Consider the following 57,671-nt stretch of genomic DNA (forward strand, 5'->3'; position numbering starts at 1 on the left):
GGGTCGTGGGAGATGACCACGTTGATAGGCTACAGGTGTAAAGGCAGTAATGTCATAGCCGAGTAGTACTAATTACCCGTAGATTTATAGCCTATTTGCTATAAGTGATAAATGATGATTGATTCTTATCAATTATCGATCATCACTCATCAATTATACCTCAGGCCTTATAAGTGCGACACTGGTTTTGCCTTTGTGATGAAATTTACCGATAAAAAGCAGTAAGCTTTACGCTGTAAGCCTTAAGCTTATAGCCTACTGCCTACAGCTATATACAGCCTTTAGGGTGGTTTTAGCGGTGGGGCTCACCTGTTCCCATTCCGAACACAGAAGTTAAGCCCACCAGCGCCGATGGTACTGCTAACGCGGGAGAGTAGGTCGCCGCCAGTTTTTTTAAAAACCTCATACAATTTGTGTGAGGTTTTTTTATGCATATACCCCAAAGAAAAGTAGTATTTTTAATACATACTAAAAGCCGTACTTTTGCCTACAGCGCGCCTACTGTTTATACTTCAGCCTATCCCCTAGCCTCGATAGTAGCGGTTACCCCACAGCAGGGAATGAAAGAAAGGCTTTCGCCCTGGAAAAGCCCTGGCGCGAGGAGTATGAGCGGATAGCGAGAGGAAGCTCCTGAAAAATTATAGATATACTGCTAATTAAAATGAATGAAGGTATAGTAAAATAATTATGACTAATGGATCTTTCTAATCTGATTTATAATCATTTTGTTTAAGGTAAATTCTAATATGTAATAATTTTATGACTTTTTTTATGGCTTTAAATTCCGTAATTTTGTTATATGAATCTTTCTTTAGAATTACAGTTGAAAACTTTACCATCCGAACCTGGCGTTTATCGTTATTATGATAAAAAAGATCAGCTGCTGTATGTGGGAAAAGCAAAAAATCTAAAGAAAAGAGTTCTTTCTTATTTTAATAAGAATCTTTCGGGATATAGAACCCGGATAATGGTCGGAAAAATCCACCGGCTGGAAACTACTATTGTTAACAGCGAGTATGATGCTCTTTTGCTGGAAAATAATCTGATCAAGGAACATCAGCCGTTCTATAATGTCATGCTTAAAGATGACAAAACATATCCATGGATTTGTATAAAAAATGAGGATTTTCCGAGAATATTTTTAACCAGGACTAAAATCAAGGATGGATCTGAATATTATGGACCTTATGCAAAAGTGCGCCCTGCGAAGATTTTACTTGATACGATCAAGCATATTTACAAACTAAGAACCTGTAACCTGAATCTGGCTCCGGTAAAAATTGAAGAAGGAAAATATAAGGTCTGTCTGGAATATCACATCAAAAACTGTGAAGGCCCTTGTGAAGCGTTAGAAAGCAAGGAAGATTATGACGAGAAGATTGATGCTATACGTGGAATTATCAAGGGAGATTTCCGGAAAGCAAAAGATTATCTGACTAATCAGATGATGAAGTATGCCACAAACCTGCAATTTGAAAATGCACAGATTGTAAAAGAAAGACTGGATGCGCTCGAAGATTATCAGTCAAAAAATACGGTGGTAAATCCAAGTATTGATGATGTCGATGTTTTCGGAATGACGAGCGATGAAAGCGCCGCTTATGTCAACTTTTTTAAGATCAGAAACGGAAATATTATTCAGAGCTTTACTACTGAGATTAAAAAAGTCCTTGAAGAAACAGATGAAGAAATCATGGAGGAGGCTTTAATTGAGATTCGTAGAAAGTTTGATTCTAATTCAAATGAAGTTTTATTACCTTTCCATTTGTCTGTAGAGATTCCGAATGTAAAACTTATCGTTCCCAAAGTGGGTGATAAAAAACGAATCGTTGAACTTTCTGAGAAGAATGCAAAAGAGTACCGTCTTGAAAAATTGAAGCAGGTACAGATTGTTGACCCGGAAAGACATACCAATCGTATTATGGCGGAAATGCAGAAATTGCTTAGAATGCCCGTGGAGCCGCGGCATATCGAAGGATTTGACAATTCTAATATTCAGGGAACAAATCCCGTTTCTGCGTGTGTTGTTTTCAAAGACGGAAAACCCAGTAAGGCTGATTACAGGATTTTTCATCCAAAAACTGTAGAAGGCGCAAATGATTTTGCCACGATGGAAGAAGTGATCTACCGACGGTACAAAAGAATGCTCGATGAGGGCGAAAATTTACCACAATTGATCTTGATAGATGGAGGCAAAGGACAACTTTCTTCAGCTGTAAAAAGTTTACGTTTGCTGGGATTATACGGGAAGATTACAATCGTGGGAATTGCCAAGAGGCTGGAAGAAATTTTCTTTCCTGAAGATTCTATTCCTTTATATCTTGATAAAAAATCTGAAACACTGAAAATTCTCCAAAGGGTTCGTGATGAAGCACATAGGTTTGGAGTAAAACATCACAGGACGAGAAGAAAAAATTCAACCATAAAATCTGAACTGGAAGAAATTCCCGGCGTGGGCGGAAAAACAATCGAACTGCTTTTATCTAAATTAAAATCTGTGAAAAGGATTAAAGAATCGAATCTGGAGATTTTGGAGGAAATAGTTGGAAAAAGTAAAGCGAAAGTTATCTATGGTTTTTTTCATGATGAATAAAAAAATGTTGGAAATATTTTTCCAACATTTTTTTATTTTGATTATTTCTTTACTAATATCTCTTTAGTGTATTCTCCGTTCGGCTGTGGGATTTCTATTACTATATTTCCGTTCTCATAATATCCCAAAGTAGATTCTCCGTTTTGTAGTTTCACTCTGAATACATCGCTTTTTGTTGTTGTTTTAAAAGTAGCGAATGGTGAAGATCTGTTTGAATTTATCAGGATGAACTGAGTATTATCAATCTGAACTTTCTGAAGATCGATTTTACCATTGCTAAATCGAACGGCAGAATTATCAACTGGTACTGAAGTTCTATTATTATCTAAAGGTTGTGCCGTAACCTCTGTCTCCTGAACATTTGCTTGAGCAATAACAGGTTGGGTTATCGGATTAGCCGGAGAAAGTGAAACGAATGTCTGTTTGAGAGCATCCTGATAACCTTCTTTAAAATCCTTGATACTAGAAGCGCCTTTCGTTGAAGATATAACTTTGTCATTACAGTCTTTGAACTGGAGCAATACTTTATTTCTCAAGAAACCACTGTCATTTAATACGTTAGCTATTAAAACGTTACACGGATTGGTTCTCGCTTCTGCTGGCCACTGTAATTTGTCGGAAGGAATTACAGTATAATTTTTACTTCTTAAAGTTTTTGTCAGCAAATCAGCTAATCCGAAATCTTCCTTAAAAGTCTCGAACTTCGCGGGAAGTGAAATATATTTATAATCTGAGACTTTTTGCCCAAAAGCTAAAACTGAACAGACTGTTAATATAACAAGTGTAATTTTTTTCATTTTAATTTAAATTAATCATTTCTAAATTGTCCCATATCCAGTTTCAGAGAGAAGAAATTTGAATAGAAATTTGATCCGCCGATTCCTGAATTGGTAATTGCGTAATCTAATGTAAGACCTCTATATTTGATGCCGATCCCTGCACTTGGCTGGAAGGAAACTTTTCTGCGAAGATCTTCAATATCTGTAATCGACTGGAATCTGTTGACACCCAGTCTCACAAAAATCATCTTCTGATAGCCTAATTCCGCTCCGGCATAAGGTGTTAAACTTGCAAAATCGGTAGAAACCAGAGCTGCTGTCTTAGCAAAATCTACGTTGATTCCGGCTTCAGGCAATACATATACGCTGCTATTAATCTCAAACAATTTACTCGCGCCTACATTTAATTTAGGCATTGTAAGCTCCATTTTATCCTTTGGTGCAGGGTTGAATTCTTCGCCGTTTACAATTGTTGAAAGCTCTTTCTGATTGACACTCCAGAAGTTCACGGTTGTTGTTGCATCTCTCAGCATACCTCCTAATTTCCAGCCGTTGTCCATTTTATAAATAGCACCGACATCAAAACCGAAACCATATCCATTAGCAAATTTCCCGACATTTCTGTAAACAATTTTGGCGTTTACGCCGACATCCAGTTTAGTATTTCCTCCTGGATTGAAAGCATAAGAAAGGATCGCTGCATAATCCGACTGTGAAAATTTTGTGATTTTATCGTAATCAATATTTCCTTCCGTATCGATTAATTGGGTAGTATTTAAAATATTATCAACGCCCAATCTCACCACAGATACTCCAAAAACACCAGTTTCTAATACTTTAGCGTAAGCCAGATAATCATACTTGGCGATGGATTCAAAATATTCTGCGTGCATTGCTGCGCCCTGCCAGTCTCTTTCGATGGCCATAAGGCCTGCCGGATTCCACATCGGGGAATAGACATCATCCTGGTTGGAAACTACGGCTCCTCCCATTGCTAAACCTCTTGCTCCCGCTCCGATGTTCAAAAATTCATTGGAATATTTCCTGATGATCTGAGATTGAGATATTCCGAAAATCAGGCAAAATACAAGTAAAAAATATTTTTTCATCATATAAATTGATGCTTAATTTAAAGTTTTTTGTTTCTTAGCTTTTATTAATCCGTTGGCAATGATTGCCAGTATCATAACTCCTGAAGCCACATAAAAAACAGGACTCATATGTTCTGATTCTCCAAAGATAAAAAAAGCTAGTATAATTCCGTAAACCGGTTCTAAATTAACTGTTAAAATTAGTGTAAAAGGCGAAATATATTTCATGAGATTCACCGATTCCAACATCGGAAAAGCTGTGAAAACACTTGCTAACAAGCATATTAACGCAATATCACGGTAACTTATTTCATTTAAGTGAAAAAATTGTCCTGTAAACATATAAATCACCATAATTATAAACCATCCGGAGAATATTTCATAAAAAATAATGTTTCCTGAACTGGTCTTTCCAAACATTTTACCATTGAAAACAGAAAAGATGGTTCCGAAAACGGCACAGAGAACACCATAGAAAATTCCTTCTTTATATTGAAACTCGGTTTTAAATATCAATAAAATACAGGCAACAATGACTATGCCCATAACTACTTCCGAAATATCAATCTTTCTTTTAAAAATCAAAGGTTCCAGAATTGAAGCAAATAATGTCGATAATGAAAGACAGCTCAGCGCAATCGAAACATTTGATATTTTAATGGAATGAAAGAAGCAATACCAATGTAGGGCCATGGAAAATCCAATTGCGGCTAACTGAAAAAATACCTTCTTTGAAACTTTAATACTGTCTTTTTTGAAAATACGGATGTACACAAAAAGACAGATCGCCGCAAATAACATTCGGTAAAAAACGAGAATCTCTGCGTTTGCATGAATCAGTTTTCCCAAAATTGCCGTAAATCCCCATAAAAACACAATCAAATGCAATCTGAAAAGAGCCAATTTATGCATATCCTATCTTCTTAAAATATTTTTGCAAATTTACAAATAGGTTTTACAAATCGGATAATAATTTTGTAGTAAAGCAATTGTTTTTTTGAGAAATTTTATTTGTCAGTGAATTATTTATTATATAAACAAAAACCCTGAAAATTTATTCAACTTTCAGGGCCTTCAAATAATAAACTATTAAAAAAATAAACTAGGAACTTAGAGTAAATATAAGATTTCACTCTCATTTACTCTATTGTAAAGTTAGCAAATTACGAACCATAAAAAATATTTATTTTGTTAAATATTTCATAAATTTCTGAAAACCAATTTATTAAACAAATGTTTATATCAATTTCCATTCCATTCAAAAATAGTATCTTTAAACGGAAAAAATTGAAATTTTTATGGACATTGAATTCAACAAAAGAGAAGATCAGAACAGATTAAAATTATCCGAAATCAATCGACTGTTTTCAGAAATCAAAAAAGGGGGTGGTGAAAAAAGACTTCAAAAACTTCGTGATGAAGGAAAAATGACGGCAAGGGAAAGAATTGAATATCTTCTTGACAAGGATTCAGATTCCATAGAAATCGGTGGCTTTGCAGGCTACGAAATGTATGAAGAACATGGTGGCTGCCCAAGCGGTGGTGTTATAGTGGTTATGGGATATGTTTCAGGAAGGCAGTGTATTGTTGTTGCCAATGACGCCTCCGTAAAAGCAGGTGCGTGGTTTCCGATTACCGGAAAGAAAAATCTCAGAGCGCAGGAAATTGCCATGGAAAACAGGCTTCCGATTATATATCTTGTAGATTCTGCAGGTGTTTATTTACCAATGCAGGATGAAATTTTTCCAGACAAAGAGATGTTCGGGAGAATTTTCAGAAATAATGCTAAAATGAGTGCCGCAGGAATTATTCAGATTTCTGCTGTGATGGGAAGTTGTGTTGCCGGAGGAGCTTATCTTCCGATCATGAGCGATGAAGCAATGATCGTTGAAGGGACGGGGTCTATTTTTCTCGCAGGAAGTTATCTTGTGAAAGCTGCTATTGGAGAAACTATTGATAACGAAACGCTGGGCGGAGCAACCACCCACTGTTCGATTTCCGGGGTAACGGATTATAAAGCTAAGGATGATAAAGATGCGTTAAACAGGATCAAAAACATTATGAAGTCGCTTGGAAGTACTGAAAAAGCGGGCTTCGACAGAATAGAAAGTACCCAACCTAAAGAAAAACCTGAGAATATTTTTGGAATCATGCCGGTTTCCAGGACAGAACAGTATGATACGTATGATATCATCAAATGTCTGGTTGATAATTCTGAATATGAAGAATATAAGCCTGATTATGGAAAAAGTATTATCTGTGCTACCGCAAGAATCGACGGCTGGTCTATCGGAATTGTTGCCAACCAAAGAAAACTGGTAAAAAACGGGAAAGGTGAAATGCAGTTTGGAGGGGTAATTTATTCTGATTCTGCGGATAAAGCGACAAGATTTATTGCCAACTGTAATCAGAGAAAAATTCCTTTGGTTTTCTTGCAGGATGTTACCGGTTTTATGGTGGGTTCAAAATCTGAACATGGCGGAATCATTAAAGACGGGGCAAAAATGGTGAATGCCGTTTCCAACTCTGTGGTTCCAAAATTCACAATCATTACCGGAAATTCCTACGGTGCTGGAAATTATGCGATGTGCGGAAAGGCTTATGATCCACGTCTGATTGTTTCGTGGCCATGGGCGGATCTTGCGGTAATGGGGGGTGCGCAGGCGGCAAAAGTACTTGCCCAGATTCAGGAATCCACATTAAAGAAACAAGGAAAAGAAATTTCCGAGGAAGAACACAATCAAATTTTAAATACGATTACAAAAAAATACCAAAAGCAAACGGAAGCGACTTATGCGGCTGCAAGACTTTGGACAGATGCCATCATTAATCCGGTAGATACCAGAAAATGGATTTCTATGGGAATTGAAGCTGCAAATCATTCTCCTATTACTGAGAAATTTAATTTGGGAGTTATTCAGGTTTGATGAGGAATCGGTTATAGCTAATAAAAAAGATGTGGAGTTGGTTTCCACATCTTTTTTTATGTTTTGAATTTTACTTTGAAAATTACTCTTTATTTTACTATTGTTATAATGGTCTAAATTTACTAAATTCTTTGAATATTAAATTAATGACTAAAACCCTAGCCCTGATTGCAGCAATTGTTTGAGCTATTTTCGGTTTTTTGGTTCCGGCGGCGAAGCCGCCGGAACCAAAAAACCGAAAATAGCGAGTGCGGAAAGCAGGAAAAGCTTCAAATAAAATTACGAGAAGAAAATTCCTGTCCTGAACCTTTCTTTATTCAATTTTTTGTTCACGGCAAGTCCCCAAAGGATAAATTCTTTCAAAAACAACATATCTTCCGGCTTTGTATCCGGCTGGTATTTTCCTATCAATTCATCGAGTGAATTGATTTTATTTAAACTTCTAGCATACATTTCATCTGTAGATTCATCAGTAATTTCCAGGAAGCCGTCATCCTCTAAAAACCAGTCAGTAATCTTGCTAAACGGACCATCCACATTCTTTTTTTCAAGTTTTTCAACTTTCGGAAAATGAACAGTAAATAAAGTTCTGATTGCATTATCAATTAAAAGCTGGGCAACAGTTTCTGCGCCTTCCTGTTCACCTTCATAGACTAGTTCAACCTTTCCGGTAATCGCAGGAATAACTCCGGCAAAATCACTTAATCGGACAGAAGTTTTTTCATCACCCGTTAACAGCGATCTGCGTTCTGCGGTACTCAGTAAATTTTCGAAAGCAGTAATGCTCATACGCGCGCTCACCCCGCTTTTAGAATCTACATACTCACTTTCACGGGCTTCAAAACCGATCTGCTCGAGAAGGTCTTTTGCCAGTGCAGGAACATATACTCCGTTTTTCTGACGGCTATCTAAACTGGATTCATAATTGGTAATTTCTTTTGCAATATGAATATTTTCAGGATAGTGGGTTAAAATTTGTGATCCGATTCTATCTTTTAAAGGAGTTACAATACTTCCTCTATTGGTATAATCTTCTGGATTTGCAGTGAATACAAACTGAATATCCAACGGCATTCTCACTTTGAATCCACGAATCTGAACATCTCCTTCCTGTAAAATATTAAACAAAGAAACCTGAATCCTCGCCTGAAGATCCGGTAATTCATTAATTACAAAAATACTACGATTTGCACGCGGAATCATTCCGAAATGAATCACACGGTCGTCTGCATACGAAAGTTTCAGATTGGCAGCTTTAATAGGATCAACGTCTCCGATGAGATCGGCAACCGTCACATCCGGAGTCGCCAGTTTTTCAAAAAATCGTTCATCACGGTGAAGCCAATCTATCGGCGTATTGTCACCTTCTGCTTCAATGAGTTCTTTTGCATAACGTGAAATGGGATTAAGAGGATCATCATTAATTTCACTTCCTCCCACAAACGGAATCCACTCATCCAGCAAATTTGTCATCATTCTTGCCAATCGGGTTTTTGCCTGTCCTCTCAAGCCGAGTAAATTGATATTGTGACGGCTGAGAATAGCATGTTCCAGCTGTGGAATTACCGTATTTTCATATCCGAAAATTCCCTCAAATACCGATTCTTTATTTTTTATTTTAGTTTTTAAATTATCTCTCAGTTCGTCTTTAATGCTTTTGGTTTTGTATCCTGATGCTTTCAGCGAACCTAATGTTTTTATATCTGGCTTTGCAGTCATTGTAATTAATATGATTTATAATAGTTGATTAATGTTTAAAAAAAATCAATGATGAAATAGCTAACGTATTTTTTTCTTACGGTTGGATTCATAATCTTCAAAAATCATCTGTCCTAAACCGTTAAGTCCTGTATAAAATGCTTTTCCTTGATTGGTTTCTGTAAATTCACTTACAAAATGCTGTAAATAAGGATCCTGAGCAATCATAAAAGTAGTGATTGGAATATGAAGCCTCCGCGCCTGAGCAGCCATATTGTAGCATTTCTGCACCACATATTCATCCAGTCCATAGGAATTCATATAGTAAGTGCCGTCAGGCTCGCGCACACAACTTGGTTTTCCGTCGGTAATCATAAAGATCTGCTTATTGGTATTCCGTTTTCTGCGCAAAATATCCATAGCCAGCTGAAGTCCGGCCACTGTATTGGTATGATAAGGTCCTACCTGCAAATAAGGAAGTTCTTTGATTTTCACCGGCCATGCATCATCTCCGAAAACAATAATGTCTAAAGTGTCTTTCGGATAACGCGTTGTAATGAGTTCTGCGAGCGCCATCGCCACTTTTTTGGCAGGAGTGATCCGGTCTTCACCATACAGAATCATGCTGTGGCTGATGTCGATCATCAGCACAGTACTCATCTGAGACTGATGAATGCTGTCTTCCACGATCAGATCATTTTCCGTAAGATGAAAATCTCCAATTCCGTTATTGATCTGTGCATTTTTTAAACTTTCAGTAATGGAAATCTTCTCTACAGGATCTCCGAAATTATAATTACGGAATTCTCCGGTGGTATCTTCTCCTGTTCCGCTTTTTTTGGTTTTATGATTTCCGTTCCCACTTTTCCCAAGATTGCCGAAAATTTGGTTGAGAGCCTGTTTGCGGATATTCTGCTCCATTTTCGAACTTAGCTTTATGCCATTTCCGTTGCCATTGGGATCAACTTCTTCACGGATGTATCCCTTCTTTTTAAGATCTTCAATAAAATCATCGATAGTATAATCCGGTGTTGTAAGCTGATATTCTTCATCCAGCATTCGGAGCCAGTCGATCGCTTCATCAAAATCTCCAGAGGTATGAGTCAGCAGATCTGTAAAAATCTCTAGCAATCGGTCAAAAACGGATATTTCCGGCGTTTTGTATGTTTCAAATCTGAAACCTCTCACAATATGCTCTTTCATATCATAAAGTTACGATATAAATTTGCGAATGGTTAAGAGATTTCATCTATTTTAGTTTTTAAGATTAAAAATGACTTAGGAAATAATAGTCAAGTCTATTATTTAATTTTAACCTAATTGTTTTTCATACAAAAGGCTGCCTGTAGATCGGGCAGCCTTTCATTGTGTAATTTTTTCTTACGGTTTTATCCGTTGCTGATTTCAGTGTACTCATTTACCAGAAAGCTGAAATAATCCCACTCCACTGATTTTTTAGGATATTTTTTCATGAATTCTGCATTGTCACCGAAAAGGAAATCATAATTGTCTTCAAAATCATCTTTGTGAAGCCATAGTACTTTATCTCCTTTCTTTACATAGTAAGATTTTATCACACCACCTCCTAAGCTGGGAGAACCCATTACGGAAAATCCTGTCGTTTCCTTGGCTCTCGGATCATGATAAACAGAAATAATATCATCAAATCCAGGATTGATTACCTGCATTAAGAATTCTTTATCGTCTTTTTTATTTTTCAACGAAACGGTTTGATTTACAAAGTAAATTCTGTCGTTGTTGGTTGTTTTGGTTAATTTTTTTGTGCTGTAATTTCTGATGTTACCCATATATTTGGCCACTTTTGCTATTTTCTCGGCATTACTTGGGTAAATGTACATTTCAGCGATCTGGTCTGCTTCAAAAGTCTGGCTTTTTTTCGTAATGCTGTCTTTAAGGGAAACTTCAAAGATCTGTCCTTTTTTGGTATCTGTTTTACTGCAAAAACCTTTGTGAACGCTTCCGTCTTTCAGAATAACGGTAGATGTCTTTTTAGGAGATGGCGTATTGAACCCTTCGTTGAAAAGGTATTGTTCCATCTTTTTGATTTCTTCTTTAGAATATTTTACTTTCTGCGCGAAAGAGGCAGTACTTGCTAAAACCAATGCAAGCATGAAAGTTTTAAGTTTCATAAGGATATTAATTTTTTTATTTCGGCGGTAAAAATAGGAAATTAATCTGCTTGTTTTCAGAAAATTTTCATCACGGAAAATTAGTTTTCGCAATTATCGCCAAATGTGTAATTTTAGGACAAAATTTAGAGAATGATATACGGTGTAGATGTTTTGAGTTTCCATGATGTTCTGGAGATATGTAAAACTCCCAATAAAGCTAAACTTAATAAAGCAGCCAAAGAACAGATTTTAAAATCTCAGAAGAATGTTCAGAAAATTGTAGAGTCAGATCGTTGTGTTTATGGGATCAACACAGGATTTGGACCTCTTTGCGATACAAAAATTTCTGCGGATGAAACTGCACTTTTGCAGTATAACCTGATTATTTCCCATGCGGTAGGCGTTGGAAAACCAATTGATAAAGAATTTTCTAAGATCATGATGATCGCCAAGGTTCATGCGCTGTCGAAAGGTTTTTCGGGAGTTTCTCTGGAAGTGATCGAAAGAATGATCCTGATGCTGGAAAAAGATATCATTCCTGTTGTTCCTGAACAGGGATCTGTAGGAGCTTCCGGTGATCTGGCACCGCTGGCCCATTTGGTATTGCCACTTTTAGGATTAGGAAAAGTATGGGTTGGAAATGAAATTTTCCCTACGGCTGAAATACTGGATAAAAACGATCTTTTACCATTGTCATTGGGGCCTAAAGAAGGACTTGGACTGATTAATGGGACACAGTTCATCCTTGCTCATGCTATCAAAGGCCTTGAGAAATTTGAATATTTACTTGATCTTGCAGATATGACTGCAGCGATGAGCCTTGAAGCGTACAGGGGTTCTGCAAGTCCGTTTAAAAAAGAACTTCACGAAATCAGACCTTTTGAAGGCAGTAAAAAAGTAGCAGCAAGAATGCTGAAATTTTTAAAAGGTTCAGAAAACCTGCAGGCTCACGAAGATTGCGAAAGGGTTCAGGATCCGTATTCGATGCGATGTGTTCCTCAGGTTCACGGGGCAAGCCGAAACGCATTTGAACATCTTAAAATGATGGCCGAAACAGAATTGAATTCCGTGACAGACAACCCGATTGTATTAAGCGCCGAAGAATCTATTTCAGGAGGAAACTTCCATGGACAGCTGATGGCTTTACCGTTGGATTATGCAACTGTGGCTGCGGCTGAGCTGGGCAATATTTCAGACAGAAGAAGCTATTTATTATTAGAAGGAAAGTATGGATTACCAAGATTATTAACCGAAAGTTCAGGACTGAATTCAGGATTTATGATTCCACAATATACTTCAGCAGCTTTGGTTACTGAGAATAAAACATTATGTTTCCCGGCTTCGGCAGATTCGATCCCGACCAGTCTTGGACAGGAAGATCATGTTTCCATGGGAAGTATCTCGGGGCGTAAGTTTAATCAGGTGCTCGGAAATCTGGTAAATATTTTAGCGGTAGAATTGATGTTTGCAGCGCAGGGATTAGAATTCAGAAGACCTGCAAAATGTTCTAAAATTATTGAAGAAAATTATGCAATTCTTCGCTCTAAAGTAGCCAAGCTTGAAGACGACCGACTGATCGGTGAAGATATGCTTGCCATCGCAGAGTTGATTAACGAAAGAAAATTTGTAGTGAATTAATTACTTATTACATGAAGAAAGTTATTCTGTCTCTGATGGTTTTGTTGGGTGTATTTTCCTTTTCTCAAACAAAACAGACTAAAATAAAAGAATTGATTTCGTTGAATGGATCATTCCCTGTTTCTAAGGAAGTTGAAAAACAATTGATCCTGGGTTACAAGAAAAAATACAGTAATGTTCCTGAATCTGCTTGGCCCCCTATTGAAAAAAAAGTTAATGTTGATGATCTTATTGATAAAGTAGCGGATATTTACGGAAGCAGATTTAATGAAAAGGAAATTGATCAGTTACTTATTTTTTATAAATCAGATTTGGGTAAGAAAGTTATTCAGAATTCTCCCTATCTGATAAGTGAAATTCAAACTGCTAGTAGTGATTGGGGAATGAACGTTACAAAAATGATCAATAACGATCTGGAAAAGATGGGTTATCTTCAATCACCTCCTCCCACTAAGTCGGAAGGGCCGCCACCTCCAATGAAATGAAAATGACATCAGGCTTCCATTAACTGGAAGCCTTTTTAATTCAATAAATAAAAAGATTTCATACAATCATAAAAACTTCCAACATCCGGCATCCCGCTTCCAGCCTTTTAATTGGCATCATTGTTATTCAAAGCATAACAGAATTAAAGATTATTTAAATTTCAAAGTTCTGTAATTCAATGTAAAGTGATATCTTGGTTTTACCAATCAAATATTATTTAACATGAAGAAAAATGTATTTTACTTATTCATGCTGTTCTTTATTTTTACGGCATGTAACAGAGACGATCTGCAGAATTCGGTGGCAAATATTGAAGTTGCCCAAAAAGATCCTTTATCAGCAAGGCAGATCAATGAGAAAATAAATGAAACCATTAAAACGAAAGGAAGGTTTTCCTGGAAGGAATCATCCGATCATTTTGTATGGAGCGCTATTTTTCAGGGAAATAAAATTGCTTCTATCGGTTTTGGTTCTTCTTTTGACAGAAGCTTAACCCCAGACAGCAAAGCAATCGAAGCGGAAATCCTGAAAGTGATTGAACAGTACGAAGGGAAAAGCGACAGAATTCTCCTTTCATCCGATCAATATCTCAACCAGATGGATGTTGCGATCGAAAAGCAGGAAACCGTAATTGCTTTACGCAAAATGAAAAATATCCGTTACCTGGAACCTGCAGATTATCGTTATTTTGAAAATGAAAAACAATTCGGTGCGACGGCTAAATCAAGCAGTTCGTCATCAGGCTGCGGATTTGAATCTACTGCTTTAAGTACAGCAGACTATACAACAGTTTCTCCCAATGCCAAAGCGCCGTGGTCATTTACAAAACACAATATCATTAACGCCTGGAGCTACAGCACCGGTGCAGGAGTTACTATTGGAGTCATCGACAGCGGAGTTTCTCCGGAGCAGTCTTTATTGGGATCATCTTTCAACAACGGACTTTCTTCAGGCAGAAGTATCAGTAAAAATGGGGTGTACGTAGACTCCGTGTGGCCGTGGAGTACAGGATATGACGGCTCGGCAGATAAATGCGGTCACGGTACCAGCATGGCTTCCGCAATGGCAGCGCCAAGAAATAATATGGGGCAGCCGGTCGGGGTTGCTTATAATGCCAATCTTGTAACTTACAGAGCAGCGTCAAACGTAGTGCTGGACGGTTATCACGAACAAAACGGAGTGAAGATTGCCTTTACGGAATTAGGGAACAACAGTAATGTAAAGATCATTTCCATGTCAATGGGACATATTTTCTCGGTCGGAAAAATTGAAGACGGTGTAAAATATGCGTATTCAAAAGGTAAACTGATATTTTGTGCAGGCGGAACTTCTACCAGCTTTACGAATTTCGTAGGGGTGATCTTCCCGGCATGGATGCCAGAAACACAGGCAATTACCGGCGTTAAGGAAAACACTTCGAATCAGAAATGTGATGTTTGCCATTCCGGTGCTGAAATTGACTTTACGTACCAGATGGAAAGGGCTTCTGGAAACAGCATTCCGGTATTAAGTTATTACAACGGACAAACGGATTATGTCGGTGGTTCTTCTGTTGCTACTGCATCCACTGCGGGAATAGCAGCGTTGGTATGGGCTAAAAATCCTTCTTGGACAAGAACTCAGGTTATCAATAAAATGAGGCAATCGGCAACCTATTATCCGACTCCGAATTCTGATTACGGATACGGTAATATTAATGTGCTACAGGCAGTGCAATAATTATTAATAAGATGTAAAGACGGTAATAGTATGATTTAATCTCCCAGCTGATAATCCAAAGGAAGCATATTTTCAATCTTATTTTTTGTAAATTCTCCTTCGGTTATCAATAGATCCGGAGTTGTAATATTACCGTCTTTTGATACTTCAAAAGTTTCCCCTTCAGGATGAAGAAATGAAGTCTTAACCACAGGGATTTTACTTTTAATAAATTCTTTTCCCTTAAGCTCATAATCGTATTTCTTATAATTGACCTGCAATATATCTTTAAACGAAAAAAGAACTTCACCATTATTTCTTTTTACGTAATCAGAATCAGGAATCAGTGTTTTCACAATCGCAAGAGAATACTCACTTTCATTCCTTTTTCTTGCGGCAATATCGCGGATGTTGTCAGGGAAATTGGTCACTGTATTTTTTACCATTGCCATATAATCTTTCAGCGTATTCAGTTCTTCTTCCGATGGATACTTTGGATTAGGAACTTGTATGACATGATTTACGACAAATTGATCAGAAGCAACTGTATTATTGTAAACACTTCTGAAAAAGTGAAGCAGGCTCCCATCATAGGCATTCATTCTGTTAAGTCTCGTCTTATTATTATTTTTTGTTTCTTTAAAAAGGCTCGTTCCTGAACAGTTGACAATTTTAGTATTAAAATCCGAAGAGAAATTCACAAGGTTATATTCTATCTCATAACCCAGATTTTTATTTTCAATGATTAATGTTTTGGGCGCTTTTACTTTCAGGATCTTGTTTTTTTTGTCAAAAGAAAACTTCAGAGAGCGCTGGTTTTTAATTTTTATATTTTGCTTATCATAGCCGATGAATTGATCCAGGAAATAATTGATATAATTTTTGTAAGCCTCCTCTGTATATGGCACAATGGTTACCTCTTCAATATCATTGCTTTTCAGAAGTACGACCTTCAGGGTTTTATTTATAACCTCAGAAACCGGAGTTGCGAAAGTTTCATAATTTTCTTTTCTGAAAATAATATTTCCTAAATTATTACCGGAGACATTTAACATAAAACTTCCGTCTTCGTGGGAAACCGTTCCCGTTTTTGTTCCGTCGATGTAGATATTCACGTTGCCGATTTTCATTCCGGCATCATTCACAACAGTTCCTTTAATCATTTGGGCAAATGAAAAACACACAGGAAGCAATAGTAAGAGTAATACGATTGATTTTTTCATGGTAAACAATATTACTAATTTTTTAGTGATAAAAAAAGTTACTGATATGTAAAGAGTGGAGTAGATTCACACTCAAAGTAAGTAGAACAGTCACATTGATTTAAGTAATTATACGTATTCTAAAAAATGAGTGAATCTACTCTATAAAATCTCTATGATCTGAAGTAGCTTTGTCATGTGATCACAAACAAACATTATTGTTCATGACAGTATTTAAGTGTCGAGATCAACAATGTAAAAAAAACTATAACTATGGAGACCAGAAACCATTTCAAACGGGGCGTATCCCGAAAGGCCATAAGAGTAGGGGAAACAAATTAAAAATATTAATTATGTCAACAACAGCACAAAAACCAGCACTAGTAGGAGGTTGGACAGCATTTCATCCATTAACTCCGGAAGATTGGAAAGTATTCGAAGAAGCAATGCACGGCTTCGTAGGAGTGAAATATACTCCTCTTGAAGTATCAACACAAGTAGTAAACGGAATGAATTACCGTTACAAATGTGATGCTTCTATGCCGCCTTCAGATGTAATTTGGCAGGCAATTGTGGAAATCTATCAGCCAACTGATGGTAAGCCACACGTTGTTGCTATTACAAGAATCTAAACAAAGCTCACGCATATCTTTACATCGGAGGATTTCTATCTTCCGATTTTTTTGTGTAAAATTATTTTATCCTATTCTTACACTGGTCATGCTCAGTGAACCACCGATCAATTCATCATTAAATAAAGATAATTCTTCCGGCTTATCTTTTAGACCCAGGGTATAAATAAGCGGTAAATAATGATCTGGACTTGGCACAGCATATTGCAACGCAATTCCCTGATCTTGGTACTGAATAATATTGCTGAAATTACCATCCAGTAACCAGTTGTTGGTTTTCTCGCGGGCTTCTACTGCCCAGTCCCAACCGGCTCCGACGGTATTGATATTCCTCCAGTCGATAAGTCTCAGGTTGTGAACAATATTTCCGCTGCCAATAATCAGAATTCCTTTTTCTCTGAGTGTATTGAGCTTTTTAGCCAGCTCAAAATGATATTGGGCAGGCTTTGTATAATCTATACTCATCTGGATCACCGGGATATCAGCATTCGGATACATATGCTTAATTACCGACCATGCACCATGATCCAGCCCCCAGCTATGATCTTCCTCTACCTGAACGGGAGTGAGTAGATCTGCCGTTTCTTTTGCCAGTTCCGGAGATCCGGGAGCAGGATATTGTACATCAAACAAAGCTTGTGGAAAACCTCCGAAATCATGAATCGTTCTCGGCATTTTCATGGCAGTTACTTTCGTTCCCTGCGTAAACCAATGGGCAGAAATACAAAGTATGGCGTTAGGTTTTGGAATTTCAGATGCCGCTTTACGGAATCCCTGTACAAACTGGTTTTCCTCAATAGCATTCATGGGTGATCCGTGTCCCAGAAATAAGACAGGCATTTTTTCAGTATTGCTGAAAAGATCACTTATGTTCTGTAGATCGTTGAGGTTCATTTTTTGTCTCTTCATTAAAAAGGTTCAAGGCTTTTGATCCCTGAACCTTTTATGTTAATTTGTATTTGTCGAATTAAAAGCTCCGTTGAATACATTAAGCTTGTTTTACAAACTGTAGTTCTCCGGCGATTTTTACTTCCTCGCTTACCATCACACCACCCGCTTCAAGAGCAGCATTCCAGTTCAGTCCGAAATCTTTTCTGTTGATTTTTCCTTCAAAAGAAAAACCAGCTTTTGTATTTCCCCATGGGTCAACGTTGATCCCGTTGAAATCTACATCCAGTGTTACCGGCTTGGTAATTCCGTTGATGGTAAGATTTCCGGTTACTTCGTTATTTAATGCAGAAGATTCAAAAGTGATCGTTGGGTTAGCTTCAGCGTTGAAGAATTCAGCAGACTTCAGGTGATTATCTCTGTCTGTATTATATGTAGAGATAGAATCTGTCTTGATGGTAGCGGTAGTTTTTGCATTAGCAAAAGTATCGTCTTCAGCATCGATCTCTGCGGTAAAATCAGTAAAGTTTCCTTTAATGTTAGAAATCATCATGTGTTTTACTTTAAAAGTAAGTTCACTGTGCGCTGGGTCTAATGTCCATTTTGTTGCCATTGTATTAATATTTTTTGTTGTTAATTATAGTGCAAATTTATATCAGAGCTGAATGCAAATCATTGACGTAGGATAAGAAATGATTTACATGCCATTTTTACATTCATTTGTTGTTCCGGCAATTAAGAACTTAAAGTAATTCCTTCACCGGCTAACTATAAGGAGCTTTTTCGCGCTATCCACTATATCTTTTTTCTCCCTGCCACTTTCCAGCTGCAACAAAAAAAGGATGCCGTTCCTATCGCGGCTAGGGTGGAGGGTTGCGGTTCAATATTTGCCGTCACATGAATATCTTAGCAAATATTTGACCATAAAAGCCTGGCAGAACCTGTTGCTCACTTTCTTATCAAAAAGATCATCAGGGAAGTTACAACCACATAAAAAAGACTGCCCTTTCAGGCAGCCTCTTGTTTAGGTAAATCGTTAAACCCTAAACTATGAATATTCATACCGTACGGTCAACACACCCACACTCGGGCGGTCAAGACACCCTTGACCGAGCGGTCAACGGACCCTTGATCGGGCGGTCAACATGGTGTTGACAAATACGCCTGTTCTTACATTACAGTAAGTACTTTATCAAGGGTAGCTGTTCGCGGCTCTTTCAAAAGAGCGCCCTGTGTGAACTGTGTCACTATTTCCAGATTGTAGGTGCCTGCTGCCAATGCAGGAATTACTATCATAACCTCCGAAGGATTATTGGTGACGATATCGGAAGAATCTACTTTGGTTCTTGTCTGTGTTGTGGCATCTACAAAATAGATTCCCACCGAAGCATCATCTCCGGCTACTTTGATCTTACTGCCTACAATCCTCAGGTTTCTGCCCGGCGTGAGAAGATCATTAACAGAACCACTCTTCATATCTGTTACCTGCAAGATTACCGACGAAGCTTCTGCCACGCCAAGAATCTCTACTTCAATGTTTGAAATCTCAGCCCGTAGTTTTTCTCCCTGGTTAAACTGAAAAATAATGCTGTGCTTGTCTTTGTTAAAGGTCTCCGAAGGGCTGTCAAATACCCCACGAATAGTAGTGCTTGCGGTAAAATACCCGGTATTGACCGAAAAGCCATCGCAAAGCTGGTACGCCATTTCTTTAAGGAATAGCTCTGTAGCATGTTCCATTGCCGACGCAGAAACATCTGCACCACCACGGCTGGCTGCTGCTTCACAGATCTGCTTTACAGAAAGGGAGCGCTCGCTTGCCGTACGGGCAATGAAATCATTGGGGTTGTCTTTGGTTAAAGTGTTATCGTAGAGATACGCTTTGATTTTGTGGAGAATTACTGTCATTGTTGTTGATTTTAAATGGTTGTTAAACTTGTTATTAAATCCTCATGGGTTTCTAAAACCTATGAGGATTAGTAATTAATGTAGATGTGCCGTATTGCTGGCGAGACGCTCGCATCAGCAGGTGGAAGATTAATTGTTAGCAAATTTGTGTAATACTTATCTTACCCAAGTAGATGCCCATGGATCACCGTAATTGGCTCTGTTTTGTTCTTTGTATGACATGAACCAATGTATTCCGCTACCAAAACCACAATCATGATACATTATCGGCCACCCAGTTGCAGAACTGCTACACGTAGCTCCATACCATATCCATGTACCCGATGTTGGGATGGTGTTATTGTTACTAAAGTCTTCTGGAGCTCCTGATCGATGCCATGTTCCTAATCCTCCTGCAGTTATAATATTACTCCTTAAGGCTAGAATAGCAGGGCCTCCACTTTGTGAGGTTGTTTTATTGACATAACTTGTAGAAGAATCTCCTGCTCTTAGTTGAACCTGTGTACTTACATTGGCAATCTGTTCTACTAATGTACGAGAAAGATAACCACTGCTGTTAGGATCTACCATTTCAGTCTTCTGTGTTGGTGTAGAAAGACTCGTTCCATTAACAGCAAGAAGCATCCATCCACCATTATCAGTTGTCATATCACAATATGCTTTCATAGGTGCATAACTACTTCCTACCTGATCGATGTCTATATAATAAACCCCATCTGCTGTTGTGATTCCTTTATCCTTAATTTCTTTACAAGTAGCACAAGGTCCTAAATAGATATTACATCCGCTGGCTGTTGTAAAGGTTATCGCTCCGTTGCTTGTACCTGTGTACGTGCCGGATAAAGTATAAGTAAGATTTCCGCTGGCACTATAGATTCCTGCTGTAAGACTAAGTGTTAATCCGCTTTGGGTAATAGTTTCCGCGGCATATGTACATGCTCCTCCGGTGTATGGTAATGTATAAGTACCGGAATAAGCCGTTCCATTTATCAGTCCATTAAGCCTGTACTCTGGTGCTACGCTTACCCAGGATCCTGCGCTACAGGTAAAGGTTGGATTAGGAGCTACACTAATCGTTTTAACAGAATTCAGCGTAAGCTTACTCCATGTTGCGGTAAGTGTTCCGCAGGCAGCTGGTGTCCCTGAAAGGGTATAGGTTACTGTAACCGTTCCTCCTGCAATCAACGTGCTGGAAGCTGTACTCACCGAAGCTACCGAAAGTCCTGTAACTCCTGAAAGAGCTAAATCTGATGTACTGAAAGCAATAGTAGCCGTACTGAAAGAATTATTGGTAATCGTAACGGTGAATGTATTAGATGCAGTCATTGCAGTTCCTGCTTTATAAGTTCCATTAAGAGCAGATGATGTAACCACTACCGCCGGTACGGAAGAATTGGACAACTTCTGCCAAACGCTACCGTCAAAATAGTAATAGCCTTCTGCGGTAATATTGGCTGTCTTGGTACTTGGAGAAGCAACTGCCGAAAGGGCATAGACGATAGTTCCTTTTTGAGCCGTATCATATTTTGCATCTTTCCCTTTGATCTCACTGCCTTCCAACCTTGGGGCAATTAGTCCTTCAGCGGTAGTGCTGCCAGTTGTTTTAGCAGTAATATCGAGGGTGGCTTTCGGGGAAGTATTATTGATCCCCACCTGAGCTTGAATAATGAGGCTGATGAGTAAAACAGCCAGTGTAATTATATTTTTCATTTTTGGATAATTAAACCTATAAAGGTTTGTTTTTATTAATTTAGTTTTTGTCGGATTGCTAACGAGAGCATCGCTATAGCGGTTAAGCACCTTTTTGAATTCCCCTTTATTTTTTTTAAATCAGTACCAGTGGGGACATGATCATTAATTTGATAATTTTATTGCTGAGAATACAACATTTTTAAGAGTGTAAGTCATACCATAATTACAGGCACAATTTTGATAAGAAGGTCTAATTGTAGTGCCTGCTGTCAGGTATAATACTAATGTTCCACTATAATTATCTCCAGTGTTAGGCAATCCCTGCCATTGCCCATTACGAGAAATTAGCTGATAAAAGTTCCCCGCGACCAAAACTCCTGCAGCATGAGAAAAGGTTGTAACTGAGCTATAAATTACAGATTCAGATAATGAAAACTGATATGTACCGTCGGAAGTTATAGTATAAGTATTCGTAGTAGAATTCCAGTTACCATCACTGATTTGAGAAATTTGTGTATTCAAATTAGCTACTCCACTACTTTCATATGTTACTTGATTTGTATTTGATCTTCGCACCAAGCTTGTAATAGGAATAAATGTAGCATCGGAGCTTGTTGCAAGTTTAGCCCATGAATTACCATTCCAAATGTACATATAATTTGAATCCACAGCATTTGCACCTGTTGTAGTAGCAGTATTATACACCATCAGTCCATTAGCTGGTGAAGCTACCGTCGTTTGATCTATTGTGCTGGTTAATGCTACTCGAGGTATTAATAATCCTTTATTACTAGCTGTAATATCCAAAGCTGCGCTTGCATTCGGACTAGTTGTTCCTATTCCGATTTGTCCATTGTCTTTTGCAACGAAATCAGTTCCTGCTGCTCTGGCTGTTCCATCTGCTTTCGTTCCCAATTTTACAAGACCATTAGTGGTATCATTGATCCAGGCATCGTTGGTAGTATCACTGGTTGTAGGTGCCCAGGCTGTTCCGTTCCAACCCAGTACCTGTCCTGAGATGGCAGACATCTGGTTAATCTTTGAAGCTGTTACTGCACCATCAGTAATTCCTGCGGTTGCTACTGTTCCAAATCCTAGAGTGGTTCCGCTTCTTCTTAATACATGGCCATCGGTACCTGCGGCTATGTCTGTGGGTACTGCTGAAGCATTGGTCGCATTTCCTTTGACGGTAAGAGCTGCCATATTTGCCAGGTCTGTATTAGCAACGGTTCCGTCAGCTATTTTAGCTGAAGTTACGGCATTCCCAGCAATACTTGGAGATGCCGCCGTTCCTGTTAAATCTCCTGCCAATTGTACAATACCTTTGGTACTTGTTGTAGCATCCGTTACTGAGGCACCGTTAGCCACTTTCTGCCAATTGGTTCCGTCAAAATAGTAATAGCCTACTGCGGTCACATTGGCCGTCTGTCCCGTAGGCGTTCCGGAAGCTGAGTTCACATAAACAATCGCACCGGTTTGTGCTGAAGTGTACGTATAAAGCTGAAGTGCAGTCAAAGAGAGCCTTGGGGCTATAATCCCTTCCGGAGTACTCCCGTTGCTCGCGGCTTTAACATCCAGTGTTGCATTAGGAACATTAATTCCTATCCCTACTTTATTGGTAGGACCGTCAATAGATAGCGCTGCATTTCCAACAGCAATATTCCCTCCTAGTCTAAAGCTATTGTCAACACCTATTGTCATACGTCTTACACCATTAACTCTATCTGTAATATTGAATGACGATTGTCCCGGGATACCATTTTGTCCACCTGCATTTTCACTTCCCAATGCCCAGTCTGAAGCAGAATTTGTAAGTCTGATATGATCTCCTGATGTGCCATAAACATGTAGCATGGCACTAGGTGTTGTTGTTCCAATTCCCACTCTATTATTGGCCGCATCTACAGAAAGTGTAGTTCCATCTACAGAAAAACCATTGGTTGCTGTGGAGGTAAAAGCTAACGTACTGGCTCCCTGTGTTACCGTAGTGTTTCCTGATAAAGAACCGCTTCCTTTGTAGATTCCACCTACGCCTGCTGCAAGATCTGCATTGGCTAAACTTCCTGTCATAACCTTCTGCCAAGCACCGCCATCAAAGTAATAATATCCAGCAGCGGTAATATTAGCCGTTGCCCCGGTAGGATTGGTATCAGCTGAAGAGGCATAAACAATAAGTCCTTTCTGTGCTGCTCCATAGACCGCGTTGGCTGTTGCCGTATGGATATTATCACCGGATAATTTTGGGATGATAAGTCCTTCGGGTTTGCTGCCGTCAGTGGTTTTGGCGGTGATATCGAGGGTTGCTTTTGGAGAAGTATTATTAATCCCCACCTGAGCTAATGCGGTCATGCTGAGCAGCAACGCGGCGGCTGTAAATAAATGTTTCATTGTTTTGTATTTATGAGTTTGTTATATTCTTAATTGTGAACACGAAGCCCACAAAGATTTTTTTTAATATGTTCTGTTTTTAAGTTTCACAAAGGCGTTTTACTTATAAGAGCTAACTAAGCTGGGTCTTTAACACAAAGCGCCTTAAAATTCTTACGCATTGTGCATTTTGATTCACTTCGTCACTTCGAGTAGATTTTGAAAAAATCATATCGAGAAGTTTATGAGCTTGAGGATACATTTTTTCTTCACCTTGTTACGAAAAAACACTCGAATTGACGATGAATCCAATACCAAAAATTTAGTTTCCTTATCCCTCCGATTGTCACATCCCGTAGGGATCTAAGCCCGAATCTTTCCCTACTACTATTACCAGCTATGCCAAGATTCCTAACGACAAAGACTTGTAAAATGCCGGTGACTGAGGGTATCGAAGTCACATTCTCTGCATCATGTGTTGCACTTATAGAAGTCACTGAGTATGTTTTAACACTAATTGCTTAGACTTCGACAGGCTCAACCTGATATTCTGAACACGAAGCCCACAAAGATTTTTTAATATGTTCTGTTTTTAAGTTTCACAAAGCCGTTTCACTTATAAGAGCTCGCTGAGTCTATCGTCACTTCGAGTAGACTTTGTAAAAGTCGTATCGAGAAGTTTATAAGTTTGAGGATCAATGACATTCTCGATACATTTTTTCTTCACTTTGTTACGAAAAAACACTCGAATTGACGACGAATCCAACACCTAAAATTTAGTTTCCTTACCCCTCCGGTTGTCATCCCGTAGGGATCTAAGCCCGAATCTTTCCCTACTACTATTTACCAGCTTTGCTGAGATCCCTACGGGATGACAAACGAAGTGGATAGTGGTGGATAATGAATGATAAAACGTTACTCAGGAAAATCTAAGATTTTTAAAGTCTTATGTGTTCTATTTGTTTTCAAAGCTGTAATCTTCTCTCTTATATGACTTATGTGTTAAAAGCTTTTGTGTTTTCAGAGGGAAGCACAGGCGGAGGACGCACGAAGTGATTGATGATGATATTTGTAATCTGAAAAGGATAAAAAGCAGAATTTATAAACTGGTTTTTATCCCTGCCTGTGCCTGAAAGCTGAGAAAATAAGGGTTTTATTATTTTATCATGAAGCTTTACTGAAGGGCTTTCCATAATCCCCAACATTGAGGCATGAGAAATGCGTCCGGGGTCATGTTGATTCCACGGACTTCCTGTATAGCAAGCCTTATGGGCTGCAATATGGACTGACTTTGGAGTAGAAAATGATAAAGATGATCTCTTAAGAAAATCTTTAGACTTTTTAGCTGATGTAAAATCTTTATTCTGTTCAGAACCTGCAACAAAAACAGAGGTTTCTGAATAGACATAAGCGTCTTCAGCTACGAAGATAATGGAATCTGCCGGTACAAAAGAACCGGAATATGCTTTTGAAGGGATGAAAATATACAACCAAACTACGCAAAAACGTAGTAACGGAAAGGGTTCATAAAATTTCATCATTGTGTTCATACGTGCTATAGTAAAAAGTAGTCTTGGTTGGACTACTTTTCCTTGGTAATGAACAATAGATCACAAATATATAAAATAAATCAGGAAAACCGCAGTGTAAGTTTGTGCGGTCTTGTGGTTTTTGTTGTCAATATGTAAGAAATTAGAAAATAAGAGGTTAGTATTTGGCGGTGAAAATATTTTGTTTACATTTGTAGCTGAAATAGTAGTCCAACCAAGACTACTTTTGAGGTACTACTGTTTTCATGGGCATTACGAATAAAATCTTCCTCCTATTTTACATTTTCACCATTTTATTTTAACGCTTTGAACGCAAAGATTTGCTTGAAATGATTGCGCTTATTTTCGGGCGCTAAGGTGCTTCGCTCAGCAAATGAGTATTCTATAATATTTTATTAGCTTTTTTGATTGTTTATTTAGCGCTGGGGTATTTCGACAGGCTCAGCATAAACTTTATTGCTCAGCAAATGAGTAGTGCTGTAATATTTTATTACTCTTTGATTATTTATTTTAACACTTCTTAACGAATGATATTTATTTCTTATTTTTGATGGATTCAATTTTAAGCAATGAAATTATATAAATTTTCTTTATTGATGGTGGTTTTGGGCAGTTCTGCATTTGCCCAGACCCAGAAGTTTACAATGGCAGAAGCTGTTAACGGATTGAGAACCAATCTTGCCGTGAAAAACATTTCTCAGTTTTCATGGTCAGGAGACAGAAAATCTTACATTCAGGCAGTAAAAGGAGGCTATCTTATTACCGATCTGAAATCAAATAAACAGGATACGCTGGTTTCTTTAACACAGCTTAATAGAGGTCTTACAGATAGTAAATTTAAAGCGGTTCCGCAGATCAAATTCATCAGCAATTCGAAAGGGTATTTCAATAAAGAAGGAAAGGTGATCTGGGTTGAAAAATCAGGAAGTGACTGGAAAATGAAGAGCCAGGTTGAAATAGACCAGAATGCATCCGATCTTAAAGTTTTTGGGGATAACCAGACTTTTGCCTTTACGGTAAAAAATAATTTATTCGTCAATAAAAACGGTAAAACAATCGCCGTAACGAATGATTCTGATGAAAATATTCTGAACGGTTCATCCAACGTACATAGAAACGAGTTCGGCATCGATACAGGAATTTTCCCGGCTCCGAATTCCGAAAGCGTGGCATTTTACAGAATGGATCAGACCATGGTTGCCGATTACCCGATCATCGACTGGTCGGTAACGCCTGCGGTGAATCATAATATTAAATACCCGATGGCAGGGCAGACTTCTCATCAGGTGACTTTGGGTGTTTTTAATATCAAAACCCAATCTACCACATTCCTTAACATCGAAGGAGAAAAAGATCAGTATCTGACAGCCGTGACCTGGAGTCCGGATTCTAAATACATTTTTGTCGGTGTTCTGAACAGAGGTCAGAATCATATGAAAATGAATCAGTACGATGCCGTTACGGGAAATCTGGTAAAAACGCTTTTTGAAGAAACCAGCGACAAATATGTCGAACCTCAGCATCCGCTTACTTTTTTCCCAAATTCTAATACCGATTTCATCTGGCAGAGTCAGAGAACAGGATACAATCATCTGTTTCATTACAATATAGAAAAAGGACTTATTGCCCAGATTACAAAAGGAGACTGGCTGGTGACCGATATTTTAGGTTTTAACGAAAAGAAAAAGGAAATTTATTTTACGTCTACCAAAGAAACGCCGCTTGAAAAACATTTGTACAGAATCAACTGGCTCAACTTCAAAATGCAGCGCCTGGATAATACTGAAGGAGTTCATACCGGTATTTTAAGCAGTGACGGAAACCATCTTTATGACATTTACAGCAATGCCAATACCCCGAGGGTTGCGAATATCATCAATACCAATACGCTGAAATCCACGACTATTCTTACCGCTGAGAACCCGTTGAAGAATTACCAGCGTCCGGAAATTAAAAATGTAGTTTTAAAGGCAGATGATGGAACGCCGTTATACGGAAAGATCATCCTGCCGACCAATTTTGATTCCAATAAAAAATATCCGGTAATTGTGTATCTGTACAACGGGCCGCACCTGCAGCTTGTGACCAACTCATTCCCTGCTTCCGGAAATCTTTGGTACGAATATATGGCGCAAAACGGATATATTATCTTTACGATGGACGGAAGAGGTTCTTCCAATCGCGGACTGAAGTTTGAGCAGGCTGTTTTCAGAAACCTGGGAACGACCGAAATGAATGACCAGATGAAAGGGATTGATTACCTGAAATCTCTTCCTTATGTAGATTCAGAAAGAATGGGGATTCACGGATGGAGTTTCGGAGGATTTATGACGACGAGCTTCATGCTTCGTCACCCGGAAGTCTTTAAAGTAGGCGTTGCCGGCGGACCGGTGATCGACTGGAGTATGTACGAAATTATGTACGGCGAGAGATATATGGATACGCCGCAGGAAAATCCGCAGGGATATGCCAATGCTAATCTTTTGAATAAAGTACAGAATTTAAAGGGTAAACTCTTGATGATTCATGGAGCACAGGATGATGTGGTTGTTTGGCAGCACTCGATTAAATTTATCAAAGCTGCCGTTGACAATGGCGTACAGCTGGATTATTTTGTTTATCCGGGACATCCGCATAATGTGATCGGGAAAGACAGGGTACATCTGATGCAGAAAGTAACGGATTATTTTGACCTTTATCTGAAAAAATAATTTCTAAAATAATTTTCTAAAAAGACAGAGACTCGTTCATATACTGAGGTTTCTGTCTTTTTTGTTTTCAGGCTGTTTAAAAATTACTGATCCGGATTTCATTTCTTTCTTATCAAACATCAATGTACCTGATTTTTAAGTGAATTATCTTTGTAGCATAAAAATCAACAATATGGAATTAGGAATTGGAATGTTTGGCGATTTAAGTTTCGACCCAAATACCGGGAAATATAAAGATGCAGGTGTAAAAATCCGTGAAATTATAGATCAGGTAAAACTGATGGATGAGGTAGGAATTGATGTTTTTGCCATGGGCGAGCATCACCGTCCCGACTATGCGGTTTCGTCTCCGGAAATCGTTTTGGCTGCTGCGGCAAGTGTTACAAAAAACATAAAGCTGGCAAGTGGCGTAACCGTACTCAGCTCATCTGAACCTGTAAAAGTATATGAAGATTTTTCAACACTCGATTTAATTTCAGATGGACGTGCGGAAATTTTCGTAGGCCGCGGAAGTTTTATTGAATCTTTTCCGCTTTACGGATATTCTTTAAATGATTATGAAGAGCTTTTCGATGAAAAACTGGAATTGCTTTTAAAGATTAATTCAGAGGAAAATGTTTCCTGGTCAGGTAAATTACGTGCTCCGATGCAGAATCAGACGGTTTATCCAAGAGCAAAAAATGGAGGCAAACTTTCGATCTGGAGAGCTGTCGGCGGAACTCCGCAATCCGTTTTAAGTGCTGCGAAATTAGGAATACCCCTCGTGGTAGCCATCATTGGAGGAATGCCTGTGCAGTTTAAGAATTTAATTGAATTCTACAAGCAGGAATATCTTAAAGCAGGCCATCCCGAATCTGAAATGCAGATTGCCATCCACTCGCATACTTTTGTAAGTGAAGATGCAAATGTAATAGACGGATATTTTCACAATTATAAATCGCAGATGGACAGGATCGGGTCATCAAGAGGCTGGGCACCTTACACCAAAATGCAATATGAAGGCGGAAGGAGCAAAGACGGTGCTTTGTTTATAGGAAACGCCAATGAAGTTGCCGATAAAATTGCTTACATGAAAGAAATTTTCGGGATTACCAGATTTATCGGTCATATGGATGTCGGCGATCCGGCTGATGATATCATGAGAAAATCAATCGAACTGTTCGGCGAAAAGGTCGGTTCGCAGGTAAAATAGATATTAAAAACTCCGTTGAAAATCATTTCAATGGAGTTTTAATTTATGCCTCAGTATCAAATCTGGCTTTGTATTCATTCAGAAGTTGGGCGAGCTTTTTGGCAGACATTCCATAGGTGTCGGGAAAGCCTCCCTGTCGTAGTTTCGTTTTATTACCGACCATGGTTTTATTAAAGTCAAAAACCACAAGCCTGTTGAAAGCTACCCATTTTGTTTTAAAGGTAACAACTGTATGCCAGGGAATAAAAGTAACCCTGAAAAGATTTTTCATTTCAATTCCCTTTTCATCAATTTTGAGATAACATGAACCGGGAAGAAGGTTGAGAAGAAAAACTACGAAACACATTCCGAAAAAAACAATATTCAGAATCGCAATGAGTTTGTTTTTATCTAAAAGAGAAATCCCTAAAACGACAAAACCAATACTAATCATCAGTAAAATACTACTTTTTACTTTTCCGGGTTTTAAAATAAGAGGTAAGTTTTGCATGATAATTTTAATGATTCAAATGTAATAAATCTTTATTGAAAAACCTCCGTCGAAATTTCGAGGAGGTTCTCTTTACAAATCTTCTAAAAGTATATGCATTCTAAAAATGCGTATTTATAATGAAAAAAAATATTCAATATTCAAATGAACAATGGTAGGCCAAAGTCGATAGGTTTGTTGCGGATATTATCATTTACATTTTGGATAAAATCAAATCGCCGCATAATAAGAAATTGCTACCTGAGGATGAAAGCTAAACATGAAGGTATCAAAATGTTCTCCCGAAGTTGTTTTGCTCAAAAGGTATTTGTTATCAATAATATCTATAAGCAGCAATTCAGGCGTGTAAAAAGTCAGTCCTATTTTATGCTTTGATTTATCTTCAACATTTGAGCTTATAAGATCCAGTTTAAAATCTTCAATTGGGAAGAAGGTATTGCCTAAGACATCCGGGAGGCTCTTAATTTCACCATTTAGCTGAGAAACGTAGTTTACAACAGCGGTACTGAGTAAAAAAGGAATTTTTTCTGCATTAGAATTTTTCAGCAACAGTTGCCAATAATTTTTTACCGGATCATCTTTGTCATCAAATACCTGATGCTGAATTTTATACTCCAGGTAAGTATCTTCAAAGATATATTGATCCCACAGCATACTTGAATTCTCATCAATCACGACTCGAAACGCCAATTTTATTTTAGCTTTCATAATTTCTAAGTTTTAATAAACAGGGCGACATTTTTTTAATTCCGCCCTGCTTCTAACAAAATTGATATGAAATTATCTAACACTTGAAAGCATCAGCTCACAAGAACTTTCAGGTCTTCTGAAAATTTTCCTTTAGAATTATCTATCGTAATTTTTGCAACATACATTCCGGATTTTAGCTGGTTTCTGTTCATTTTTATTTCCTGTTTTCCGGAAGATAGTTTTTGCTTGTCGATTACGCTGAAAAGTTTCCGCCCACTGGTGTCAAACAGATCAATACTTACGGTAGATTTTTCGTTAAGCATAATAGGAAAAACAGTTTCCTCGCGGAATGGATTGGGATAATTTTGTTCCACTTTAAAATTTTTAGTGTTCTCTACTTCCTGTGTTCCAAGAACGGCTCCTGCCACATATATGGTGTGGGTTAGGATATAACCTGCCGATAAGGAACCTGTTATTGTACTCATTTCATTGCTTGTCCCATCAGAAAAAACATTGTCACTGCTATTATAGGTATATCCCGTCATTCCCTTTGTGTAACCGTAAGAAGCACCATTTACATTCACATTATAAACTGCACTATTAGTTCCCTCGGGAAATGCAATTTGGGTTATTAAAAGAGAAGTTCCATCTGCTTTATAAATATGAACGTGAATATGTGTCGCCCTGCTTTGGTACCAGCCGGGGAAAATACTTGTAAAGCTCACCATACCACTGGCATCGGTTGTCTGCCTTCCGCGAAGAAAGTGATTGTTGGTGTAATTAGCCGACTGCATTTGCGTGCCTCCATACTCAGAATAATTGCCATCTTTATCACAATGCCATATATCTACTAAAACACCTTGGTATGCGGCACAATTTCCATTGGTGTTTTTAATATAAATATTTATGGTAAACGGAACACCGGTTCTATCGCCCACAATATTGCTTTGAACAAGGCTGGATGGTGTATGTGTAGGAAAAGGTCCTTCAGTTTCCGTATTGGTTACTGTACAGGTAAGATCGGTTTTTGCCGTGTTATCAGCAGAAATATTTCCCGGTGAAAAATTTGATCGTAACAGCGCAGGTGTGGCAACAGCAATTCCTGCCAGTCCTAACGAGTTTCTTAAAAAGTTTTTTCTGTCCATATGCGATTTATTTAGGTTAAATTTCAAAAAAAATCAAAAGGGCATTCTCACTCAGGGCTTCAAATTCAAGTGTTGCAATTTCTGATAAGATAATGGCATCTCTGCTTTCCATAAGCCGGTTTTGAAATTCAAAAGCGCCGTTTATTACCATTCCGAAAATTGATTTGCTGTTTTTCCGAAGTATGTATTCCTGCTCCCTTCTTCCTTCATACAATCCAATAAAATTGGGATATTCTACATTTTCTGAAATGGGAAATAAAATGTTTTTCGAGATGATATGTAAATCTTCAACCGCAAAAAACCGATTGTTTTTTTTGTTTTTGAATTCAAAAATTAATACATCAGCCTTTTCTTCCTCAAGATTATTTTTAATATGGAAAAGATTGCTTTCGTTTGAGCTTAAAGTGAAAACCTGTTCTGAGGAAATGGTCTTTTCAAAATCATTAATTAAAATTTCGCCGTACAAGATCATGACCATGATGGTGGAATCTTCCGCAAATTCTAAGATGTAATTTTCACTTTCGTCAAGTACAATTTCAGATACTTTTCTAAGATCCGAAGCTTCTTCAATGATTATTTCATTCAGAATACATGCTTTTTCTTTTTTCCAAACTGAAAAATCGGCTTTATAAATTCTTGATGGGCTTTGAACTAACATTTTCTGGATTTTAAACGTTCCACATGGCACAGACAAACACTTATCAACCACTCCAATTGTGTAGATCTGTGCTTTTTGTGGAAACTAATTGACTAATATTAAATAGACTTTATTTCTAAGCCGAAACTTTGATGGTGTGGGTAAGGGCATATCCTGCACTTACACTTCCTGATATGCTCGACATCTCGTTTGAGGTTCCGTCACTGAATACATTATCATTCGCATTATAAGTATATCCGGTCATGCCTTTGTAGCCGGTGCTTGCAGCTACCTGAACAACAGCACTGTCGCTTCCTTCAGGGAAGGCAATTTGCGTTACCAGAAGCGATTGCCCCGAAGAATTATATATATGAACATGAATATGAGTCGCTCTTCCGCTGTACCAACCCGGAAAAATAGAGGTGAAATTTACTTTTCCGTTGGCATCCGTCGTTTGTCTTCCTCGTAAAAAATGAACCGATGTGTAATTGGAAGACTGCATCGAAGTTCCTCCATATTCTGAATAATTTCCGTCTTTATCACAATGCCATATGTCAACAATCGCACCTTGTAAATTGGCACAGCTTGCATTTACATTCTGAACAGTAATCTCAATGCTAAAAGGAACTCCTGTTCTGTCGCTTACAATATTGCTCTGAACAAGGCTTGAGGGAGATTTTGTAGGAAACGGGCCTTCAGTTTCAGAGTTTGTAACAGAACATCCTGTTGATGATGACTGAGAACCTGAAGTAGAACTAGAACTAGAACTAGAACTAGAAGTAGATCCTGAAGAATTGGTGGATGAATCTGTAATATCATCGTCACTACTGCAATGAACTAAAATCGGAGCGGCTACAGCAGTAACTCCTGCTAAACCAAGCGTTTTTAAAAAGCTCTTCCTGTCTATTGTTTTCATAACATTTCTTTTTTGCTGTTAATAATTAAATGATATAGATCGTTATTTGAGTTTCTTCAAATTCTTAGATCAAAGGTATTTTGAAAGTGATGAATTATGAAATTTATGAGGTAAACAGAAAAAATGTGTCGGTAAACAGTAATTTTTTAAGAACTATTAAGAATTAAAAGGCTATAGATGAATTTAATTGATTGTGCCAAATCTGTCTGTTATGATTTGGTATATTGGATGAACCTGCTGAAGGTAGAACTATTTATTCACAATTCTCATGACAACATCCTTATAGGTATCGCCAATCGGAATCACAAAATGGGTAATATGAATATTACGGTTCACAACCGTTTTGATATTATTCACAGGAACAATATAAGAACGATGAACACGCACAAAATCCTTTTCGGAAAGCTTTTCCATAATACTTTTCATAGAAGAACGGGCTGTGATTTTAGAATTATCCGTAAGATGGATCTGAATATAATCGTCTAAGCCTTCAATGAGAAGTATATCATCGAAATTGATCTTGTGAAGCTTGTAATCGGCACGAATGGAAAGATATTTTATATCATCAGGATCATTTGTGATTTTCACTTTTCCTACAGCCTCTTTGAATCTTTCGAAAGAAAAAGGTTTTAATAAATAATCTACCGCATTGATACTGAAGGCATCAACAGCATATTCGGAATAAGCGGTCGTGAAAATGACTTTTGTATTTTGAGAGATGTTTTTGTAGAAATCCATCCCGTTTTTAGAGGGCATTTCAATATCTAAAAAAATGAGATCGACAGGGTATTTCCTAAGGTGTTTTTTTGCATCACTTTGTGTGTTGAACACCTTTTCAAGAGAAAGATTTTCAATTTTTCCGGCATAATTCTCAATAATTTTTAAGGCCAGAATTTCATCATCCAAAGCAATGGCTTTTATCATAAATTTAGATTAAATTGATATTCAAATTTACATCATATGTTTTGTAATCATTGTGGATTACTAAAGTATGTTTTTGTCCGTAAATCTGGTTTAAATGTTCTATTGTATTTTTCAGACCGATTTTCAGACTGCTTTCATCCGTAATTTTATAATTTACAATATTATTGAAAACGTTAAAATTCAAAACATTGTCCTGAACAATCACTTTTACGGATATTTTCGATTTCTTTTCTGCATTAAAGCCATATTTAAAAGCATTCTCAACAAAATTGACCAGAATAAAAGGGGCAATATGCAATCCTTTCATCTCACCAATTTCGGTATAAGAAAAATCAAGGCTGCTGTCTGTTCTTATCAACTGGAGAGCGATATAATCCTTAAGATATTCAATTTCCTTGCTCAGCTCCACAAAATCTTTACTGCTTTCCTGCACGATATACCGCATGACATTTGAAAGTTTTAAAACGCCTTCCGGAGCATCGTCGGATTTCAATAAAGTTAATGAATAAATAGAATTCAGAATATTGAACAAGAAATGCGGTTGAAGCTGATATTTTAAATTTAATAGTTCGGCTTTGGCTTTTGATTTTTCCAACTCTTTCTTTTCTATATTCCGGTAAATAAAAAGAGATGAGAGGAATGAAAACAAAAATGGAAGAACAGATGAGAAAATCATTTGCTGATAAGAAGCGTCGTTTCTGTGCTCGTCAAAATGCCTGAAAGGAGGTCTTCCCATGGGAGTTGACGAATGGTTTCCAATCGGCGGCGGCATTGCTGCCGGCTTCATATGTGTAAATGCCGAACCTCCGGGAAAAACATTTTCCGAAGTAAGACGATAAGGAAGAAAGATCATCATTCCGAAACAGACTACAATGCAGGTTATGAAAGGGAAATATTTCTTTTTGCCGTACAATTTAGGAAGAAAAATATTCAGGTTCAGATAAAAGAAAATAATCACCAGTACGAAACGGATAAATTCTCGCTGAAATGGTGAAACCCTGAAAACTGACAAGGTTCCGTCGAAATCAGGAGAGGAGACAATAGGGATTGTCAGCAACAACGGAATTAGAATAATGTGCGGTAAGATTTTTTTCATTAAACTAAAATATGAAAATGATAATTATGAAAATAACAAAAGTTTTTTTAAAAATAATTCTTCTCTGCAACGATAGTAAAATTTTGTAGAAATATTGTTTTAAAGTTTTCTTTGCAGCCCAATACAATTTTATATCTATTTTTACAGCATGGAACAGCAATCTAAAGATCCTCTTCACGGAAAAAGACTTGATACCATCCTCGAGGAACTGGTAGAATATTATAATGGTTTTGAAAAACTTGGCGAGCAGATCAATATTAAATGTTTTACGGATAATCCCAGTATCAGCTCGTCACTGAAATTTTTGCGGAAAACGCCGTGGGCCAGATCAAAAGTAGAGAGTTTATATCTTTTTGTATTGAGAGAGAAAAAACGAAAAGAAACAAAAAAGGAAAAGTAGAATCCGGTTATTTCTTTAGTCATGATTCTTCGGTCAATGATTTCAAAAACAGTATATTTGTACTGTTAATCGTGTAAAATTCACGAAAAAAAGAAAAAATATGACAATCGAAAACAATCATGTTGTAGCTGTACGTTACATACTTCACACCATCGAAGAAGACGGAAGCAAAACCCTTGTAGAAGAAACAACCGCAGAAAATCCACTTACGTTTTTATACGGTGTTGGAATGATGATTCCAAAATTTGAACAAAATATTCTGGGATTAAAGGCAGGAGATAAAGCTGCATTCGTAATTCAGCCAGAAGAAGCTTATGGTGAAAGACAGCCTGATGCTATCGCACAGTTACCAATCGATATGTTCCAGGAATCCGGAACACCGCCGGTAGGAGCAATTTTACCATTATCTGATAATCAGGGAAACAATTTCCAGGCATTTGTGGTAGAAGTAACACCGGAAATGGTAGTTGCAGATCTTAATCACCCAATGGCTGGGAAAGTTTTAGATTTCCAGGTGGAAATTTTAAATACACGCCCTGCTACAGAAGAAGAGTTAAATCATGGTCACGCTCACGGGATCGACGGAAACGAAGCTCACTAAAATTAAATATCAATGTCCGGTTTTTGCCGGACATTTTTATTTAATCAAAAAACGGTTGCCATCAGCTTTTCGGATAAACAATTTCGATAAAGTAATCAACCACTTGGAATGGGCAATCAACCATTCCGAATGGACAATCAAACGTTTAGAAGAGGTGATCAAGTACTCCGCAGAGACAATCAACTACTCCGAATGCACGATCAAGTGTTTAGAAGAGCCGATCAACCAGTCAGAAGAAGTAATCAACCAGTCAGAAGAGCCGATCAAGTACAATTTGTTATCTTTCAGTGTTTTATGGCCTCTTTTAAAAGGGTATATCAAATGAAGAATATGATGCAGGCCGCGCTTTAATGATAATTTTACCACACAAGACAGAAAATCAAAGATTTTTATTAGCTTTATTAATCTATTCTTTATGATCTCCGGTAAGAATGAATGCAACAGTACTAGTCCAGGAATTTACCGCTCACATAAAACCAACGGCTCTGAATCATTTTAAATGTTGACAGCTCGTGATGAATTTGAGGATCTCCGTTTTCATCAGTGTAAAAGGCTTTAAATTCTACCTTATTAACAGCGGGTCTATTTACAATTTCCAATTTTGTCCAAGTATTGATTTGTCCCCATTCCTGTAAATCTTTTTTGTTGTGATATTTTCTTTTGCTCGGGAGTGTTGTTTCCATTAAATAATCACCATTCGGAATGGCAAATGCAGAAAACCTTGATCTCATTAAAGCTTCAGCAGTCGGAGCATGTTTCTCACCGGAATGATAGGGCTTACAGCATTCTTCATAGGTTTTTCCGGAGCAGCAGGGACAATTCATTTTTTTATTTTAAAAGCAAAAGTCTTAAAATTTTCTGGACTTTTAAAATTCAAATACATTTTATAAAATGTATGAATATTTCATCGTAATAATTTATTTTTTTGAGTTTCAAATTCCTCATCTGTAATTACACCCTCATCGTGAAGCACTTTTAATTTAGTTAGTTGATCAATATTACTTCCAGTATTACTTTTTTCGTTGGATAACGCCCAGATTAATGCTCCAACCCAGCCGATCAGTGCCCAACCCAGAAATAAATTCAATGCGAAGATAGCTCCGGTATTTGCTTTTTTCCTGCTGAAAGCAATATATGTTGGTATAAAGTAAAGAGGAATAATAATTAAAATGATTAATATATGTTGCCAGGAAAGACTTAAAAGAGTTAAACAGTTCATATATGTATTAAATAAAAATTAGGTTACTAAATATATCTATTTTATAATTAAATAATAAATAAAAAAGCATCCAAAAAATGAATGCTTATAATTTTATTGATCTTCTTCCTCGATTTTTGTATCTATAAAAGTGTAATTGTCTGTTGCCATTTCCATAGATTGTTCTTTTGATTTGAATTTGATGTGTGAAGGATCAAGAACTTGGTAAGTATATACATCTGTCTGACCTGAGCTGTAATGCAATTCATGAAATTCTCCGTTTTCAATCCACCATTGTCCTTTTTCTACATGTTGATCCACTTGGCAATCTTGAACTGTTGTAAAAAGAAGCATGAAAGTTCCGTCCTGCTTTCTTTCCATAATCCATAGCTTTTCAACACCTTCGATCTGCTGATCTTTTTCGCTGCCTTTCCATAGACCTACCAGATTTTTATCAATTTTATTGGTTTTCGGTTTTGCTTTTTGTGCGTAAATACTCCCACAAGCCAAAATTAAAGAGCTTACAATAATTTTTTTCATAGTTATTTAAAATGTATCGTTATTTTCATTTCACTATTTACAGGTATTCCGGAACTTTTTGCAGGAATCCAGTGAGTGTTTTTAATGAAGTTTTTTAATTGATTAATGAAATAGGATGCGAATTTATAATTTTTTTTATTTTGAAAGCTTAAATAAGTTTTGATGTCATCTATTTTTCCGTTTTTATAAAGAATAAAATCTGCGGAAATATAAGAATAGAGATCTTGTTCCTTTCGAAATTCATAATCTATGGGATATTCTGTTTTCTTCCAAAAATCTCTTTTGCTGTTGACGAAAAAGTCGTTATAATCTTTGTCGCCGGGATATCTTGAAACCATATCACATTCTTCAAAACGATAAATCTTATCAGGATTATTTTTCACGTATTGTATTTCAGAGATCTGTCTTAAAGAATCAATAAACTTAGGTCCAAATTTTCTGTCAATTTCTTTCCTCATGATACGGGCATAGCAATTTTGCAATGAAGAAGGAATGGTACAGTAATATAAAGCAGAATCAACTTCAATTTTGTAATTCTTTAATAATGAATTCATCTCAGCATTGCCCTTGAAACTTTCCACCATTCCGAAATAATGAAAGAAAACAAGTTTGTTCCTTTTGATATCTTCATAAGCTTTTTTTGTCTCTTCGGTACAGGATGAGTCAAAATACTTCCTTTCTTCATCAAACATTTTAGCGAGTTCAATCTCAGATAATGTATCATATTTTTTATGATAAAAAGATTCTGACTTCTCTTCAGATCGTTTATTTCCGATTGAAGAGAAAGTCAGAATTATAATAGATACAGATGAAAGTATTTTAATACCGATATTTAATGTCATACCAATTATTTGATAAAACCTCTGTTTCTCAATAAAGGCTTAATATCCGGATCATGCCCCGTAAAATCCCTGAATGCCTGATTCAGGTCTACCGAATTTCCTACCGACAGAATATACTTTCTGAAACGGTCGCCGTTTTCTCTTGTCAGTCCGCCGTTGTCTTTGATCCATTCCCAAGCATCGTTATCCAACGTTTCAGACCACAGATAAGCATAATATCCTGCAGAATAACCACCTCCCCAAATGTGTGCAAAATAAGGCGTGTGATATCTCGGAGGAACTGTTGCTAAAGTAAATCCATGTTTCGCTAAAGATTGTTTCTCGAAATCTAAAACAGGAATCAACTCGCTTTCATTGGTTACGGTATGCCAGTCCATATCAAGTTCGGCAGCTGAAACCAATTCTGTAGTCATATAACCCTGATTGAATGTAGAGGCCTTTTTTATCTTATCAACCAATGTTTGCGGAATCGGTTGTTTGGTCTCATAATGTAAAGCGTAATTTTTCAAAACGACAGGATCTAAAGCCCAATGTTCGTTTATTTGTGAAGGGAATTCCACAAAATCTCTAGGCACATTGGTTCCTGATAATGAAGGATATTTCTGGCTCGCAAACATTCCGTGAATTGAGTGGCCGAATTCATGGAAAATCGTTGAAACATCATCAAAGCTTATTAAAGAAGGTTTTCCAGGAGCCGGTTTCTGGTAATTGTAGCAGTTTACGATAACAGGTTTTGTTCCCAATAAATACGATTGTTCAACGAAATTGCTCATCCAGGCTCCTCCGTTTTTAGAGTCTCTTGTATAAAAATCCAGATAATAAATCGCGATCGATTTACCGTCATGATCAAAAACTTCATAAGTCACTACATCCGGATGATATACAGGAAGGTCAGTTCTTTTCTTAAACGTCAGTCCGTAGAATTTTTCGGCAGCAAAGAAAACTCCTTTTTCCAGCACGGTTGTAATTTCAAAATAAGGCTTGATTTCACTTTCATCAAGATCAAATTTGGCCTTTCTTACCTGCTCTGCGTAGAAATTCCAGTCCCACGGTTCTACCTTGAATCCTCCATTTTGCTGATCGATCAGATCCTGAATGTCTTTTGCCTCGCGTCTTGCCGTCTCTACAGCAGGCGTTGCAATTTTGTTCATTAAACTAGTGGCGGCTTCAGGTGTTTTTGCCATCTGATCCTGAAGTTTCCATTCTGCAAAGCTTTTCTTACCTAAAATCTGAGCTTTTTTTAGCCTTAGTTTTGCTAATTTTTCAATGGTTTCTCTGGTATCGTTTCCGTCACCTTTTTCAGCTCTCGTCCATGATGCTTTGAACAGCTTTTCTCTTGTCGCTCTGTTTTTAAGGTTTTGCAAAAGTGGCTGTTGTGTAGTATTTTGTAACGCTAATAAATACTGACCTGGTTTTCCTGCATTTTTAGCATCACTTGCAGCTGCTGCAATTTCATCGGCAGAAAGGCCATCCAATTCTTTAGCATCCGTAAAAAAAACACCGCCCTGCTTTCTTGCTTCCAGCAATTTGTTGGAATATTGCGTAGAAAGTGAAGCCAGTTCCTGATTGATTTGCTTTAGTTTTTCTTTGTCGGCAGCAGAGAGATTGGCCCCCGCGATTTCAAAGTTTTGCTTATAATATTGTAAAAGCTTTTTACTTTCAGAGTCTAAACCTTTTTCGGAGATCGCTTTTATTCTTTTATAAAGATTTTCATTCAGGTACATTTTGTCGGAATGTGCTGCGAAAATGGGCGCGTATTCTTCATCCAATGCCTGTAAGGTAGGATTTGTATTGGCGCTCGTAAGATTAAAAAATACAATCACGGCTCTTTTAAGGATCTCACCACTTTTTTCCAGTGCTACTAATGTATTTTCAAAGGTAGGCGCTTCAGGATTATTAGCGATTTTTAAAATTTCAGCATCATGCTGTTTTAATCCGAAATCGAATGCAGGTTTAAAATGTTCATCCTTAATTTTGTCAAATTCCGGTGCTTCATATTGAAGTTTGCTTTTCTTCATGAACGGATTTTGCGAAAGGGAAGCGTCCGGAGTAGGGACTTCCTTTTGTGTTTCGGTGCTTTTCATTGTTGTACAGGATTGATTAAATGCTAGTGCAGAAATTAATAATACTGATGAAATCTTCTTCATAAACGATTTATTAATAATTGCCTAAAGATATTAAATCTTAGTTTATAAAAAGCTCTTACTTCCCGTTTCATAGAAAAAAAGTATTTTGAGATAAGTCAATCTTCGATTAATAGTAACGCAGATGTAATATTTTTTATAAATTAGTTGTCATAATATAGTAATCATAAAATTCAATTGAATATGAAATCAACAAAACTTTTTATTTTTTCGGCTTTTGTACTATTAGCATCATGCGATGGAAGAAAAGAGAAAAGACATAGCGGGAACGGAGACTGGGTAGAAAAAGTAGTTTCTACAGATCACGGCCCGATGAGACAGAAAGAGATGACAGGCAATTTTGATGAAATTGAGGTTTCTCAGGCAATTAAAGCTGAAATTATAAAGTCAGACGTTGAAAAGGTTGTTATTTCTGCTCCTGAAAATATTATTGATGAGGTTTTGGTAGATTTCAGCGGAGATAAACTTTATATCCATTATAAAAAAGGGATCAGAGTGATGAACAATCATAACGTTTCTGCGAAGATCTATGCAAAAGATTTTTCTAAAATTGAAGCCAATTCAGCGGCAGGAATCACGGTTAAAGATAAATTCGTTCAGGATAAAATGAGCATCGATGTTTCGAGTGCAGCATCTGTTGACGGAAATCTTGAAGCCAATGATTTTGAAATTTCTACAGGAAGCAGCAGCAGCTTTTCGGGAAAAATATGGGCTGTTGATCTAAATGTTGATGCATCATCAGGATCAAGTTTAGATCTTTCAGGTAAAGCAAAGAAGGCAGAGATTTCTTCATCCTCGGGAAGCAGTATTTCTGCTAAAAATGTTGTAGCCGATAATCTAAGAGTGGAAGCATCGAGTGGAGCAAGCGTTGATATCAGTGCTTCATCCTCAATTTATGCCGAAGCTTCTTCAGGTGGTAGCGTGAGCGTTTACAAAAAAGGAAACGTAACTTCAGTAACGAAAGAAGAAAGCAGTGGCGGAAGCGTAAGCATTCACTAATTACTTATCCGCTTGGTCTTCCTCATCATTTGAGGAGTCTTCCCATTGCTTATTTTCAAAATTAAGATTGTCATAAGCCAATAATTCCTCCTCTCTCTGGAGGATTTCTTTTGTGGTGAAAAGATGAATTTCATCGTCTTCTTCTGCCTTAGCCAGTTTTCTGATAGATTCTTTATCAATAGCCATAAACCTTTGTCCAAGTCGTCTGGCGGCATATTTCCGCATACCTGATTCGTGGAGTACATCTACGGCCATATCTACGGCTGTACCGAGTGTTTCACGATAAATATTATTAATTCCGTTGTTCAGATAATTATAGGCATCAATTCTGTTTTTCGCCCTTACAAATATTTTCACCTTGGGATATTGCTCCCGAACCAAGTCTGCAATAAATTTATTATCATCCGCATCATCCAGACAGAGAACAAGTATTTCAGCATCTTCAATTCCGGCGGCACGTAATGTTGGTATTTTAGTGGCATCGCCGTAATATACTTTAAAACCGTAGCTTCTTAATAGTTTCACTCTGTCTGAATCTCTGTCCAAAACGGTGGCAGAAATCTTATTAGCTTTTAAAAGCCGCCCGACGGTACTTCCAAAATGTCCGAATCCTACAATGATAATTTTCTTCTGTCTGATACTGCCGTCAAGGATGTTAAAATCATTTTCGGCATCAGGAATTTCTTTAATGAATTTAGGCGTGATGAGTTTATCATTTATTATTAAAAGAAATGGCGTGATACACATAGTGATAGCGGTAACTGCCATCATTTGAGCATTAAGTTCAGGACTTATGAGGTAAAGATTTGAGGAATAATTAATCAGTACAAATGCAAATTCTCCCACCTGTGAAAGTGCAAATGCATAAAAAAGGCTTTGGGATGTATCAATTTTAAAAAACTTTCCAATCGAAAATAAAACGATGAATTTAATTATCAGGACAATAAAAGCAGTACCAAATATAAATAAAGGATCTTCCTGAATGATATTAAAATTCATTGTTGAGCCTACGCTTACAAAAAAAACGGCAAGTAAAAGACCTTTGAATGGATCAATCTGAGCTTCCAGTTCATGCCGGAATTCACTGTTGGCCAGCATAACTCCTGCCAGAAAAGCTCCCAAAGCAGGCGACATGCCTATAGCAACCATTAGCTCGGAGACTCCAATCACCAGAAATAGGGAAGAGGCTGTCAGCAACTCTGCCATTCCTGATTTTGATACATATCTTAAAAAAGGAACAAAAACATATCGACCCAATAATATTAATACAATTACGCCCAAGATCACAGTCGCAAACTGCATCCACTCCGGAAGTGTCTGGATGAGTACCTGAATTTCATTATCATGATCCCTGGTTTTATAATGTGCGATGAGTGGTAAGATTGCGAGAATAGGAATTACCGCAATATCCTGAAATAAAAGTGTGGAAAATGAAGCTTCTCCTGCCAGCGTTTTCAGGTTGTTTTTCTCCTGTAAAGTCTGTAAAACGATGGCCGTAGAAGACAGAGCGAAGCACATGGCAATGGCAATTGCTTTATCGAGTCGCCATCCAAAAATCATAAAAACTAAAAAAAGCAAAGATATGGTAAGGAGCATTTGAGTAAGACCCAGCCCGACAATTTTCTTACGCATATCCCAGAATTTTCTGGGCTCAAGCTCTAAGCCCACCAAAAATAAGAGCATGATAACCCCGAATTCACTGGCGTGCATAATATCGTTAACGTTTCTTCCCGTTAGTTTCAAAACATAAGGTCCGATAATAATTCCGCCTGCAATATAGCCTATTACAGAGCTTAGTCCGAATTTTCTTGCCAGCGGAACCATAATAATGGCAACGCCCAAGAATAAAAGGGTGTTCATGGCTAAGCTTGTCTCCATATTTTTATTTATTGAGTAATTCTGAAAATTCCTGTTTATGTAAAATAATTTCTTTTTTTGATAGCTTATTGGCTTCGTAAACGATTTTTATATTTTTAATATCAGCCTTAAATACTTTAAGAGAAACAATGAGCCCGCTAATTAACTCTTCTACGGTGAACTTGTAGGTTCCTTGTTTATGAAAAGATCTTTCTTTTCCGCCTGTGGTTACCAGAATGTAAACTTCTTTTCCTTTCAATGGGTTGTGATGATCTTCTTTAAGCCAGTTACGGTCAAAAACTTCATCAATCCAAAGTTTGAGTAGAGGTGGCATTCCGAACCAGATGAGAGGAAACTGAAAGATAAAACGCTCGTAATCTTTTATTCTTTTTCTTTCTCTGAAAGCAGCAATATGAAAGTCGGGATATTCTTCGTAAAGATCGCGAAGCGTAAAATGCTGGTGGCGAACATAGAAATTAATGAGCTCTGCATTCGAGTTTGAGTGCTCTAAATAAGGATGCGCAAAAACTACCAACGTCTTCTTCATAAAACCTGTTTTGAGTAAATATAATGAAAAAGTTTTAAATTAAAAACAGATTTAAGGCAGGTTTGTTAATTTTTTAACATCAATAAATGAAATTTTTATTAATTAAAAATCAAAAAATATGGAAAAAATTCTTTTTTATGAAATCAATTAATAATTGGATATGATACGAGAAATGATTTAAAAATCAGCATAGTCTACCATCCTCCGGAAGCACCACCACCTCCGAAACTTCCACCACCTCCAAAGCCACCGAATCCACCACCGCCAGAACTTCCTCCACCAAAGCCACCACCTCCGAAGCTGCCTGGGAATGGGAAAAAGCCCCCGGGATAATTTCTGCGTCCTCTTCTTGAAAGAATAACATCGTCATCATCACCATTTCCTCCTCTTCCTCCTCCGCGGTTCCCGAAAAATATAGAGAAAATAATAAAGATAATAAAAGCAATAATCATGATTTTAACGAGATCCCCGTCACCGTTTTTTTTATGTTCTTTTAAAGGCTTAAATTTCCCCTGAACGGCTTCCATAATAGCAGAAGTACCGCGGTTGATACCTTCGTACCATTCTCCTTTTTTGAATTGGGGAGTAACAATATAGTCTAAAATCTGTCCGGCAACAGAAGCTGTTAAGTATGGCTCAACGGCACGTCCCTGTTGAATAGACATGGTATGATCTTCACTAGCGATTAAAAATACAACGCCATTGTCTACACCTTTCTGCCCGATTCCCCATTTTTCACCAAACATGGTAGCAAGAAAATTGATATCTTCTCCCTGCGTAGATTTAATGATGATAACTTCAATTTCAGTTGAGGTAGAGTCTGAAAAAGCAATAAGTTTTTTATTAAGGTCATTTTTTTCCTGTTCGGAAAGAAGATTGGCTTCATCAAAAACCGGATATAAAACAGCGGGCTTTTTAGGAATAGAATACTGTGCAGATACAAATGTGTAAAAGCATAGGAGGATGAATGAAAAAACTATTTTAAGAGAACGTAATTTCATTAGAAAGCTCGTTGGGGTTTTCTCCTGTTACAGGAAAATGTTTTTTTAGTTCAAGACCGGTTTCCAGAATGGCACTTTTAAGTGCTTTGTAGTAATTACCTTTGGCAAATTCAGAAGTAATATAATCGTGAAGATGATCCCAATAAGACTGGCTTACTTTTTCATGAATTCCTTTATCGCCGATAATGGTAAGATATTTCTGTTCAAAATTTATATGAAAAAGTACTGCATTTCGTTCAGTGGTTTTCTCCATACACAATTCTTTAAACACTTCAAAAGCAGTTTTTGCATTGTCATTATCTGTATTTGAATCGATGTGTACACGAATCTCACCGGTAGAATGCTCTTCCGCCGACTGAATAGCTTCCACAAGGGAAGCTATTTGCTGACTTGTTAGGAAATTACCTGCCATTATTCTGTAAATACTTCAGGTGCTTTTTCGGCTCCTGCTGCTGCTTTGAAATAAGGTTTCTCTTTAAAGTTGGTAAAATTCGCCAGAATATTATTCGGGAATTTTTTTATTGAAGTATTATAGTCCTCAGCAGCCTGATTATAATAAACTGTTTCTGTTCTGATGCTGTTTTCAATCGCAATATATTCTCTCTGGAAATTAATGTATTGCTGGTCTGCCTTTAAATTCGGATAAGACTCAACTACTGCCATTAATCTGCTTAATGCTCCGGATAATTCACCCTGAGCAGATTGGAATTTTGCCATATCCTGCTCTGTCATATTCGTAGGATCAATATTCACAGAAGTCGCTTTTGAACGTGCCTCAATGACTTTAGTTAATGTTTCCTGCTCGAATTTCGAATATGATTTTACCGTTCTTTCAAGATTAGGAATCAGGTTTGCTCTTTTCTGATAAACCGTCTCTATATTAGACCATTTTGTATTAACGTTCTGTTCTTTTGTTACAAAATTATTATAGCCGCTTTTTCCCCAGAAGAATAAAACTGCAACGATAATCAGAAGAGCAATTCCGATGGTGCCGGCGCTCAGACAGCCTCTGTTTTTCATAGTTTAATTTTTTAAATTTTTTGTGCTAACCAAATATACAAATTATGTGCTAATTTTGTGAAAAATTATTTTAATGACAACAATAGTCGTAGCAATGGGAGAAAAGAACGAGATTGGCTTTGAAAATCAGCTGCTTTGGCATCTTCCTAAAGATTTAAAACACTTTAAGGATCTCACCTCGGGACATCCTGTAATTATGGGAAGAAAGACATATGAAAGTATAGGAAAACCGCTTCCTAACCGTACGAATATAGTTGTATCCAGAAAAAATGACTGGTTTGAAGAGGGTGTTCTGATTGTAGGAAGCATTAAAGAGGCGGTAAAATTTGCTAAAAAAATCGATGAAGAGATTTTCATTATCGGTGGCGGAAAAATTTATGAACAAACCATGGATATAGCCGACAGGCTTGAAATAACTCGTGTAAAAGCAGATCTTCATGCAGACACATATTTTCCAAAGATTGATGAGAAAACCTGGAAAAAAACGAATGAAGTTTTTCATGAAAAAGACGAAAAGAACCAGTATGATTTTTGTTTTCAAACATATGATAAAGTTATTGATTAATTGTTGTTCGTTGACAGATGAAATTTTAACAGGAAAACCATCAGCTGACAACTAATAACTAACAACCAAATTTCTTATCTTTGCACTTCTAAATTTTAATAATGAATAAATACATAAAGTTTGTAATCTCTGCGGTAATTATAGCAATAGCAGCTTATCTGATGATGAACAGAAATATCGGATGGGGAATTGTTTTGGTTATTCTATCTGCTATTCCGATTTTGCTTTTCTTTAAAAATGAATATATCTTACTGGCTTTCTGGCAATTGAGAAAGCAGAATATGGAAAAAGCAGCTGACTGGCTGAAAAATATTACGAATTATCAGGCACAGCTTCATAAATCTCAGTATGGTTATTTCCATTATCTGACAGGGTTGACACAGGCTCAGGATCATCCGACAAAAGTGGAGCCTCTTATGAGAAAAGCTTTGGACTATGGACTTAATATGAAACACGACAGAGCTATGGCAACATTAAATCTTGCTGCTGCTGCGATCTCAAAAGGAAGAAAACAGGAAGGGCAGAAGTTGCTTGAAGAAGCTAAAAGACTCGACAGCGCCGGAATGATGACCGACCAGATCAAAATGATGAAAGAACAGTTGAAAATGCCGACCATGCAGAAGCATATGCATAACCCGAACATGAGAAACAGAGGGAAATTCTTTTAATGAAGGATCTTATAAAAAACAAAAGCATCTGAAATTTTCAGATGCTTTTTTATTTAAATCTTGCAATTAATTTTTACATTTCTGCATCATTATTATATCCATAAAATTTTGGGATCTGCCAATGATATTTCACGGCTAAAGTTCTGATTGATACAATTAGTAAGATAGTGAAAATCTGAATGATAGTATATGATAAAGTCGTTAATTCTGTTAATAATAAGAATGCAGCACCTCCCACAATACAAGCCGTTGCATAGATTTCCTTCCTGAAAATCAAAGGAATTCTATTCAGCAGAATATCCCGGATAATCCCTCCGAAACAACCTGTGATAGTTCCAAGACCAATACATATTAAAGGATGAATGTCTGCATGAAGTCCTTTTTGGACACCGATTATCGTGAACAATCCCAGTCCGAAACTGTCGAAAATAAATAAGGTGACCCGGAAGTTTTTTTCAAAAGATTTAAAAATCATGGTGAAAATGCTGGTCAGAATGATTAAAGAGCATGTCAGCAGATCATGCATCCAGAAAACCGGAATGTCCAACAACAGGTCTCTTACCGTTCCGCCACCTACAGAAGTCACGAAGGCAATAATTAAAACACCGAACGGATCCAGCCGTTTTTGCATCGCTGCAAAACTTCCCGACATCGAAAACGATATCGTTCCAAGGACTTCTATGGCAAAATTGAACTGTTCGTGCATGTTTTTTATGAATGATAATCGATAAATTTATGAATGATTTCTCTTGGTCATAAAATTTCACATTATTATATTGCTCATTTCTCAACCCTTACTGAATCCGGAACTAAAAGTCCGTATTCCCCGCCATGATTGATGATTTCTCTCACGATGCTGCTGCTGATAAATGATTTTCCGGATGAGGTCAGTAGAAAGACGGTTTCCAGTTTTTTGTGAGCTAAGGTTCTGTTCGTGTGTGCAATGGCCTTTTCAAATTCAAAATCGGCGGGGTTTCTTAAGCCTCTGATGATGTATTGTGCATCTTTTTCAAAACAGTAGTCTACGGTTAAACCTTCAAAAAAATCAACTTCTACATTAGGGAATTCAGCGACAGAGTTTTGGATAAATTCCATCCTTTTTTCCAGAGGAAACATATATTTTTTCTGTGAATTCTGCCCGATGGCGATGATTAATTTATCGAAAAGCGGGGCTGCCCGTTCTATAATATCGTAATGTCCTAATGTAATGGGATCAAATGAACCCGGAAAAACAGCAATTTTCATGCGCAATAAAGTTATAAGTTATGAGCTATTAATTATGATTGTGTTATTACTCTAATATCTAGCTTCTAATGTCTAATTTCTTTTATTCAAAGCTTTTTCAACCTCATTGCCGCAAAGGTCTGATATGGCAATTCCGTAAACTTTGGCTTGTTGCGGAAGAATGCTCGCAGGAGAAAACCCGGGATTGGTATTCATTTCCAGCATATAGGGAATTCCGTTCATCAGAATGTATTCGCTGCGGGAAAAACCACTCATTCCAAGAGAATTATACGCTTTTTTTGAAATTTCTTCCACACGGATTCTTGTTTCATCATCAATTCTTGCCGGCGTAATTTCTTCAGAAGCACCTTCGTATTTGGCTTCATAATCGAAAAACTCGTTGTTAGGAACAATTTCCGTGATTCCCAAAACAATGGTTTCTCCTTTATAATCAATAACTCCCACAGAAACTTCCATTCCGTCAAGGAAGCTTTCGATTAAGATTTCATCATCTTCTTTAAAAGCAATTTCCGTTGCGGCAATGAGTTCAGATTTTTCTTTAACCTTTGAAATTCCTAAAGAAGAGCCGGATTGATTAGGCTTAACGAAAATAGGTAACCCAAGATTTTCTATAATTTCATCAACTTTAATTTCTTCTCCTTTTCGAAGATAAATGCTTTTTGCTGAAGGGATTCCATATTTTGAAAGTACAGCCAGCGTATCTTTTTTGTTGAATGTGAGCGCGCTCTGATAAAAATCACAACCTGTATATTTCTGCCCGATTGCATCCCAGTAGGCCTGGAGAAGTCCATTTTCGCCCGGTGTTCCGTGGATAATATTGAAACAGACATCAAATTTCAGTGTTTTATGATCTAAAGTCACAGAAAAATCGCCTTTATTAATCTCAAATTTTTGATTATTTTCATCTAAAAAATACCATTCGTCTCTAAGGATGATTACTTTATATACATCATAAAGGTTTCTGTCGAGAGAATCATAGATTAATTGTCCGCTTTTTAATGATACAACATATTCGTCTGAATAGCCCCCCATTACTACGGCAACACTTTTTTTGCTCATATTCGTAAATATCAATTAGGGCAAATTTAATGATTTTATGTCATGCAATTTTGCAAAACCTGAAATTTTGAAAACGAAAATGAAATATGTACATTCTAAAATTATTAATTATATTTGCTGTCTAATTATAGTCATTTAAAGTATGCTTAAATCACTTTTCAATTGGAAAGTTTTACTGAACTTAGCTATTGCCATCGGTGTTTTCGTTGGGTTGGTTTGGCTTACATTCCGCTGGCTTGAGTATCATACCAATCATGGTCAGGAAATCCCCGTACCCAATATTGTCAATAAATCCGTTTATGAGGCCATCAAGATTTTAGATGATTCAGGTCTGGAATATGAAGTAGATAGCCCTCAGTATAATCCTAAATACAGGCCTTTCCAGGTATTACAGGTCTATCCTTCTCCGGGATCAAGAGTTAAAGACGGAAGAGCAATTTTACTAAAAGTAAATCCGAGAACCTGGGCTAAAGTTGAAGTTCCGGATGTTATTAATAAATATTCAGGACTTGCCTTCCAGAGACTTGAACAGGTAGGATTAAAGGTAGGAGATACCATATTTGAGCCAAGCATTCAGAAGGATGCGGTTTTAAGAATTATGTTTAAAGGAGCAGCTGTAAAACCTAAAACAAAACTTCCGAGATTCTCTGTGGTAGATGTTGTTATAGGCTCAGGTCCGATGAGAAACATTTCCATTCCTAATGTTGTGGGGCTTACTGTGAAAGAGGCGAGAGGTGTTATTGCAAGAAGTATGTTTGAAGTAGGTCTTGTAGAGCATGAAGACGGAAGCAAAGATGAATCTGATATTATTTATTATCAGGATCCTGCGGCAGGAGATGTCAGGGATCAGGGAATGCAGATGGATCTTTGGGCAAGTAAAAGAACACCAGCCGAGCTAAGAGCGAAAATAGAAGAACTGAATTCGATCTACAGAATGAAAGTTGATACAGGGCTGCCTCCGATACAATATCAGGAAGTTCCAGCTTATCATGAACCTTCTTATGAAGAGCCTCCAATGCCAGCTGCACCAAAAAAAGAAAATCCTAGATCCTCTGCGGAGGTTCCAAAAACAGAAGCTCAGAAATCAACAGGGAAGACATCGGGTTCGGTAAGTGATGGTACAAAGGCGAAAGCGACAACTTCTAATACAGGCAGCGCAAATACTGCAGGCTCAGGTAATAAACCAGCAGATAAGCCGAAAGCAAAAAAAGTAGTTATTGATTAACTATTTAATAATGATAAACATACAGGCTTCAACTTTTAAAACGTTGAAGCCTTTTGTATAAAAAACAAAACAATGGCAGAAGATAGCGAAGATTTTTTAGATGAAGAATTATCAGACCAGAACAATATTGAGAATATCGATATTGATGAGGAAAATAAAGGTCTGTATGAACATCTCAACATCACTGTAGATAAAAGTCAGGAGCCATTAAGAATAGATAAGTTCCTGTTGATTTTTCGTCAGAATTCTTCACGAAATAAAATCTCACAAACCTGCAGAGCAGGAAATGTGATGGTGAACGGAGTGCCTGTAAAACAGAACTACCGCGTAAAGCCGGGAGATCAGATTTCGGTACTTTTAGCACATCCACCGAGAGAAAACGTTATTATCCCTCAGAATATTCCTATCAATATTGTGTACGAAGATGACGATCTTATAGTTGTAGATAAAGATCCCGGTATGGTAGTGCATCCCGGATTCGGTAATTGGGACGGAACGCTGGTAAATGCATTGGCTTACCATTTTGAACAGCAGGGAGAGAAATCTGATCTGGACAGGGTAGGGCTCGTTCATAGAATTGATAAAGATACATCAGGACTTCTGGTAATTGCAAAAAATGAGTTTGCTTTAAGCTTTTTGGCAAAACAGTTTTTTGACAGGAAAACAAAAAGGCTATACTGGGCTTTTGTATGGGGAAATGTGCAGGATGATGAAGGAACAATAAGGGGGCATATCGGGCGACATCCCAAAAACAGGATGCAGATGCATACGTATGAAGACGGCAGCCAGGGAAAACATGCTGTGACGCATTACAAGGTGCTTGAAAGATTCAGATATATGACCTGGGTAGAGTGTAAATTGGAAACGGGACGAACACACCAGATCAGAGCGCACTTCAAACACATTGGTCATACTTTGTTTAATGATGAAAGATATGAAGGGCATACACCTCTTCGCGGAGTGAATCTTCCTAAGTACAAGCAGTTTATAAAAAATGTATTTGAAATTTTACCTAGACATGCGCTTCATGCCCACACTTTAGGATTTATACATCCCACTACCAGAAAGGAATTATATTTTGAAAGCCCAATGCCGAAAGATATGGCAGATGCCGTAAAAAAATGGAGAAATTATTTAGAAAACTAAAAATATATTGAGAATTTTTTTATATTTGTTGAATTGAAATCAAGATTTGTTATGAGAAAACTATATGCTATCGTATGTTTAGCTCTTTTGTCAAATGCATACAAAGCACAAGAAACATTACCATACTATCAACAATACCTTTTGGATGGTGATTTTCTGTTCAACCCGGCACAATACGGAAAGACCGACTATGTGCAACTTAATCTTAACTATCAGCAGCAATTTTCGAAGTTCAGTGAGTCTCCAAACGTTCAGTCGGTTGGGATCAATGCGAATATTTTTGATAGAGTAGGTGCGGGTTTATCAGTATTCAGAGACAGTAATGGTCCTATTTCCGCAGGAGGTATTACGGCTGGTGCTTCATATTTTATTCCTCTTAGCAGCGAAGGAGACAGAAAAGATCAGTTCTCTTTCGGTACAAGCGTAAGCTTATACAATATGAATTTTGATTACTCAAAAATTAACACACAAGATGCTTCAGATCCTTTATTACAAGGTAGTGAAAGTAACATTTTCATGGCATACGCCAACTTTGGGGTAGCGGCTACTTACAGAAACATCTTCGCTTCGGTTTCCGTAAACGACATCGCCCTTACCAACGACGAGGCGATCGTAAACGGACGTGAGCCTTCTCCAATTAAATTCTTCTTAAATTTAGGATATGACTGGCATTTTGCAGATAATATGTATGTAACTCCGTCTGCATTAATTAATCTGAATACAAATTCCACGAGAACGATTGACTATAACCTTATGGCTACGTTCTTTAATGATATCAACTCATTCTCTTTCGGGGTGAACTACAGATCTGTTCAAAACAGATTCGACAGTCAGCAGTTGCAGATTGCACCGGTTGTAAAAGTAAGATTCAACAAATTCATGGTGGGTGCTACCTACAATATCGGATTGTCTGACATTCAGGAATACGGAGGAAACAGCTTTATGCTTGGAGTTGGATACAATTTCGACAACTTCATTAACCACAGAGGTTATAGATATTAATTGATTTAATTTAAATAAATTTGAGCTCTGAAAATTTTTCAGAGCTTTTTTTATGATTTACATTCACATTCCCTTTTGCAAACAGAAATGCAGCTACTGCAATTTTCATTTTTCAACATCTTTGAATTTTAAAGATGAAATGCTAAATGCAATGAAAAAGGAGATCTTTTTAAGAAAAGAGGAACTGCAAAAGAAAAATCTACAATCTCTGTATTTTGGTGGCGGAACTCCATCCATTCTTTCATCGGATGAAATAAAATCTTTGATCGATGAAGTACTGAAATATTTCAGTTTTGAAAATAATATTGAAATAACATTGGAAGCCAACCCAGATGATTTAGATAAGAACTTCTTGAAAGGCTTAGCCGATTCACCGATCAATCGTTTATCCATCGGGACTCAAAGTTTTTTTGAAGCAGATTTAAAATTAATGAACCGCGCTCATACTGCATCAGAAGCTGAAGGTTCCATCAAAAGAGCTCAGGATTTCGGATTTGAAAATTTGAGTATTGATCTTATTTATGGCTCACCCACTTCCAATCTTGAAATCTGGAAGGAAAACTTAAATAAGACAATTGCGCTGGAAGTTCCACATATTTCTTCCTATGCATTGACTGTCGAACCAAAAACAGCTTTGGAAAACTGGATTTCAAAAGGAAAAGTAAAAAGCCCGAAAGAAGATGAACAGAATAAAGAGTTTTATTATTTATCAGATTTTCTGAAAGATAAGGGATTTGAACATTACGAAGTTTCTAATTTTGCTAAACCGGGTTTTTATTCAAAACACAATTCTTCATATTGGAAATATAAAGAATATCTTGGCATCGGCCCTTCTGCACACTCTTACAACGGATTTGATATCAGAAGCTGGAATGTTGCCAATAATTCCCAGTATATAAAAAAGCTCAATTCAAATACTTTAGCCAAAGACGAAGAATTTCTTTCTCAGGAGGATCAGTTTAATGAAATGATTATGATTGGTTTACGAACAATTTGGGGTGTGGATCTCGGAAATTTAAAGGAAAAATTCAACGATAAAATCTTAGAACATTTTCAAAAAGAAATTCAGCCAAAGCTTGAAGAAGAAATTTTAATTATTGAAAACAATCATCTAAAAATTCCCGAAAAACATTGGTTCATGGCAGACGGAATTGCTTCGGATTTGTTTATAGTTTAAACAGGTAATTGGTTTATGAAAAACTTCTGAAAACTGCATTTCATCATCCAACAATTTCACTATTTTTGTATAAAATTTCAACCCAATTTTGAAAACTAAAAAGCAGGATTACTCACATCTTTCACCCAGACAGCCTATCGGGATTTTCGATAGCGGAGTGGGTGGTTTAACGGTAGCTAAAGAGATCAAGAGACTTCTTCCGCATGAAGATCTTATTTATTTCGGAGATACAAAACATCTTCCGTATGGTGAAAAATCAAAGGAAGCTATCATCGAATATTCTACAAAAATCACTAATTTTCTGTTGGAACAAAATTGCAAAGCAATTGTTATTGCGTGCAACACAGCCACTGCAAATGCGTTGAATGAAGTGATGCAGTCGGTAGGAGGCAAAGTCCCTGTAATTGATGTTATCAATCCTGTTGCGGAAAAAGTTTCGTATGAAATTCACAACAATGTCGGCGTTATTGCTACAAAAGCCACGGTGAATTCCGGACTATACAAAAAGAGTATCAGAAAGCATAATAAATGGATTAAGGTGGATGAGCTGGCAACCCCTTTATTGGTTCCTGCTATTGAGGAAGGTTTTAAAAATCATCCGATTACGCATGCGATTATTTATAATTATCTGAGCAACAGCAAACTGAAGAATATTGAAACCTTGATTTTAGGCTGTACACATTATCCTTTATTAATTGATGAAATTAAACAATATTACGGAAACCGTGTCCGGGTGATTGATTCTCCAAATATTGTAGCCAATCATTTGAAAATTATTTTAGATAAATATAATTTGCTGAATGATCAGAATCCAAAGCCGAGCTATCATTTTTATCTTTCAGACTTAACGAAAAATTTTGAAAAGATCTCAAAGAAATTCTTCGGAAAGACTATTGATTTAGAGCTGAAGGTTTTATAAATAAAAAAATCAGGAAACTATTCCTGATTTTGTATTTCTGTTACCTCTTTATTAGGCTCAAAAAAGCTAAAACTTACGTTTCCGTATTTTCTTGTGTCGATTAAATTAGGATGCTCAAATTTCATTCTGCTTTGATGTTCGATCACTAAAATTCCGTTTTCTTTCAGGTATTTATTGTTTAAAACTAAAGAAATAATTTCCTGATATTTTTTCTCTTCCATTTCAAAAGGAGCATCGGAAAAAACAATTTCAAAAGATTTTTTATTTCTGAACTTTTTCAGCCAGTCAAAGACATCTCCGCGCTGAACATTGATCTGTAAAGCCATATCCAGATCAGCGGCCGTAGCATTAAGGAATGCCGTATGCTTAGGATTCATTTCTACGGAAGTGACATCCTGGCAGCCTCTTGAAGCAAATTCAAAACTTATCGAGCCAATTCCTGCAAATAAATCCAGCACAGAAATCGACTGCATATCATACGTATTTTCCAAAATACTGAAAAGCGCTTCTTTGGCAAAATCCGTTGTCGGTCTTACATCAAAATTCTTTGGAGCTGCTATTTTCTTGGCTTTCCATTTGCCGGAAATGATTCTGTACATAGTTGTTGGATTTTAGATTGTAGGTAGAAGGTTACAGGCTAACTAAAACCTGATGTCTTGTTCCTGCAATCTAATTTAATATAAAATTTTTATTCGGAATATTATCAAATACGATTTTCAGATTCTTTACAAATTTTTGCAGCTCTGAAATAAATGTTTCATTTTCAGTGGTTTCACCATAGGCAAAAAAGTTGGTTTCATTGATTCCGAAACCGATCTTGCTTAAAGTAAACATGATGAAATACAGAAAATCCACTTCAGAATTTACATCCAGATTATTGTATAAAATAACTTTCTTGTTGTCTATCGCAAAAAACTCACATTGATTATGATAAAGGTTGATGTGAATTTCCTTATTGCTTTTATTATGAATAGAATTTAAAAACTTTTCACCCGAAAAATTAAAGTTAACCGGCAATGCGAGTTCTTTAATCTTTTTATAAAAATTCTTTGGAAAAGTATAATAAAACTGAACTTTAAATTTCTCATTGATAGACAGCATCAGCTCTTCTTTTTCCTTGTCTACAGGTGCGTTAAATGCGATCAGGTCAAACCCTGTTTCATGCTCAGAAAAGCCTTCCGGCATCAGCGTAAAATGATTGAGTGCAGAAATAACGTGAATTTCATCAAATCGTTGTTTGATTAAGACTTCATCCAGCTTATCTGCAATGAGATTCTCAGGAGATTCTTCGTCTACAAAATACGATTTCTCCTCCACAATGCTTTTGTTTTTAGCAATCTGGTAGATCAGTCCGTCTTTAGTGAAAAGTAAATTAAGTATATTCATATTTCAATTCCTGCAAATTTAGTGAAATTCTACCATTACAGCACCCGATTGATGATGAAGTATTTCCTTATTGTAAAAATCAAGTCCAGTCTGGCTTTCCAGAATATCCCAAACCATTCGCTGGAGAGTTCCGTCACCAATTCCGTGAACGATTTCCAATCTTTTAAGATGGTTTTTCCTGCAAAAATTCAATGTTTCCAGTAACCTTTCCTTCTGAATGAAAAGCCTTTCAAAACTGTCATAATCATTGGGATTTTTAACCATGTTATGAAAATGAAGATCCAGAACCAAAGCATTTTTCTGGTGTTTTTTAGAAATGTTTTTTTTAGGCTCTGCTTTTTTTACCACTTTGATATTTTCGTACAAATCAGAATCTTTGGGAACCAGTTTTCCTTTCGGATATTGATGCGTAAAACCATATTCATCTTTAAAAACAACAATATTTCCGTTGACTGAAGTCACAACTCCATTCAAATCTTCATCTACCGCAGAAACTTTATCTCCAATTTTCATAGTATTGTCATTGCGAGGAACGAATCAATCTATTATTAACTCCTCAAATTTTATTAATGGTTTAAAAATTATTTTAAAACTTAGTTCCTAATTCAATAACCTCCAAATCTTTGATTTCCGCGCCATCAATCACAAAACGCATCATCGTTCTCATTTTATGCCAACCTTGTTTTCCACACGCTCCCGGATTGAGATGCAGCAGATTGTTCTTCTGATCAAACATTACTTTTAAAATATGTGAATGTCCTGAAATAAACAATTTTGGAGCTTTTTCAGCAATTTCCTGTTTGGCAAGTGGAGTATATTTTCCCGGATACCCGCCGATGTGAATCATCAAAACTTCCACACTTTCACAAAGAAAACGATTCACTTCGGGAAACTCAGAACGTATTTTTGCATTGTCTATATTTCCGTAAACGCCTTTTAGTGGTTTTATTTTTTCCAGCTGCTCAATCACTTCCATGCTTCCAAAGTCACCGCCATGCCAGATTTCATCAGCCTGGTTTGCATATTCTAAAATACGGTCATCAATATAAGA

At 37.1% G+C, this 57,671-nt stretch carries 57 protein-coding genes and 2 rRNA genes (1 of these 59 running past the window's edge); 22 read left to right on the forward strand and 37 right to left on the reverse strand.

What is annotated here, in order from left to right; genetic code table 11:
- The 4 genes from BLR30_RS07105 to uvrC all read left to right on the forward strand — a co-directional run.
- Positions 1–93, forward strand: a 23S ribosomal RNA gene (locus tag BLR30_RS07105); the annotation flags it as partial.
- A 189-nt stretch (positions 94–282) separates the two neighbouring features.
- Positions 283–390 (forward strand): 5S ribosomal RNA (gene rrf, locus BLR30_RS07110).
- 38 nt (positions 391–428) lie between these two features.
- Positions 429–617, forward strand: a complete 189-nt coding sequence (locus BLR30_RS07115) for a hypothetical protein (protein WP_089856561.1) — start codon at positions 429–431, stop codon at positions 615–617.
- Positions 618–799: 182 nt separating this feature from the next.
- Positions 800–2,593, forward strand: coding sequence for an excinuclease ABC subunit UvrC (gene uvrC / locus BLR30_RS07120; RefSeq protein ID WP_089856563.1), 1,794 nt, complete (start codon positions 800–802; stop codon positions 2,591–2,593).
- A gap of 41 nt (positions 2,594–2,634) precedes the next feature.
- On the opposite strand, the gene BLR30_RS07125 is transcribed toward uvrC, so the two are convergent.
- From BLR30_RS07125 to BLR30_RS07135, 3 genes are read right to left on the reverse strand one after another with little or no spacing between them, the layout of a single operon-like run.
- Positions 2,635–3,390, reverse strand: a complete 756-nt coding sequence (locus BLR30_RS07125; RefSeq protein ID WP_089856564.1) for a hypothetical protein — start codon at positions 3,388–3,390, stop codon at positions 2,635–2,637.
- Positions 3,391–3,401: 11 nt separating this feature from the next.
- Positions 3,402–4,484 carry a putative type IX sorting system protein PorV2 gene (locus tag BLR30_RS07130; protein WP_089856566.1) on the reverse strand — a complete coding sequence of 361 codons (1,083 nt, stop codon included), beginning with the start codon at positions 4,482–4,484 and terminating at the stop codon, positions 3,402–3,404.
- 12 nt (positions 4,485–4,496) lie between these two features.
- Entirely contained in the window at positions 4,497–5,375 is an 879-nt protein-coding gene (locus BLR30_RS07135; RefSeq protein WP_042723286.1) for a DMT family transporter, read from the reverse strand.
- Positions 5,376–5,761: 386 nt separating this feature from the next.
- Here BLR30_RS07135 and BLR30_RS07140 point away from each other — a divergent pair, with 386 nt between their 5' ends.
- Positions 5,762–7,390 (forward strand): acyl-CoA carboxylase subunit beta, encoded by a 1,629-nt coding sequence (locus tag BLR30_RS07140; RefSeq protein ID WP_089856568.1) that lies wholly within the window; start codon positions 5,762–5,764, stop codon positions 7,388–7,390.
- Between the two features lie 279 nt (positions 7,391–7,669).
- Here the strand turns inward: BLR30_RS07140 and BLR30_RS07145 are convergent, their stop codons facing one another.
- From BLR30_RS07145 to BLR30_RS07155, 3 genes are all read right to left on the reverse strand, one after another.
- Entirely contained in the window at positions 7,670–9,109 is a 1,440-nt protein-coding gene (locus BLR30_RS07145; protein WP_089856571.1) for a sigma 54-interacting transcriptional regulator, read from the reverse strand.
- Positions 9,110–9,169: 60 nt separating this feature from the next.
- The gene (locus BLR30_RS07150; protein ID WP_089856575.1) at positions 9,170–10,291 is read right to left on the reverse strand and encodes a vWA domain-containing protein; all 1,122 of its coding nucleotides are present in this window, start codon (positions 10,289–10,291) and stop codon (positions 9,170–9,172) included.
- 185 nt (positions 10,292–10,476) lie between these two features.
- Positions 10,477–11,238 carry a hypothetical protein gene (locus tag BLR30_RS07155; RefSeq protein WP_089857146.1) on the reverse strand — a complete coding sequence of 254 codons (762 nt, stop codon included), beginning with the start codon at positions 11,236–11,238 and terminating at the stop codon, positions 10,477–10,479.
- Between the two features lie 132 nt (positions 11,239–11,370).
- Here BLR30_RS07155 and hutH point away from each other — a divergent pair, with 132 nt between their 5' ends.
- From hutH to BLR30_RS07170, 3 genes are all read left to right on the forward strand, one after another.
- A complete protein-coding gene (gene hutH, locus BLR30_RS07160; RefSeq protein WP_089856577.1) occupies positions 11,371–12,858 on the forward strand; it encodes a histidine ammonia-lyase in 1,488 nt (495 codons plus the stop codon).
- Between the two features lie 11 nt (positions 12,859–12,869).
- Entirely contained in the window at positions 12,870–13,343 is a 474-nt protein-coding gene (locus BLR30_RS07165) for a DUF2059 domain-containing protein (protein ID WP_089856580.1), read from the forward strand.
- 223 nt (positions 13,344–13,566) lie between these two features.
- Positions 13,567–15,063, forward strand: coding sequence for a S8 family peptidase (locus tag BLR30_RS07170; RefSeq protein ID WP_089856582.1), 1,497 nt, complete (start codon positions 13,567–13,569; stop codon positions 15,061–15,063).
- A gap of 35 nt (positions 15,064–15,098) precedes the next feature.
- On the opposite strand, the gene BLR30_RS07175 is transcribed toward BLR30_RS07170, so the two are convergent.
- Positions 15,099–16,265 (reverse strand): carboxypeptidase-like regulatory domain-containing protein, encoded by a 1,167-nt coding sequence (locus tag BLR30_RS07175; protein ID WP_139164603.1) that lies wholly within the window; start codon positions 16,263–16,265, stop codon positions 15,099–15,101.
- A 332-nt stretch (positions 16,266–16,597) separates the two neighbouring features.
- Here BLR30_RS07175 and BLR30_RS07180 point away from each other — a divergent pair, with 332 nt between their 5' ends.
- Positions 16,598–16,876, forward strand: coding sequence for a hypothetical protein (locus BLR30_RS07180; RefSeq protein WP_089857148.1), 279 nt, complete (start codon positions 16,598–16,600; stop codon positions 16,874–16,876).
- 66 nt (positions 16,877–16,942) lie between these two features.
- Here the strand turns inward: BLR30_RS07180 and ygiD are convergent, their stop codons facing one another.
- The 6 genes from ygiD to BLR30_RS07210 form a co-directional block, all read right to left on the reverse strand.
- Complete coding sequence (gene ygiD / locus BLR30_RS07185; RefSeq protein WP_089856586.1) at positions 16,943–17,770, reverse strand: 4,5-DOPA-extradiol-dioxygenase; 828 nt, start codon at positions 17,768–17,770, stop codon at positions 16,943–16,945.
- Positions 17,771–17,864: 94 nt separating this feature from the next.
- On the reverse strand, positions 17,865–18,377 hold the full coding sequence (locus tag BLR30_RS07190) for a YceI family protein (protein WP_089856589.1): 513 nt from the start codon (positions 18,375–18,377) through the stop codon (positions 17,865–17,867).
- Between the two features lie 557 nt (positions 18,378–18,934).
- On the reverse strand, positions 18,935–19,669 hold the full coding sequence (locus tag BLR30_RS07195) for a DNA-binding domain-containing protein (protein WP_089856591.1): 735 nt from the start codon (positions 19,667–19,669) through the stop codon (positions 18,935–18,937).
- 156 nt (positions 19,670–19,825) lie between these two features.
- Positions 19,826–21,379: a fibrinogen-like YCDxxxxGGGW domain-containing protein gene (locus BLR30_RS07200; protein ID WP_089856593.1), complete on the reverse strand. Its 1,554-nt coding sequence runs from the start codon at positions 21,377–21,379 to the stop codon at positions 19,826–19,828.
- Between the two features lie 144 nt (positions 21,380–21,523).
- Positions 21,524–23,749, reverse strand: a complete 2,226-nt coding sequence (locus BLR30_RS07205; RefSeq protein ID WP_139164604.1) for a beta strand repeat-containing protein — start codon at positions 23,747–23,749, stop codon at positions 21,524–21,526.
- Positions 23,750–24,723: 974 nt separating this feature from the next.
- Positions 24,724–25,269 carry a hypothetical protein gene (locus tag BLR30_RS07210; protein WP_139164605.1) on the reverse strand — a complete coding sequence of 182 codons (546 nt, stop codon included), beginning with the start codon at positions 25,267–25,269 and terminating at the stop codon, positions 24,724–24,726.
- Between the two features lie 578 nt (positions 25,270–25,847).
- Between BLR30_RS07210 and BLR30_RS07215 the strand changes: the two genes are divergently transcribed.
- Positions 25,848–27,989: a S9 family peptidase gene (locus tag BLR30_RS07215; RefSeq protein WP_089856599.1), complete on the forward strand. Its 2,142-nt coding sequence runs from the start codon at positions 25,848–25,850 to the stop codon at positions 27,987–27,989.
- 172 nt (positions 27,990–28,161) lie between these two features.
- Positions 28,162–29,181: an LLM class flavin-dependent oxidoreductase gene (locus BLR30_RS07220; protein WP_089856602.1), complete on the forward strand. Its 1,020-nt coding sequence runs from the start codon at positions 28,162–28,164 to the stop codon at positions 29,179–29,181.
- Between the two features lie 43 nt (positions 29,182–29,224).
- Here BLR30_RS07220 and BLR30_RS07225 read toward each other — a convergent pair whose 3' ends face one another.
- From BLR30_RS07225 to BLR30_RS07255, 7 genes are all read right to left on the reverse strand, one after another.
- Positions 29,225–29,671 (reverse strand): STM3941 family protein, encoded by a 447-nt coding sequence (locus BLR30_RS07225; RefSeq protein WP_089856604.1) that lies wholly within the window; start codon positions 29,669–29,671, stop codon positions 29,225–29,227.
- A gap of 210 nt (positions 29,672–29,881) precedes the next feature.
- On the reverse strand, positions 29,882–30,379 hold the full coding sequence (locus BLR30_RS07230; RefSeq protein WP_089856606.1) for a hypothetical protein: 498 nt from the start codon (positions 30,377–30,379) through the stop codon (positions 29,882–29,884).
- A gap of 92 nt (positions 30,380–30,471) precedes the next feature.
- On the reverse strand, positions 30,472–31,506 hold the full coding sequence (locus tag BLR30_RS07235) for a T9SS type A sorting domain-containing protein (RefSeq protein ID WP_089856609.1): 1,035 nt from the start codon (positions 31,504–31,506) through the stop codon (positions 30,472–30,474).
- A gap of 16 nt (positions 31,507–31,522) precedes the next feature.
- Positions 31,523–32,164 carry a pirin family protein gene (locus BLR30_RS07240; RefSeq protein ID WP_089856611.1) on the reverse strand — a complete coding sequence of 214 codons (642 nt, stop codon included), beginning with the start codon at positions 32,162–32,164 and terminating at the stop codon, positions 31,523–31,525.
- Positions 32,165–32,279: 115 nt separating this feature from the next.
- Complete coding sequence (locus BLR30_RS07245) at positions 32,280–33,059, reverse strand: dioxygenase family protein (RefSeq protein ID WP_228400737.1); 780 nt, start codon at positions 33,057–33,059, stop codon at positions 32,280–32,282.
- Positions 33,060–33,308: 249 nt separating this feature from the next.
- Entirely contained in the window at positions 33,309–33,983 is a 675-nt protein-coding gene (locus tag BLR30_RS07250; protein WP_089856613.1) for a LytR/AlgR family response regulator transcription factor, read from the reverse strand.
- Positions 33,984–33,987: 4 nt separating this feature from the next.
- Entirely contained in the window at positions 33,988–35,079 is a 1,092-nt protein-coding gene (locus tag BLR30_RS07255; RefSeq protein WP_089856614.1) for a sensor histidine kinase, read from the reverse strand.
- 148 nt (positions 35,080–35,227) lie between these two features.
- Here BLR30_RS07255 and BLR30_RS07260 point away from each other — a divergent pair, with 148 nt between their 5' ends.
- The 3 genes from BLR30_RS07260 to BLR30_RS07270 all read left to right on the forward strand — a co-directional run bounded on the left by BLR30_RS07260 (position 35,228) and on the right by BLR30_RS07270 (position 36,405).
- Positions 35,228–35,479, forward strand: a complete 252-nt coding sequence (locus tag BLR30_RS07260) for a VF530 family protein (RefSeq protein WP_089856616.1) — start codon at positions 35,228–35,230, stop codon at positions 35,477–35,479.
- Between the two features lie 100 nt (positions 35,480–35,579).
- Complete coding sequence (locus BLR30_RS07265) at positions 35,580–36,080, forward strand: FKBP-type peptidyl-prolyl cis-trans isomerase (protein WP_089856617.1); 501 nt, start codon at positions 35,580–35,582, stop codon at positions 36,078–36,080.
- Positions 36,040–36,405, forward strand: a complete 366-nt coding sequence (locus BLR30_RS07270) for a hypothetical protein (RefSeq protein WP_139164606.1) — start codon at positions 36,040–36,042, stop codon at positions 36,403–36,405. Before BLR30_RS07265 ends, BLR30_RS07270 begins: the two co-directional genes overlap by 41 nt.
- Positions 36,406–36,526: 121 nt before the next feature.
- Here BLR30_RS07270 and BLR30_RS07275 read toward each other — a convergent pair whose 3' ends face one another.
- The 5 genes from BLR30_RS07275 to BLR30_RS07295 all read right to left on the reverse strand — a co-directional run bounded on the left by BLR30_RS07275 (position 36,527) and on the right by BLR30_RS07295 (position 40,807).
- Positions 36,527–36,904, reverse strand: coding sequence for a YchJ family protein (locus BLR30_RS07275; protein WP_089856620.1), 378 nt, complete (start codon positions 36,902–36,904; stop codon positions 36,527–36,529).
- Between the two features lie 80 nt (positions 36,905–36,984).
- Positions 36,985–37,299, reverse strand: a complete 315-nt coding sequence (locus BLR30_RS07280; protein ID WP_089856621.1) for a superinfection immunity protein — start codon at positions 37,297–37,299, stop codon at positions 36,985–36,987.
- A gap of 93 nt (positions 37,300–37,392) precedes the next feature.
- Positions 37,393–37,818, reverse strand: a complete 426-nt coding sequence (locus tag BLR30_RS07285) for a hypothetical protein (RefSeq protein ID WP_089856623.1) — start codon at positions 37,816–37,818, stop codon at positions 37,393–37,395.
- 2 nt (positions 37,819–37,820) lie between these two features.
- Positions 37,821–38,660 (reverse strand): hypothetical protein, encoded by an 840-nt coding sequence (locus BLR30_RS07290; protein ID WP_089856625.1) that lies wholly within the window; start codon positions 38,658–38,660, stop codon positions 37,821–37,823.
- Between the two features lie 5 nt (positions 38,661–38,665).
- Complete coding sequence (locus BLR30_RS07295; protein ID WP_089856627.1) at positions 38,666–40,807, reverse strand: M3 family metallopeptidase; 2,142 nt, start codon at positions 40,805–40,807, stop codon at positions 38,666–38,668.
- A 180-nt stretch (positions 40,808–40,987) separates the two neighbouring features.
- Here BLR30_RS07295 and BLR30_RS07300 point away from each other — a divergent pair, with 180 nt between their 5' ends.
- Positions 40,988–41,803: a GIN domain-containing protein gene (locus BLR30_RS07300; RefSeq protein ID WP_089856628.1), complete on the forward strand. Its 816-nt coding sequence runs from the start codon at positions 40,988–40,990 to the stop codon at positions 41,801–41,803.
- Here BLR30_RS07300 and BLR30_RS07305 read toward each other — a convergent pair whose 3' ends face one another.
- The 5 genes from BLR30_RS07305 to BLR30_RS07325 all read right to left on the reverse strand — a co-directional run bounded on the left by BLR30_RS07305 (position 41,804) and on the right by BLR30_RS07325 (position 46,228).
- The gene (locus BLR30_RS07305) at positions 41,804–43,681 is read right to left on the reverse strand and encodes a monovalent cation:proton antiporter-2 (CPA2) family protein (protein ID WP_089856630.1); all 1,878 of its coding nucleotides are present in this window, start codon (positions 43,679–43,681) and stop codon (positions 41,804–41,806) included. It lies immediately after the preceding gene.
- A gap of 4 nt (positions 43,682–43,685) precedes the next feature.
- Positions 43,686–44,207 carry an NAD(P)H-dependent oxidoreductase gene (locus BLR30_RS07310; RefSeq protein ID WP_089856632.1) on the reverse strand — a complete coding sequence of 174 codons (522 nt, stop codon included), beginning with the start codon at positions 44,205–44,207 and terminating at the stop codon, positions 43,686–43,688.
- Between the two features lie 194 nt (positions 44,208–44,401).
- Entirely contained in the window at positions 44,402–45,208 is an 807-nt protein-coding gene (locus BLR30_RS07315; RefSeq protein ID WP_089856635.1) for a TPM domain-containing protein, read from the reverse strand.
- Positions 45,189–45,620 (reverse strand): TPM domain-containing protein, encoded by a 432-nt coding sequence (locus tag BLR30_RS07320; protein WP_089856637.1) that lies wholly within the window; start codon positions 45,618–45,620, stop codon positions 45,189–45,191. The genes BLR30_RS07315 and BLR30_RS07320 overlap by 20 nt, the downstream gene beginning before the upstream one ends.
- Positions 45,620–46,228 carry a LemA family protein gene (locus tag BLR30_RS07325; protein ID WP_089856640.1) on the reverse strand — a complete coding sequence of 203 codons (609 nt, stop codon included), beginning with the start codon at positions 46,226–46,228 and terminating at the stop codon, positions 45,620–45,622. The genes BLR30_RS07320 and BLR30_RS07325 overlap by 1 nt, the downstream gene beginning before the upstream one ends.
- Before the next feature lie 73 nt (positions 46,229–46,301).
- Between BLR30_RS07325 and BLR30_RS07330 the strand changes: the two genes are divergently transcribed.
- Together BLR30_RS07330 and BLR30_RS07335 are read left to right on the forward strand one after the other, a co-directional pair.
- Complete coding sequence (locus BLR30_RS07330; RefSeq protein WP_089856642.1) at positions 46,302–46,793, forward strand: dihydrofolate reductase; 492 nt, start codon at positions 46,302–46,304, stop codon at positions 46,791–46,793.
- Between the two features lie 101 nt (positions 46,794–46,894).
- Entirely contained in the window at positions 46,895–47,461 is a 567-nt protein-coding gene (locus BLR30_RS07335; protein ID WP_089856644.1) for a tetratricopeptide repeat protein, read from the forward strand.
- A gap of 73 nt (positions 47,462–47,534) precedes the next feature.
- On the opposite strand, the gene BLR30_RS07340 is transcribed toward BLR30_RS07335, so the two are convergent.
- The 3 genes from BLR30_RS07340 to BLR30_RS07350 all read right to left on the reverse strand — a co-directional run bounded on the left by BLR30_RS07340 (position 47,535) and on the right by BLR30_RS07350 (position 49,765).
- A complete protein-coding gene (locus tag BLR30_RS07340) occupies positions 47,535–48,167 on the reverse strand; it encodes a trimeric intracellular cation channel family protein (protein ID WP_089856646.1) in 633 nt (210 codons plus the stop codon).
- A 74-nt stretch (positions 48,168–48,241) separates the two neighbouring features.
- On the reverse strand, positions 48,242–48,706 hold the full coding sequence (gene coaD / locus BLR30_RS07345; protein ID WP_042722302.1) for a pantetheine-phosphate adenylyltransferase: 465 nt from the start codon (positions 48,704–48,706) through the stop codon (positions 48,242–48,244).
- Between the two features lie 72 nt (positions 48,707–48,778).
- Positions 48,779–49,765 (reverse strand): D-alanine--D-alanine ligase, encoded by a 987-nt coding sequence (locus tag BLR30_RS07350; protein ID WP_089856648.1) that lies wholly within the window; start codon positions 49,763–49,765, stop codon positions 48,779–48,781.
- Positions 49,766–49,907: 142 nt separating this feature from the next.
- Between BLR30_RS07350 and BLR30_RS07355 the strand changes: the two genes are divergently transcribed.
- The 5 genes from BLR30_RS07355 to murI all read left to right on the forward strand — a co-directional run bounded on the left by BLR30_RS07355 (position 49,908) and on the right by murI (position 55,234).
- Positions 49,908–50,990, forward strand: coding sequence for a PASTA domain-containing protein (locus BLR30_RS07355; protein WP_089856650.1), 1,083 nt, complete (start codon positions 49,908–49,910; stop codon positions 50,988–50,990).
- 72 nt (positions 50,991–51,062) lie between these two features.
- Entirely contained in the window at positions 51,063–52,136 is a 1,074-nt protein-coding gene (locus BLR30_RS07360) for an RluA family pseudouridine synthase (protein WP_175443621.1), read from the forward strand.
- Positions 52,137–52,187: 51 nt separating this feature from the next.
- Entirely contained in the window at positions 52,188–53,138 is a 951-nt protein-coding gene (locus tag BLR30_RS07365) for a PorP/SprF family type IX secretion system membrane protein (RefSeq protein WP_089856652.1), read from the forward strand.
- Positions 53,139–53,190: 52 nt separating this feature from the next.
- A complete protein-coding gene (hemW, locus tag BLR30_RS07370) occupies positions 53,191–54,315 on the forward strand; it encodes a radical SAM family heme chaperone HemW (RefSeq protein WP_089856653.1) in 1,125 nt (374 codons plus the stop codon).
- Between the two features lie 88 nt (positions 54,316–54,403).
- A complete protein-coding gene (murI, locus tag BLR30_RS07375) occupies positions 54,404–55,234 on the forward strand; it encodes a glutamate racemase (protein ID WP_089856655.1) in 831 nt (276 codons plus the stop codon).
- A 17-nt stretch (positions 55,235–55,251) separates the two neighbouring features.
- Here murI and BLR30_RS07380 read toward each other — a convergent pair whose 3' ends face one another.
- The 4 genes from BLR30_RS07380 to BLR30_RS07395 all read right to left on the reverse strand — a co-directional run.
- Positions 55,252–55,833 carry an RsmD family RNA methyltransferase gene (locus tag BLR30_RS07380; RefSeq protein WP_089856656.1) on the reverse strand — a complete coding sequence of 194 codons (582 nt, stop codon included), beginning with the start codon at positions 55,831–55,833 and terminating at the stop codon, positions 55,252–55,254.
- 70 nt (positions 55,834–55,903) lie between these two features.
- Positions 55,904–56,620: a DUF3822 family protein gene (locus tag BLR30_RS07385; protein ID WP_089856658.1), complete on the reverse strand. Its 717-nt coding sequence runs from the start codon at positions 56,618–56,620 to the stop codon at positions 55,904–55,906.
- An 18-nt stretch (positions 56,621–56,638) separates the two neighbouring features.
- Positions 56,639–57,133: a Smr/MutS family protein gene (locus BLR30_RS07390; protein WP_089856659.1), complete on the reverse strand. Its 495-nt coding sequence runs from the start codon at positions 57,131–57,133 to the stop codon at positions 56,639–56,641.
- A gap of 73 nt (positions 57,134–57,206) precedes the next feature.
- A protein-coding gene (locus BLR30_RS07395; RefSeq protein WP_089856660.1) for a metallophosphoesterase family protein crosses the window boundary here: on the reverse strand, positions 57,207–57,671 show its 3' portion. The gene runs 33 nt beyond the window's last position; the window shows 465 of its 498 coding nt (coding positions 34–498); its start codon lies off the right edge, out of view; it ends in the stop codon at positions 57,207–57,209.

Origin of the sequence: Chryseobacterium taeanense, from assembly GCF_900099685.1 — a bacterium.
In the GTDB taxonomy this organism is placed as follows: domain Bacteria; phylum Bacteroidota; class Bacteroidia; order Flavobacteriales; family Weeksellaceae; genus Chryseobacterium; species Chryseobacterium taeanense.

Bases quoted from the DNA above. Each gene is read 5' to 3' on its own strand.
- BLR30_RS07250 (WP_089856613.1), bottom strand. From the start codon at position 33,983: ATGATAAAAGCCATTGCTTTGGATGATGAAATTCTGGCCTTAAAAATT.
- BLR30_RS07140 (WP_089856568.1), top strand. From the start codon at position 5,762: ATGGACATTGAATTCAACAAAAGAGAAGATCAGAACAGATTAAAATTA.
- BLR30_RS07265 (WP_089856617.1), top strand. From the start codon at position 35,580: ATGACAATCGAAAACAATCATGTTGTAGCTGTACGTTACATACTTCAC.
- BLR30_RS07150 (WP_089856575.1), bottom strand. From the start codon at position 10,291: ATGAAAGAGCATATTGTGAGAGGTTTCAGATTTGAAACATACAAAACG.
- hutH (WP_089856577.1), top strand. From the start codon at position 11,371: ATGATATACGGTGTAGATGTTTTGAGTTTCCATGATGTTCTGGAGATA.
- BLR30_RS07125 (WP_089856564.1), bottom strand. From the start codon at position 3,390: ATGAAAAAAATTACACTTGTTATATTAACAGTCTGTTCAGTTTTAGCT.
- BLR30_RS07330 (WP_089856642.1), top strand. From the start codon at position 46,302: ATGACAACAATAGTCGTAGCAATGGGAGAAAAGAACGAGATTGGCTTT.
- BLR30_RS07355 (WP_089856650.1), top strand. From the start codon at position 49,908: ATGCTTAAATCACTTTTCAATTGGAAAGTTTTACTGAACTTAGCTATT.
- BLR30_RS07235 (WP_089856609.1), bottom strand. From the start codon at position 31,506: ATGGACAGAAAAAACTTTTTAAGAAACTCGTTAGGACTGGCAGGAATT.
- BLR30_RS07390 (WP_089856659.1), bottom strand. From the start codon at position 57,133: ATGAAAATTGGAGATAAAGTTTCTGCGGTAGATGAAGATTTGAATGGA.
- hemW (WP_089856653.1), top strand. From the start codon at position 53,191: ATGATTTACATTCACATTCCCTTTTGCAAACAGAAATGCAGCTACTGC.
- BLR30_RS07380 (WP_089856656.1), bottom strand. From the start codon at position 55,833: ATGTACAGAATCATTTCCGGCAAATGGAAAGCCAAGAAAATAGCAGCT.
- BLR30_RS07350 (WP_089856648.1), bottom strand. From the start codon at position 49,765: ATGAGCAAAAAAAGTGTTGCCGTAGTAATGGGGGGCTATTCAGACGAA.
- BLR30_RS07385 (WP_089856658.1), bottom strand. From the start codon at position 56,620: ATGAATATACTTAATTTACTTTTCACTAAAGACGGACTGATCTACCAG.
- BLR30_RS07325 (WP_089856640.1), bottom strand. From the start codon at position 46,228: ATGAAAAACAGAGGCTGTCTGAGCGCCGGCACCATCGGAATTGCTCTT.
- BLR30_RS07145 (WP_089856571.1), bottom strand. From the start codon at position 9,109: ATGACTGCAAAGCCAGATATAAAAACATTAGGTTCGCTGAAAGCATCA.
- BLR30_RS07360 (WP_175443621.1), top strand. From the start codon at position 51,063: ATGGCAGAAGATAGCGAAGATTTTTTAGATGAAGAATTATCAGACCAG.
- BLR30_RS07245 (WP_228400737.1), bottom strand. From the start codon at position 33,059: ATGAAAACAATAGACAGGAAGAGCTTTTTAAAAACGCTTGGTTTAGCA.
- uvrC (WP_089856563.1), top strand. From the start codon at position 800: ATGAATCTTTCTTTAGAATTACAGTTGAAAACTTTACCATCCGAACCT.
- BLR30_RS07340 (WP_089856646.1), bottom strand. From the start codon at position 48,167: ATGCACGAACAGTTCAATTTTGCCATAGAAGTCCTTGGAACGATATCG.
- BLR30_RS07290 (WP_089856625.1), bottom strand. From the start codon at position 38,660: ATGACATTAAATATCGGTATTAAAATACTTTCATCTGTATCTATTATA.
- ygiD (WP_089856586.1), bottom strand. From the start codon at position 17,770: ATGAACCTCAACGATCTACAGAACATAAGTGATCTTTTCAGCAATACT.
- BLR30_RS07155 (WP_089857146.1), bottom strand. From the start codon at position 11,238: ATGAAACTTAAAACTTTCATGCTTGCATTGGTTTTAGCAAGTACTGCC.
- BLR30_RS07180 (WP_089857148.1), top strand. From the start codon at position 16,598: ATGTCAACAACAGCACAAAAACCAGCACTAGTAGGAGGTTGGACAGCA.
- BLR30_RS07260 (WP_089856616.1), top strand. From the start codon at position 35,228: ATGGAACAGCAATCTAAAGATCCTCTTCACGGAAAAAGACTTGATACC.
- BLR30_RS07275 (WP_089856620.1), bottom strand. From the start codon at position 36,904: ATGAATTGTCCCTGCTGCTCCGGAAAAACCTATGAAGAATGCTGTAAG.
- BLR30_RS07225 (WP_089856604.1), bottom strand. From the start codon at position 29,671: ATGCAAAACTTACCTCTTATTTTAAAACCCGGAAAAGTAAAAAGTAGT.
- BLR30_RS07210 (WP_139164605.1), bottom strand. From the start codon at position 25,269: ATGATGAAATTTTATGAACCCTTTCCGTTACTACGTTTTTGCGTAGTT.
- BLR30_RS07230 (WP_089856606.1), bottom strand. From the start codon at position 30,379: ATGAAAGCTAAAATAAAATTGGCGTTTCGAGTCGTGATTGATGAGAAT.
- BLR30_RS07270 (WP_139164606.1), top strand. From the start codon at position 36,040: ATGGTCACGCTCACGGGATCGACGGAAACGAAGCTCACTAAAATTAAA.
- coaD (WP_042722302.1), bottom strand. From the start codon at position 48,706: ATGAAAATTGCTGTTTTTCCGGGTTCATTTGATCCCATTACATTAGGA.
- BLR30_RS07165 (WP_089856580.1), top strand. From the start codon at position 12,870: ATGAAGAAAGTTATTCTGTCTCTGATGGTTTTGTTGGGTGTATTTTCC.
- BLR30_RS07170 (WP_089856582.1), top strand. From the start codon at position 13,567: ATGAAGAAAAATGTATTTTACTTATTCATGCTGTTCTTTATTTTTACG.
- BLR30_RS07220 (WP_089856602.1), top strand. From the start codon at position 28,162: ATGGAATTAGGAATTGGAATGTTTGGCGATTTAAGTTTCGACCCAAAT.
- BLR30_RS07130 (WP_089856566.1), bottom strand. From the start codon at position 4,484: ATGATGAAAAAATATTTTTTACTTGTATTTTGCCTGATTTTCGGAATA.
- BLR30_RS07190 (WP_089856589.1), bottom strand. From the start codon at position 18,377: ATGGCAACAAAATGGACATTAGACCCAGCGCACAGTGAACTTACTTTT.
- BLR30_RS07285 (WP_089856623.1), bottom strand. From the start codon at position 37,818: ATGAAAAAAATTATTGTAAGCTCTTTAATTTTGGCTTGTGGGAGTATT.
- BLR30_RS07305 (WP_089856630.1), bottom strand. From the start codon at position 43,681: ATGGAGACAAGCTTAGCCATGAACACCCTTTTATTCTTGGGCGTTGCC.
- BLR30_RS07255 (WP_089856614.1), bottom strand. From the start codon at position 35,079: ATGAAAAAAATCTTACCGCACATTATTCTAATTCCGTTGTTGCTGACA.
- BLR30_RS07135 (WP_042723286.1), bottom strand. From the start codon at position 5,375: ATGCATAAATTGGCTCTTTTCAGATTGCATTTGATTGTGTTTTTATGG.
- BLR30_RS07240 (WP_089856611.1), bottom strand. From the start codon at position 32,164: ATGTTAGTTCAAAGCCCATCAAGAATTTATAAAGCCGATTTTTCAGTT.
- BLR30_RS07310 (WP_089856632.1), bottom strand. From the start codon at position 44,207: ATGAAGAAGACGTTGGTAGTTTTTGCGCATCCTTATTTAGAGCACTCA.
- BLR30_RS07335 (WP_089856644.1), top strand. From the start codon at position 46,895: ATGAATAAATACATAAAGTTTGTAATCTCTGCGGTAATTATAGCAATA.
- BLR30_RS07280 (WP_089856621.1), bottom strand. From the start codon at position 37,299: ATGAACTGTTTAACTCTTTTAAGTCTTTCCTGGCAACATATATTAATC.
- BLR30_RS07115 (WP_089856561.1), top strand. From the start codon at position 429: ATGCATATACCCCAAAGAAAAGTAGTATTTTTAATACATACTAAAAGC.
- BLR30_RS07300 (WP_089856628.1), top strand. From the start codon at position 40,988: ATGAAATCAACAAAACTTTTTATTTTTTCGGCTTTTGTACTATTAGCA.
- BLR30_RS07315 (WP_089856635.1), bottom strand. From the start codon at position 45,208: ATGAAATTACGTTCTCTTAAAATAGTTTTTTCATTCATCCTCCTATGC.
- BLR30_RS07175 (WP_139164603.1), bottom strand. From the start codon at position 16,265: ATGAAAAAATCAATCGTATTACTCTTACTATTGCTTCCTGTGTGTTTT.
- BLR30_RS07365 (WP_089856652.1), top strand. From the start codon at position 52,188: ATGAGAAAACTATATGCTATCGTATGTTTAGCTCTTTTGTCAAATGCA.
- BLR30_RS07195 (WP_089856591.1), bottom strand. From the start codon at position 19,669: ATGACAGTAATTCTCCACAAAATCAAAGCGTATCTCTACGATAACACT.
- BLR30_RS07295 (WP_089856627.1), bottom strand. From the start codon at position 40,807: ATGAAGAAGATTTCATCAGTATTATTAATTTCTGCACTAGCATTTAAT.
- BLR30_RS07320 (WP_089856637.1), bottom strand. From the start codon at position 45,620: ATGGCAGGTAATTTCCTAACAAGTCAGCAAATAGCTTCCCTTGTGGAA.
- BLR30_RS07200 (WP_089856593.1), bottom strand. From the start codon at position 21,379: ATGAAAAATATAATTACACTGGCTGTTTTACTCATCAGCCTCATTATT.
- BLR30_RS07205 (WP_139164604.1), bottom strand. From the start codon at position 23,749: ATGAAACATTTATTTACAGCCGCCGCGTTGCTGCTCAGCATGACCGCA.
- BLR30_RS07215 (WP_089856599.1), top strand. From the start codon at position 25,848: ATGAAATTATATAAATTTTCTTTATTGATGGTGGTTTTGGGCAGTTCT.